The sequence below is a fragment of the Thioclava sp. NG1 genome (assembly GCF_003122275.1).
GTDB classification, from domain to species: domain Bacteria; phylum Pseudomonadota; class Alphaproteobacteria; order Rhodobacterales; family Rhodobacteraceae; genus Thioclava; species Thioclava nitratireducens.
On record NZ_QFBB01000003.1, the window covers coordinates 226896 to 281295 of the forward strand.

Below are 54400 nucleotides of genomic sequence, written 5' to 3' on the forward strand. Positions count from 1 at the left end.
CTTCTCGGGGCTGGAGACGATCACGCCGGACGATGTGCTCAACGCCGTCGATCTGCCCGAGGAATGGCTGCGCAAGCAGCTTGAGAAACACCTAACAGACGAAGAAAAAGCGCAGATCGAGGCGCTCGGCGGGTTCGACAACCTGATGGAAACGCTGAAAAAGCGGCTCGAGGAGCAGAAAGGCCGTCATCAGGGCGGCAGCAAATGGATCGGTACGGGGGGCACCTCGCCCTTCGGTGCTTATGGCTACAATCCGGAAGGCGTCCGCATCGGCCAGAAGGAAAGCCGTCACCAGCGCGCCGTTAAGGTCTGGGACAAGCGCGAGTTTCGCGATTTCGACGACACGGTGGAGCTGGGCACCCGCAACATCAAGGTCGCGCTCAAGCGCCTGCGCCAATGGGCGCGGCACGGCGCGAATGAGGAACTGGACCTGCCCGGCACGATCCGCGCGTCGGCCGAAGCCGGCTACATCGACGTCAAGACCCGGCCCGAGCGGCATAACGCGGTGAAGGTCGTGCTGTTTCTCGATGTGGGCGGCTCGATGGACGCCCATGTGCAGCTGGTAGAGGAACTGTTCTCCGCCGCCAAATCCGAGTTCAAGCATCTCGAGCACTGGTATTTCCACAATTGCCTCTACGAAGGCGTCTGGAAATCGAACAAGCGCCGCTGGAACGAGGCGACGCCGACCTGGGACGTGCTCCATCGCTACGGGCCCGATTACAAATGCATCTTCGTGGGCGACGCCTCGATGTCGCCCTATGAGATCACCCATCGCGGCGGCGCAAACGAACATTGGAACGACGAAGCGGGCCATGTCTGGCTGACACGCGCGCGCGAGCAATGGCCCGATCACACATGGCTCAACCCGATCCCGGAACGCGGCTGGGGTTATACACCGTCGATCGAGATCATCCGCGAGATTTTCGAGAACCGAATGCATCCGCTGACCCTCGAAGGGATCACCGCGGCGATGAAGGAACTCGGATGAACCGGCTGCGCTACCTCTGGGGGCATCACAAGATCGCCTCGCTGGGCTTTATCCTCGCGGTCGCGCTGTCGCTGTTCTTCGGCGCAAGGTTCGTCTCGCGCGCGATCTACTGGTCGGACCCCGCCCATCTGCATCAAAGCCCAGAGGCGTGGATGACCCCGGGCTATATAGCGCGAAGCTGGCATCTGAAGATCGAGGAAGTCGACGCGATCCTCGGCATCGAGGACGGCCACGCGCTGGTCGGCGACGGACGCCCGACGCTGGAACGTATCGCGAAAGCCAAGGGCGAGCCGCTGCAGGACCTGATGCGCAAACTCTCTCTCGGCCTGCCGAAGACGATCGCCGACAAAGAGGCGCGACCGCCGCAATGAATTTCTCCGACCTTTCAGACTGGCTGCTCGCGCAGGTGCCGCTCTACGGGCCTTGGCTGTTAGGTCTGACGACCTTCCTGAGCTGCCTCGCGATCCCGGTCCCCTCCTCGCTGATGATGATCGCGAGCGGAGCCTTCGTGGCCTCGGGCGATCTGGACCTCGCGACGGTCGCGGGCGCAGCCTTCACCGGCGCGATCCTCGGCGATCAGCTGGGCTTTCAGCTCGGCCGCCGGGCCGAGCGGTTCCTGCCGCAGCCCGGCACCAGACGCGGCGCGCTGGTGGACAAGGCGATGGCCGCCCTGCGCAGGCGCGGCGCGGTCACGGTGTTCTTCACCCGCTGGATGTTCTCCGCGCTCGGCCCTTGGGTGAACCTCGCAGCCGGCGCCTCGGGCTTCGCGCATCGGCGTTTCACGCTGGCCGATCTGGCGGGCGAAGCGGTCTGGGTCACCGCCTATGTGGGCCTCGGCATCACTTTCGGGGCCAATCTGGACGCGGCCGCGGAACTTGCAGGCAACGCGCTGGGGCTGTTGGGCGCGGGTGCGGCCGCCTTCGCCTTCGGCTGGTGGCTCTGGCACGCGGCCAAGCGCGCGCCCAAAGCCCCCCATCCGACGCCTGATCACGACGCTTGATCACGGGCCCGCGAGCCGCCATATCCATCCCATGTTGTTCCGCCTTCTCCCGATCCTGCTGCTGGTCCTCTACGGCTTTGCCATGTGGCATTTCTCGACCTGGCAACTCAAACGCCAGCTGAACGGGAATTCGCGCCGGTTGCGCGACAGCAAGCTGGAGCCCTATCTCGACCGGCTCGCCGCCGCGCTCGAAGTCTCGGAAATCCCCGTCCATGTCTACCAGATCGAACCGGTCAACGGGCTCGCCGCCCCCGATGGCCGTGTCTTCATCACCGAAGGCTTCATGCGCAAATATCGCAACCGCGAAGTCTCGGCGGAGGAGCTGACCTCGGTGATCGCGCATGAGTTGGGCCATGTCGCCTTGGGCCATTCGCGCCGCCGCATGATCGACTTCTCGGGTCAGAACGCCCTGCGCGCTGTGCTGATGACAGTGCTCGGTCGCTTCATCCCCTTCATCGGCCCGTGGATCGCCAATCTGATCACCGCCGCACTCGCCGCCCGCCTCAGCCAGCGCGACGAGTTCGAGGCCGATGAATTCGCCTCGGCACTGATGATCAAGGCTGGCTTCGGCACCGCGCCGCAGGTCTCGCTTTTCCGCAAGCTCGATGCGCTGACCAAGAACGCGGGCCAGACCACGCCCGCCTGGCTGCTGACCCACCCCAAGACCGAAAAGCGCATCGCCGCGATCGAGGCGAACCAGTTGCGCTGGTCACGCGCAGAGCGCTGATTTTCCTTACTTTCGCCGCGCAGGGCCGCTAATCTGCCCGCGAGGAAGGGCAGCGAATGACAAGCGGGTCTAAAGGGCGGGTGCACAGGCGCCGGGTGTTCTACATTCCGGGCTACGACCCGATTCACCCCCGCCGCTACCGCGAGCTCTACCGCAAGGAAGGCGCAGACCAGGCCCGCATCTCGGGCTATGAGATCGCGCTGGCGCCCAAGCGCGCAGGCGGCCCCTATGGCTGGCACGTCACCTCCACCCAGGACGGCGCAGAGGTCGAGGCCGATGTCGAAGTGCTCGTCTGGTCCGATATCGTGCGCTCATCGATGGGCAAATCGATCCCCGCGACCTACGCGCAACTGATCCGCACCGCATGGGCCTATATCGCCTCAGGCGCGCTGTTCCGGCTGATGAGGCTGCGCAAAGGCCCGGTGATCGCCGCGCTCTACCCGATCGTGGCACTGATCGTGCAGGCGCTGATCGGGTTCGGCCTTGGCTGGGCTACGGTAGCACTCGCATTGACGCGCCTTCCCGGCTTCCCGCTCGACTGGCTCGCAGGCCTCATTCTCGGCGCCGCGATCCTCGCTCTCACCCTGCGCTGGTTCCGAGGCAAAGACGGCAAGCTCTTCGCCTATTACCTGATGCATGACTACGCCTTCACCGCACGCTGGGGCGGCGCGAACCCGCCAGAGCTGGAAGCGCGCATGGCCGAATTCGCCGCCCGCATCGAAGACGCCATGCGAGAGGACTGGGATGAAGTCCTGATCGTCGGCCATTCCTCGGGCGCCCATCTCGCCGTCTCGATCCTCGCCGACCTGATCCGCGAGAACCGCCTCCCCAGTTCGGGCTTGTCGAAATATCCCGGGGGTCCGGGGGCAGCGCCCCCGGCGCTCGCCCTCCTGTCGCTCGGTCAGGTCATCCCGATGGTCAGCTACCTCCCCCGCGCCACCCGCCTGCGCGCAGATCTGCAGTTCCTCGCCACGCGGCCCGAGCTGTTCTGGCTCGACGTCACCGCGCCGGGCGATGGCTGCGCCTTCGCGCTCTGCGATCCGGTTGCGGTCTCGGGCGTGGCCCCGGAGGGCCAGATCCACCCGCTGGTGATCTCCGCCGCCTTCACCCAGACTCTCAGCCCTGCACGTTGGAAAGACCTCCGCTGGCGCTTCTTCCGGCTGCATTTCCAATACCTATGCGCCTTCGACCGGCCAAGGGATTACGACTATTTCCGCCTGACCGCCGGACCGCTGACCCTGGCCGAACGCTTCCACGGTCGCCCGCCATCGAAAAGCCGGATCACGACGCCCGCGAACCGGTTCACGAGCGTCACATGAGCCGGCCCTCCCGCCTACCCCCGAAACCGACCCCGCGCCCGGATCGCGTCTCGCTCTGGCGTTATTTCCGGCTGTTCAAATCCGACATCCTCTCCGCCCAGCCCGCGCGTCTCTATCGCGCGTGGATGGCGGAGTTCCGCACGCCGTTCTTCCGCTCCTACATGTGCAACGACCCCGATCTGGTCGATCTGGTGCTCAACAAACGCCCGATGGATTTCCCGAAATCCGACCGAGTGCGCGAGGGGCTGAAACCGCTTCTCCGCGAGAGCGTCTTCATCACCAATGGCGAACAATGGCAGCGCCAGCGCCGGATCATCGACCCGGCCTTCGAGGGCGGCAAACTGCGCGAGACATTCCCGGCGATGTGGGCAGCGGGCGAGGCTTGCGTCGAACGGCTGAAGATGAAGACCGACGCCGAACCGATTGATATTGAAACGGAAACCGCCCACGTCGCGGCCGATATCATCTTTCGCACCCTATTCTCGATCCCGATCGAGGATGAGACCGCCAGCGCCGTCTTCGCAGCCTTCAAGCGCCATCAGCGCGCCTCTCCGGTGGTCAATCTTGGCGCGCTGCTGCCGCTGCCGCGCTGGTTTCCGCGCTTTCATGCGCGCGAGACGAAGCGCACGGCCGCCCATATCCGCGCGCTGATCAAGCGGCTGACGACAGAGCGCGCCGCCCGGATCGCCACCGGCACCGCGCCCGACGATCTGGCGACCAAGATCATGACCACCGCCGATCCCGAAACCGGCGAGACCTTCGACACCGCCGAGATGGTCGATCAGGTCGCGATCTTCTTTCTTGCGGGCCACGAGACTTCGGCTTCGGCGCTGGCATGGGCGTTCTATCTGCTGGCGACGCATCCGGAATGGCAGGACCGAGTGGCCGAAGAGGCAACGACCGCACTGGCGGAAAGTCACAACTTTTCTGTGCTTTCCAAGCTGAAGTTGAACCGCGCCACATTCCGTGAGGCGATGCGGCTTTACCCGCCGGTGCCGATGTTCGTGCGCGAGGCGACCTGCCCGGAAACTTTCCGCAAGCGCGACGTCAAACCGGGCAGTCAGGTGGTCATCTCACCGTGGCACCTGCATCGCCACGAACGGCTATGGGACAATCCCGACGGGTTCGACCCGAGCCGCTGGGAGACCGAGAACGGCAAGTCCTGCCAGCGCCGCGCCTATATCCCGTTCTCCTCGGGCGCGCGGGTCTGCCCCGGTGCAGGCTTCGCGATGGCGGAGGGGCCGCTTCTGCTCGCGATGCTGCTGCGGGTGTTTCGGTTCGAGGCTGTCGAGGGCCGCGAACCGGTCCCTGTCGCGCATCTGACGGTGCGCGGCAAGGACGGGATTTACCTCAGAATTTCAGAGCGTTGAGGCACGAAGCTCAGTCCCGCACGACGAGATCGGCGGCGCGGCTCTCGCGCGTGATGGTGCGGCCATTGGGCAAGTCGTTTTCCTCGACGCGGCGGCGCGTCTCGGCCAGATCGCAGCCCTGATCGCGCCAGCGTTGAGTCAGCCGCTCGCGCAGCACCTGTTCAGGCAGATCGATGCGGATCGTAAGATCGAAGAGCGGATAGAGATCGCTCCAACCGGGCCGCGTCAGCAGCAGGTAATTGCCCTCGACGATCAGGTATTTCGCCGAGCCCGGCACGTTTGCACCGCCCGGAACGGTGGCGTCCAGATCACGGTCGAAGGTCGGCACCGCCTCGTCCTGACGGCTCGATTTCAGCCGTGCAAGAAGTTGCGAAAACCCCTCCGTATCAAATGTTTCCGGTGCGCCCTTCACGTTACGCAGGCCGCGTGCGTCGAGCCAGTCATTGTCGCGGTGAAACCCGTCCATCGCGACAATCGCCGATTGCTCTCCGAGCGCCTCGGCGAGTTCATGCGCGAGATGCGACTTGCCCGCACCGGGGCCGCCGACGAGCCCGATCAGCAGCCGCTCGCCCGGAAGCTGGCGGATATGAGAGGCCAGATCGGCGCGCGGCACCTGCAGCTCGCTCTCCATGAAGGCCCCGTAATCGCCCATCGGGCCGTCGCTATCGCCGAGCCAATCCGGCATCACGACATCGCCTTGATGAACCGTCCCAAAGCTGCGGCCGGGTCGTCTTCGCGCCAGACCTCGTCGCCGAAGGCGAACCAGTCGGTGACGGGGGCGAATTTCGTGACCAGCTCTTCGGTCAGCGCGCCTTCGGCCACCACCGGGACTTCGATCACTTCCGACCACCAGGCGAACAGCTCGTGCTCGGCGGGTTCGGCCGTCCCCAGATTGGTCTCGCCGATCGGGCCGAAGCAGACATAGTCGGCCCCCGCCTCGCCCGCGTTCATCCCCTCATGGCGGGAATTGCCGCAGAAACTGCCGACGATCGCGTCGTCGCCCAGCTCCTTGCGGCCATAGCGGATCTGCTTCGCGCCATCGATGAAATGCACCCCGTCGAGCCCGTGGCGTTCAACGAGGGCGACATGGGATTCGATGACCAGCGCCACGTCGCGGGCATGGGCCACTTCGCGCATCGCGTCGGCGATCCGACCGATCTCGTATTCGTCGCGGCTGGCGAGCGACAGGCGGATGCAGGCGATCTCATGCGCATCGAGCACCGAGGCCAGTTTCGGCGCGAATTCCTCGGCGTCGAAAGCGGGCGGCGTGATCAGGTAAATCTGCGGGCGGTCTTCGGCCATGGGCAGGCTCCTTTGCGGGTCTTGGGCGCCTATTAACGCAAGCGGCGCGGCCTTGCCAGTGCCAGCTTGCGCGACTAGGAGAGGCGCGAAAGGACCGCCCATGCCCCATACGCCTGAAATCCCCGATCCCGCCCAGCCCGCCTTCATCCTCGTGCGTCCGCAGATGGGCGAGAATATCGGGGCGGCGGCGCGCGCGATGCTGAACTTCTCGCTGCGCAAGATGCGGCTGGTGGAGCCGCGCGACGGCTGGCCCAACCCGAAAGCGGTGGCGATGGCCTCGGGGGCGGCCGGTCAGGTGCTCGATTTCGCGGGCGTCTATGACAGCGTGGCGGACGCGGTCGCCGATTGCGATTACGTCTTTGCCACCACCGCGCGGGGCCGTGAGTTGCCCAAACCCATCTACACGCCCGAGGCGGCGATGGAGGAGGCGCGCAAACGCATCGTCGCAGGCCAGAAGGTCGGCGTGCTTTTCGGGCCCGAACGCACGGGGCTGGAGAATGACGACATCCTGCGTGCCAATGCGATCATCACCGTGCCGGTGAACCCGGAATTCTTCTCGCTCAACCTCGCGCAGGCGGTGCTGCTGTCGGCCTATGAGTATTCGCGCCACACGCTGGAGTCCGTCCCGATCGATCCGGGGCTTGCCGGCCATGATCCTGCAAGCGCGGTGGAGGTCGAGAAGCTGGGCGATCACTTCGAGCAGCGGCTCGAGGAGGCGGGCTTCTTCCACCCGCCCGCGAAGGCCCCGATGATGAAGCGCAACCTGCGCAACATGTGGACGCGCTTCGCGATGACGCGCTCGGAGGTGCAGACACTGCACGGCGCGCTGCGACAAATCCTCCGCGGGCGCGACTGACGCTTGGTGAAAACCGTGGCATGCGCCATCTTGGCGGCATGTGGCGAGTGATCCGGGTCTCTCTATTGGCGCTTCTGGCGGGCGGGCTTCTGGGCCTGATCGCTCTCTTGTGGTTCTATCCGGTACTGGCGGCGGGGCTATGCCCGCGCTGCTTCGGGCTGGACCGGGCCGCGCCGGGCATTTTCGTCGAGCATGAGATGAGCCGCGCAGAGCGCCGCGATCTGGTCGAGACGGTCGATGCGGCGCGCGACACCGTCGCCCAATTTTATCCCACGCGCGAAGCCCATACCCGCATTCTCGCCTGCACTAGCGACGCCTGCGACCGCCGCCTTGGTGGGCGGGGTGCGGCGGCAGTGACCTATTCGCTCGGGGCCTGGGCGGTGGTGCGCGTGGCCCCGCGCGGGCTGACCGAGACGATCCTTGCGCATGAGCTGACCCATACCGAGACCCATGCCCGGCTGGGGGTGCTGGGTCAGGTACGCGGTCGCATGCCCGCGTGGTTCGACGAGGGGCTAGCGGTGCTGGTCTCGAACGATCCGCGCTATCTCGGGCCAGGCTCGGGCATCGGGCGCTGTCAGGCGCTGCCGCGCGCCGATCTGCCCAGCTCGCCCTTCGACTGGGCACCGCAGGCCGGGCGCGACAACCGACTTTATGCCGAAGCCGCCTGCGCCGTGCTGATCTGGGAGACGCATCAGGGCGGGCCGGAGGCCATCCTTGCGCGGCTGGACGACGGGCGCAGCTTTCCCTGAAACGCAGCCATGCGCGAGGCGTGCGCGGATTGCGCTTGACCTGAGGGCGTGTGCGCAGAAAAAGGGGCCATGGCACAGGCACATCTTCATATCGACCTCGACGCAGTGGTCAGCAATTGGCGCGCGCTCGACGCGCAATCGGGTGAGGCGACGCGCACGGCGGCGGTCGTGAAAGCCGACAGCTACGGCTTGGGCGCAGAGCGTATCGCCCCGGCGCTTTACCGGGCGGGTGCGCGGGACTTCTTCGTCGCGCTGGCCGAGGAAGGCGCGAAGCTGCGTCCGCATCTGGGCGAAGACGCGCGGATCTTCGTTCTTGGCGGTCATATGGCGGGCGATGCGGGTTTCCTGCGCGACGCGCGGCTGGTCCCGATGCTGAACTCCGGCGAACAGGCGCAGCGGCATCTGCAGGCGATCCCCGAAAGCCCCGTGGGCGTACAGCTCGACACCGGGATGAACCGGCTCGGGATGGAGGCTACCGACTGGCAGTCCATCGCCCCGCAGCTGATGGAGCGCGGGATCGAATTGGTGATGAGCCATCTCGCCTGTTCCGACGAGCCCGACCACGAGATGAACGCCAAGCAGCTGGCCGAGTTCAAACGCATGACCGACGGTATGGGGTTGAAACGCTCGCTTTCGGCGACGGGCGGCATCCTCTTGGGCCCGGACTATCATTTCGACGTGACACGCCCCGGCATCGGCCTTTACGGCGGGCGCCCCTTCGAAGAGGCGCGCCACGTCGTGACCCTCGCGCTGCCGGTGATCCAGACCCGGATCGTCGAGCCTGGCGAAACCGTCGGCTACGGCAACACCTGGACCGCCGAGCGCGAGACGCAGATCGCGACGCTCTCGGCGGGCTATGCCGACGGAATTCACCGCGTGCTGTCGAACATCACGAACCTTTACGCGGGCGACACGCCCTGCCCGCTTCGGGGCCGCGTCTCGATGGACCTGCTGACGGTGGATGTGACCGATCTCGATACGGTGCCCGACACGCTAGATCTGCTCGGGCCGCATCAGGGTGTCGACACGCTGGCGGATCTCGCGGGCACGATCGGCTACGAGATCCTGACCTCGCTCGGTCCACGCTATGCCCGCCGCTACGCGGAGCCCGCCGCATGACCGCAACGGCGCTCAGCCGACCGCTGGCCACGCTCGGGCGGGCCACGCTCGCGCTTCTGGCGGAGACGGGGCGGCTGTCGCGCTTCGTGGGCGAGACGCTGAGCCACCTGCTCCGCCCGCCCTTCTACCTGCGCGAATTCTGGCTCGCTTGTCTCAATATCGGCTGGCTGTCGCTGCCGGTGGTGGGGATGACCGCCCTGTTCACCGGCGCGGCGCTGGCGCTGCAGATCTACGCGGGCGGCGCGCGCTTCTCGGCAGAGCAGGTCGTGCCCTCGATCACCGCGATCGGAATGGTGCGTGAACTTGGCCCCGTCCTGGGCGGCTTGATGGTGGCGGCGCGTGTGGCCTCATCCATCGCGGCCGAAATCGGCACGATGAAAGTGACCGAGCAGATCGACGCGCTCACCACGCTCTCGACCAACCCGATGAAATATCTCACCGTGCCGCGCGTGCTGGCCGCGACGCTTTGCGTGCCGATGCTGGTCGGCGTGGGCGACGTGATCGGGATCATGGGCGGCTGGGTGGTCGGCGTGAACCGCCTCGGCTTCAACTCCGCCACCTACCTCAAGAATACGTGGGATTTCCTCGAGTTCTGGGACGTGGGATCGGGCCTCGTGAAGGGCGCGGCCTTCGGCTTCATCGTGGCGACGATGGGCTGCTATCACGGGATGAATTCGGGCCGCGGCGCGCAGGGCGTGGGCCGGGCGACGAAATCGGCGGTGGTCGCCGCCTCGGTCGCGATCCTCGCCGCGAATTACGTGCTGACGGAGGCGTTCTTCTCGGCATGATCACGCTTGAGGCCATAACCAAGAGCTTCGGATCGAACCACGTCCTGCGCGGCGTCGATCTGGTGGTGCCGACGGGGCAATCGACGGTCATCATCGGTGGCTCGGGCACCGGCAAATCGGTACTGCTGAAATGTATCCTCGGGCTGGTCAAACCCGATAGCGGGACGATCACGCTCGACGGGGTCGATGTCCGCACCGGGGAGCGCGACGCCTTCCTCGCCCGCTTCGGGATGCTGTTTCAGGGCGGCGCGCTGTTCGACAGCTTTTCCGTCTGGGAGAACGTCGCCTTCCGCCTGCTGCGCGGCGCGCTGAAGCGCCCCAAGGCGGAAGCGCGCGAGATCGCGGTGGAGAAGCTGCGCCGGGTGGGCCTGTCGCCGGATGTCGCCGACCTGTTTCCGGCGGAACTGTCGGGCGGGATGCAGAAACGCGTCGGCCTTGCCCGCGCGATCGCCGCAGAGCCCGAGGTCATCTTCTTCGACGAACCCACCACCGGGCTCGACCCGATCATGGCGGGAGTCATCAACGAGCTGATCCGCGAGATCGTCACCGAGATGGGCGCGACCGCGATGACGATCACCCATGACATGACCTCGGTCCGCGCGATTGCCGACCGCGTTGCAATGCTCCACGCGGGCAAAATTCGATGGGAAGGTCCGATCTCGGAAATGGACGCGACTTCAGACCCTTACGTCCAGCAGTTCATCCACGGACGTGCGGACGGACCGATCGAAACGCTTCGCTGACACACAGGCTGCGGAACCAAGCGAATTTCCGCGCATTCTCCCCAAGTGCTTGATCCGCCAACGAGACTCAAACTCGGACCGGTTCCGGCCAACATCTTCAACAAGGGGACCGGGGGGTTCAGATAATGCAAACCGAACACGTTGGGAGCGCCAATCTAGACCGTATCAACGCGGCGATTGGCCAAGCACTTACCGTCACCGTCGCAATCACCGCACTCGCCGCGATCGGCGCGGTCGCTGCGGCGTCGCTCGGCCTGATGCCGTGGCTCAGTCTCGAGGCGCAATTCGGCGACACTGTCCTGCCTGATTTCGGCGCCTGGCTACAGGTTGGCGCAGCGCTTCTGGCGCTGATCCTGTTGCTCTACCTGCCCTCCTGCTCGCGCGTGTCGAAGCTCGAAGGCAGTCATCGGCGGTTCCACGTCGACATGGATGACGTGACCCGCGCCTATCGCAGCGCGCATGATGCGGACCGCGCAGGCGTTTTTGCGCTGTCGGGCGAGTTCGACGCCATGCGCGAACGCATCAGCTATCTGCGCCAGCATCCCGACCTGGGAGGGCTCGAGCCGGAACTGCTGGAACTGGCCGCACAGATGAGCCTGCAATCGCGCGACCTCGCGAAGGTCTATTCCGAGGAAAAGGTCAAACGCGCCCGCGCCTTCCTCGAACAGCGCCAACAGGAGGCGGAGACGCTGAGCGATCAGATCGCGGTCGCCCGTGGAACCTGCACACAGCTGCGCGAATGGCTGACCGATGTCGAGACCGAGGAGCGCGAGGTGAACGCCGAGTTTCGTCTCCTGGAGCGCGACCTGCGTGACATCCTGCCGCTGCTGGGCTACGAAATCGAAGACGGCCCGCAGCCCAACGTGGTGCCGATCGCGAAGAAAGAATCCAAGTCGTAACGGGGCCGAAGCGTCCCTCGGGAAGAGCGCCGGTCGATGCTGAAATTCGCCAATCTGGCGCTCTTGCTGCTATTTCCCCTCGCATGGGCCGCGCCGCTTCTGCGCGCGGGGCTCTTGCCCTTCTTCGGGCTGGAGGAAATCTCGGTGCTCAGCGGGCTGCAGACGCTGTGGCGGACGGATGTGTTTCTCGCCCTGCTCGTCAGTTTTCTGGCCCTGTTTGACCCCTATCTGAAGGTGATCGGCGTCGCGCTGATCCAGTTCGATCTCGCCTCCCCGCGCCTGCTGCCGACGCTGAACGTCTTGGGCAAGCTGGCGATGGCCGACATCTTCCTGATCGCGATCTATATCGTGGTGGCGAAAGGCGTGGGCGTCGGGCGGCTCGAGACGGCCTGGGGGCTGTACCTGTTTACCGGATGCGTCGCGGCGTCCTTCGCGATCTCGCATCTGGAAATGAAAAAGGCGCCGCGAGGGTGATCCCCCGGGCGCCTTTCGCCGTCCGTTCAACCGATCAATGGACCGAGACCGGGTCCAGATCGTTCTGCCGGGCCAGCGAGAAGGCCAGCTTGCGGTCCTTCACCAGCGCGAGCCGTTCGCCATCGCTGTCATGGACGGCATAGAGGTGATCGACATCGTCCAGTTCGGCCCGGATTTCCTCGGGCAGATCGACGACCGCCACTTCGCGGACATAGACGATGGGATGTTCGGCCTTATCGCCGAAATCGTATTCCGTATTCATTGCGCTTTTCCTTTCCTGCCTGATTATTTCCGCTCGATCGGGATGGTCTGCACGATCGTTTCGGGCGGCGCCCTGTTCAGATCGACATGCAGTAGACCGTTCTCGATCGTGGCGGCTGCGACCTCGACCCCTTCGGCGAGCACGAAGCTGCGCTGAAAGGCCCGTGCGGCGATCCCGCGATGAAGGAACAGGCGGTCGCCCTCCTCCTCGCTTTGACGGCCGCGGATCACCAAAGCCCGGTCTTCGAGCGTGATCGCGAGGTCTTCCTCTCGGAAGCCTGCCACTGCGAGCGTGATGCGGAACGCATCCTCGCCGCGTTGTTCTATGTTATACGGCGGATAGGCATCCGATCCCTTGGCGGTGCGTTCCACCAGCCGTTCCAGCTGGTCGAAGCCCAGCAGGTAGGGATGTGCGCCAAAACTCAGTTTCGTCATTCGGCAAGCCCTTGATCAAGCGACGTTGCAAGTTCGGGCCCCGATCTTCGGCAGCCCACTAGTCAAATATGGGCGGCGTGGAAGCCCCCTGCAAGACCCCGCCGTCCATTTACGCTAAGGGCAAATTTTCTCCTAAGTCGTTCGAAACCTGTTATATTGACCCTCCCCCCTGACGGGCCCAGCCGAGTCGGGCGGAGGGTAAATCGCGCAACCAGAACCGGATGATACGGATATGAACGCCCATCTCGAGATGGATCATGAAGAAGTGCTGCGGGTGAAGCTGGAAGTGCTGCGGCGTGAACACCGCGATCTGGACGAGGCGATCTCTGCCCTCACGCAGGCGGTGCATTCCGATCAGCTGCGCCTCGTGCGACTGAAAAAGCAAAAGCTGGCCCTGAAAGACGAGATCGCGCGGATCGAAGACCAGCTCACGCCCGACATCATCGCCTGATCCCCGAATTGATCCCGATCCGATCGGCGCTGCAGCCCTGCCGGGGCTTGCCGCGACGGCACAGATTCCTATAGTGCGCGCTCCATCTGAAAAGGGGGCGTCATGAGCGTGAAAGTGGGAATCATCATGGGCAGTCAGTCCGACTGGACCACGATGAAAGAGGCGGCGGAAATCCTCGACGAACTCGGTGTGGAATACGAGGCGAAGATCGTCTCGGCCCACCGCACCCCCGACAGGCTCTGGTCCTACGGCAAGACCGCCGTGGAGCGTGGTCTGCACGTCATCATCGCAGGCGCGGGCGGTGCCGCGCACCTGCCCGGCATGATGGCCTCGAAAACCCGCGTGCCGGTGATCGGCGTGCCGGTGCAGACCCGGGCGCTCTCGGGCGTCGACAGCCTCTATTCCATCGTGCAGATGCCCAAGGGCTTCCCCGTCGCGACGATGGCGATCGGCGCGGCGGGTGCCGCCAATGCGGGCCTGATGGCCGCTGCCATCCTTGCGGTGTCGGACGAGGATCTGGCGAAGCGGCTCGATGACTGGCGCGAGAAGCTCTCGGCCTCGATCAAGGAGGAGCCGGAAGATGAGTGAGCCCCTGCCCTATGGGTCGGTGATCGGCATCCTGGGCGGCGGTCAGCTGGGACGGATGCTCTCGGTCGCGGCGTCGCGTCTGGGCTACAAGACCCACATCTTCGAGCCGGGCGCGAACCCGCCCGCAGGCGACGTGGCCCATGCGGTGACGACTGCGCCCTATGAGGACGAGGCCGCGCTGCGCGCTTTCGCCGAAGCCGTGGACGTCATCACCTACGAGTTCGAGAATGTCCCGACTTCGGCGCTCGATCTGCTGGAAAGCCTCAAACCGATCCGCCCCAACCGCAAGGCGCTCGCCGTCAGCCAGGACCGTCTGGTGGAGAAAGCCTTCCTCAACGACCTGGGCCTCGCCACAGCACCTTTCGCCGCCGTGGACGATATCGAGGACCTCAAGGAAGCGATCGCCGAGATCGGCTGCCCCGCGATCCTGAAGACACGCCGCTTCGGCTATGACGGCAAGGGACAGGTGGTGATCAACGCGCCCGAAGAGGCTGCCGCCGCGCTGGAGGACATGAAGGGCGCGCCTGCGATCCTCGAAGGCTTCGTGGAGTTCTTCAAGGAAATCTCCGTGATCGGCGCGCGCGCCGAGGATGGCGCGATCTCCTGCTACGATCCGGGCCAGAACAAGCATGAGGGCGGCATCCTGCGCACCACGCTGGTGCCCGCCGCGATCACTGACAGCCAGCGCACCGATGCGGTACTGCTGGCGGCGAAGATCCTCAACAAGCTCGATTATGTCGGCGTGATGGGGGTCGAGCTGTTCGTCACCCGCGACGCGCTGATCGTGAACGAGATCGCCCCGCGCGTGCATAATTCCGGCCACTGGACGCAGGCGGGCTGCGCGGTCGACCAGTTCGAGCAACATATCCGGGCCGTGACCGGCTGGCCGCTCGGCGATGGCGGGCGCCATTGCGACGTCGAGATGGAGAACCTGATCGGCGACGACATGGACCGCGTGCCGCGGCTGGCGAAGCTCGCGCGGTATCAGATCCATCTCTATGGCAAGGCCGAGGTGAAGCCGGGCCGCAAGATGGGCCATGTGAACCACATCCTGTAAGTGAAAAAGGCGCCCATCGCGGGCGCCTTTCTCTTATATCGCACGATCACTTATGTCGCACGATCACTTCGCAGACCATGTGAAGCGCGTGCCCCACGGGTCTGCCACGCTGTCGCCATAGGCCTCGCGGAAGGCGGCGAGCGGCTCGGCATCGGCCTTCAGCCCCACCTCGGCCAGACCGGTCACGGGCTGGTGACGTTCCTTGGCGCCGCGGCTGTTCCAGATATTGGTCGCGAGGTGGTGATGATAGCCGCCCCAGCCGTGGAAATTCGCTCCCGGATAGCGGGCCATCACATCCGCACCGAGCGTCTCGGCATAGAACGGCTCCGCCGGATCGAGCGCACCGACCTGCAGGTGAACGTGCCCGATCACCGAACCCTTCGGCGCGCCGCGCCACGGGCCGCGGGCCTGCGCCATCACGTCAGCCAGATCGAGCGGGTCGGTCACCATCGCGATCATCCCGTCCTTGCGCGGCCAGTCTTCGCGGGCACGGTCACGGTAGATCTCGATCCCGTTGCCTTCGGGGTCGTGCAGGTAGACCGCCTCGCTCACGAGGTGATCGGACGCCCCGTCGAGCCGGATGCCTTTCTCGGCGGCGTGGTTCAGCCACGCGCCCAGATCGGCGCGGTCGGGCAGCAGAAAGGCGGTGTGAAACAGTCCCGCCTCTGCCCGGCTCGATTTGCGCGCCTCCGGGTCGGCTTTCAGGATCACGAGCACCTTGCCATCGACGCCATAACGCGCCTCGGCAGTGTCGCCCCCGATCCGCTCCAGCCCGAGCACGCTCTCGTAGAACGCGCCCACCGCCGGGAGGTCACGGACCACGAGGGTCACATGGCCGATTTCGACATTTGCATCACTGGTCGCCATCGTCTCCTCCTGTCATTTCCGGCTCAAAGGGCGCAGCGCATAGGCGCCGTCACCCAGAGCAGCGAGCGTGAATTGCACGATGGCCCACATCACCGGATATTCCCAGCCGCCGCCTTGGTTCGAGAATCCGAAGCCGTTGCCCCAGTGCGCCGTGAAGGCCGCGCCGAGCAGGATGAACCCGAGCCCGAAAGAGACGATCCGAGCATAGATGCCGGTGAGCAAGGCGATACCGCCGAGGATTTCCGCCGCCATCGTCACGATGCCGAGCCAGCCGGGCAAACCCAGCGATTCAAAGAAACCCATCGTGCCGGCCGGAGTGAAAACGAAAAGCTTCGTCAGGCCGTGGGTGAGAAACAGCGCCCCGGTCAGAAGGCGCAAAACGAGGATGCCGTAGGGGGCGAGTTTGGTGTCGATCATGGTCTATCTCCTGCAACCGCACTCTGTGTGCGGTGTGTTCGCGTTACAGCGAGGAAATTAGCCGTTCCGTTAGTGAATAAAATGGATATTATCTGGAATGACTTTTACCATTTTGTTCTGAATAGCGATGGATATCACCGAACAGCTCCGCGCCTTCGTCGCGACCGCCCGCGCCGGCTCTTTCACCGCGGGGGCGGAGCAATTGGGCATCTCCAATCGGCTCGCCTCGAAATACGTGGCCGAGCTGGAGGAACGCCTTGGCACGCGCCTTCTGCAGCGCACGACGCGGCGGATCGGGCTGACCCCTGCGGGCGAACGGCTGCTGGCCGATGCGCCGGGCGTGCTCGACGGGCTCGACGATCTCTTGGGCGCGGTGTCCGAACAGTCGCGGGGCTTTTCCGGCGTGCTGCGGATCTCCGCGCCAGTCACTTTCGGCGAGGTCTATCTGGCCGAGATGCTCGCGCGCTTCGCCGCACCGCACCCCGATCTGGTGATCGATCTGACGCTCTCGGATGCACCGACAGATCTGGCCGCCGAGGGGATCGACCTCGCTTTCCGGATCGGGCAGCTGCGCGATCAGGCTCTGCGGGCGCGCAAGCTGGGCGAGATCGGGATGCGCGTCGTGGCCTCTCCGGCCTATCTCGAACGGGTGGGCCGTCCTGCGAAGATCGCCGATCTGACCGATTACCGCTGCATCCATGACAGCAATCACAGCGCGATCCCGCATTGGCGTCATCGTGAGAGCGGCGAGATCACCACCCTGCCCGTTCCCGCGCAAATCCGCGTCAACAGCGCCCGCGCGGCCTGCGAGCTGGCGCTGGCGGGCCACGGCATCGCCTATGGGCCGGACTTCGTGCTGGGCCCTGAAATCGCAGCGGGGCGGCTGGTCTCGCTCTTTCCGGAGGAGATGCTGCTGCGCATCCCGATTCACGCGGTCTATCTCGACGGGCCGCGGCTGCCGCGCAAGCTGCGCGCGTTGATCGAGTTCGCCTACGAGGATACGCGCCCCTTCCGGACCTGAGCGCTCAGCCCTTGACCGTCGCCGTCACGCCGCGCGTGGCCGCCGTCTCGGACCGCTGTGCGCTTTGGGCGCGCTGGTCCATCATGTCCTCGACGAAGAGGCTCAGAAGCGCGCCGCGCCCATTCACCCCGGCTTTGCGGTAGATCGCCGCGCTCTGCGCCTTGGCGGTGCCCTCGGAGGTCCCGCGAAGGGCCGCGATTTCCGCCGTACTGAGCCCCTTTATCGCGAAAAGCGCGACGTCGCGCTCTGCCGCCGTGAGGCCCCAGTCCGAGAAGCGTTCTTCCAGAAGGTCTTCGAAGGCCGAGGTCGCCCGGTCCAGGCGCGCCTGCGCCCGCGCCCCCTCACGTAGTGCCCCCGCCAGAGCGAACGCCCCGAGCGCGAGGCCCAGAACGAGGCCGAGCGCGGCGCCGATTTCGAGGAATTCGCGGTTCTGCCAACTGATCGGCGCCGGGTAGAGACCGAAGATCGACAGCAGGATGTCGGAGATGAAGAACAGCGCGCAGACAGCCTGAAAGAGCAGGATCGCCCCCACAAGCACCGCCCGGCGCAGCCGCGACGTCATAGCGCCGCTCCCGTCGACCTCTGCGGGGCGTCAATCATCCGCACTGTCTCCGCCGCTATCGCTGCTATCGCTGCCCCCGCCATCGTCGCTGCCGCTGTCGTGGCTTCCGCCATCGTCGCTGCCGGCGCTGGACCCGCTGTCGGATCCGCTATCCGAGTCGCTGCCGCCATCATCCGACCCGTCGTCGGAGCCGTCTCGTCCGGATGTGGCGCCCTGTCCGGCATAGGAGCTCGATCCGTTCCCGCCCAATGGCGTGTCGTTCAGGATCGGCCTGCGGCTGGAGCGTGACAGATCGCGCAGGATCTCGCCGCTGCGCGGATCGAGGACGATCTCGCGCTCGACGCCTGCCCGGGTGCCGGTGATGCGCACGCGGCCCAACAGGGTCCGCTGTACGTCGATGCCATGATAGCCGTAATCTTCGAGCTGTCGGGTGACCGCCTCGCTTGCGCTCTCGGCACGGGCGAGGCCGGGCGCGAAAGGCACGCTCAACGCGCCGATCAACGCGGCCATCGCCAAGTCTCTGCCCAATCTCATCGGCTCCTCCTCCCGCGCGGATACGCGGCTCTTGCGGGGATTATGCCCGGCGCAGGGAGCGCCGGGCAAGTCCGTTCGGATCAATCGTCGTTGCTGTCATGCGAGCCGCCGTCATCCGACCCGCTGTCATGCGAGCCGCCGTCGTCGGAACCGCTGTCATCCGAGCCGCCATCGTCCGAGCCGTGGTCGTCCGAACCGTGATCGGAATCCGACATGGTGTGATCGCCGTCGCTGCTGTCATCCATGCCCTGATCGTCGCTACCGTTATGGTCGTCTTCGCTGCCGTCGTAGAAATCTTCCGATTGCTGACGGACGCTGACGCCCTGCGTCATGTCCTCGCCCGCGCGCGTCCGGTAGGTTTCCTGTTTCTGGATCTTGCCGGTCTCGCGGTCATAGACCACTTCGATCTTGGTGCCGTCGGGGTTGTAGCCCTCGGCCTTGACCTGGGTCGGGCCGACCTTGATCTCGATGCTGGTGAAGCCATTTGCCTGAAGATCGGCGGCGATGCCGTCCGTGGACACTTCAGCCTGCGCCATATGCGCTGAGACCGTGAATGCCGCGAGTACGGCGAGGGTAGATTTCATCTTCATCGTCTCTCTCCTCCGATGGGAATTGCGCCGCGGGCTGCGACGTCGGGGGAGAGGGTCGGCGGACAGGGCCCGCCGGTCCATTGACAATTGGGTTATGTCAGCACATTCGGCCTGCCGTTGCAGGACATAAACCTGAGTTTATGCCTGCATATCGAAGCCGAGATGCTTCGCGACGGCGAAAATGTCCTTATCGCCGCGCCCGCACATGTTCATCACGATGATATGGTCCTTGGGCAGATCGGGAGCGATCTTCATCACATGGGCCAGCGCGTGCGAGGGCTCGAGTGCGGGGATGATCCCTTCGAGACGGCAGGAGAACTGGAACGCCTCCAGCGCTTCCTTGTCGGTGATGTTCACATATTCCGCGCGACCCGTGTCATGCAGCCAGCTATGCTCCGGCCCGATTCCCGGATAGTCGAGCCCGGCCGAGATCGAATGCCCTTCGAGGATCTGCCCGTCCTCGTCCTGCAGCAGGTAGGTCCGGTTGCCATGCAACACGCCCGGACGCCCGCCGGTGAGCGAGGCGCAATGCTCCATCTTCTCGTCGACGCCGTGACCGCCGGCTTCGACGCCGATGATGCGCACGGATTTGTCGTCGAGGAACGGGTAGAACAGGCCCATCGCGTTCGAGCCACCGCCGATCGCCGCGATCACGGTGTCGGGCAGACGGCCCTCGCCTTCCTGCTCTTCAAGCTGCCAGCGCACTTCCTTGCCGATGATCGACTGGAAATCACGGACCATCGCCGGATAGGGGTGCGGACCGGCCACCGTGCCGATGCAGTAGAACGTGTCGCGCACATTGGTCACCCAGTCGCGCAGCGCATCGTTCATCGCGTCTTTCAGCGTGCCGCGGCCCGATTTGACGGGCACGACTTCGGCGCCCAGCAGGCGCATCCGGAAGACGTTGGGCGCCTGACGCTCGACATCGGTCGCCCCCATATAAACCACGCATTTGAGACCGAATTTCGCGCAGACCGTCGCGGTCGCCACGCCATGCTGGCCCGCGCCGGTCTCGGCGATGATCCGGGTCTTGCCCATGCGCCGTGCCAGCAGGATCTGCCCCAGCACGTTGTTGATCTTATGCGCGCCGGTGTGATTCAGCTCGTCGCGCTTGAGATAGACCTTCGCGCCGCCCAGCTCGTCGGTGATGCGGGGCGCGAAATACAGCGGCGACGGACGGCCGACATAGTGCTTCCACAGATCGTCCATCTCCGCCCAGAAATCGGGATCCGTCTTGGCCTTCTCGTATTCCTCTTCAAGCGCGAGGATCAGCGGCATCAGCGTCTCGGACACGAAGCGGCCACCGAAAATGCCGAACCGCCCATTCTCGTCGGGCACATTCATGAAGGAATTGATCAGATCGTCAGCCATGGCTCACCTCGCGCTTTTCGTGACGACGGGTCTAGCGTCAAAGCGGGGCAAGATAAATCCCTGCCCCGGCCTCAGACCAAAAATACTCGATTGCGCCGGGCCCGGCTACGCCCCGTCGGCCCCCTGACGCGCGGCGTGGACGAAGGCGCGGATTTTCTCGGGGTCTTTCACGCCCGGCGCGCTTTCCACCCCGGAAGAGACATCGACCTGCCGCGCGCCGGTCAGCAGGATCGCTTCGGCCACGTTTTCGGGCGTCAGCCCTCCGGCCAGCATCCACGGTTTTTCCCATTTGCGCCCGGCGATCAGCCGCCAGTCGAAGGAAAGCCCGTTACCGCCAGGAAGCTCCGCCTCTTTCGGCGGCTTTGCGTCGAGCAGAATCTGGTCGGCCACCGCCTCATAGTCCGCGATCTTCGGCAGATCGGCCGCATCCGCGACGCCCACCGCCTTCATTACGGGCAGACCGAACTTGGCGCGGATCTCGGATACCCGCTCCGGCGTCTCGGAGCCGTGAAGCTGGATCATGTCAAGCGGCACGGCGTCCGTGATCTCGGTGAGAAGCTCGTCGCTCGGATTCACAACCAACCCGACCTTGGCGATGCCGGGTTCCACCTCCTGCGCTAACTCGCGCGCCTCGGCGATCTCCAGATGACGCGGGGATTTCGGGAAGAAAACGAAGCCAACATAGCGCGCCCCCGCCTCGACGGCGGCGGCGATATCCTCGGCCTTGCGCAGCCCGCAGATCTTGACCCGGGCGAGACCCTGCGCGTTGCGGTCTATGGCGACGGTCGGCATCTCAGCGCGAGGGCTGGTCGAGCAGCGCCAGCACGTCGTCCTTCGGGCCGGTCTTGTCGTGGCGCAGGGTTTGAACCTCCGCCTCGAGCTTGCGGGCCTTGCGGTGCGACTGGCGGGCATCGCGGCGCAGACGCGCCTCGCGCGCCCATTCCCAGACGAAACCGATCAGCAGGCCGATCAGAACGCCCGCGAGGATCACGAGGAACAGCGGCACCTGAACAGCCCAGTCCCAGCCAAGGAAGCTGCCCGCCTCGAGCGGCAGCACCCGCAGCGTGACGATTTGACGATTGGCCAGCGCCAGTCCGATCAGGACCACGGCGAGCAGGCCGAGAAACAGCAGCCGAAGCGCTCGAATCATTAGCTCTTATTCCTCTTTCCCGTTCAGCCGGTCGCGCAGCAGCTTACCGGTCTTGAAGAAGGGTACATGTTTTTCCTCGACCTCAACCGCTTCGCCGGTGCGCGGGTTCCGACCGGTGCGCGCGTCGCGCTTCTTGACGGAAAAAGCCCCGAAGCCGCGCAGCTCGACGCGGTCGCCCGAGGCGAGCGCCTCGGTGATCTCGTCGAAGATCGTGTTCACGATCTTCTCGACATCCCGCTGGTAAAGATGCGGATTCTCCTCGGCAATCTTCGTGATCAACTCAGAGCGGATCATCTTGTTATCTCCCCCACGGGCTTGGCCGGGTGAGCTCCCGGCTCTCACATGCGTCAGAGTGCAATTATAGGACCAATCGGGTCAGCGCGGAACAGCAAAGACCCGGAAAATCCACGTAAAATCGAGCCCCTAGCGGTCTGCCGCCGATAGAACCGCCTTCGCAATCGCAGAAAATTGGCCGATCGCCCGCCCACGCGTCACCCTGTGCGCGAATCGCTGTTGCACATCGCCAAGCCTTTGCAGGAACGAAAAAGGCCCCGCCAAACGGCGGGGCCTCCGGTTGGACCGAGCGGTCCGATCTCTTACTTGTCGCCCTTGAGCGCGGCGCCCAGGATGTCGCCCAGCGACGCACCCGAGTCCGACGAGCCGTACTGTTCCACGGCTTCTTTCTCTTCAGCGATCTCGCGCGCCTTGATCGACACACCCAGCTTGCGGGTCTTGGAGTCGACGTTGGTCACGCGGACATCGACGTGATCGCCAACCTGGAAGCGCTCGGGGCGCTGGTCGGCGCGATCGCGGGCGAGGTCCGAACGGCGGATGAACGACTTCATGCCGTTGTATTCCACCTCGACGCCACCGTCTTCGATCGCGGTCACGGTCACGGTCACGATCGAACCACGCTTCACGCCGTCAACGGCATCCGAGAACGTGTCGGCGTCGAGCGCCTTGATCGAGAGCGAGATACGCTCCTTGTCGGTGTCCACTTCGGTGACAGCGGCCTTGACCATGTCGCCTTTGCGGTAGTCCTGGATCGCATCCTCGCCACGCTGTTCCCAGCTGAGGTCCGAGAGGTGAACCATACCGTCGATGTCGTTCTCGAGGCCAACGAACAGACCGAACTCGGTGATGTTCTTGACTTCGCCTTCGATGACGGTGCCGACCGGGTGGGTCTCTGCGAAGACTTCCCACGGGTTGCGCATGGTCTGCTTGAGACCCAGCGAGACGCGGCGCTTCGCGGTGTCGATCTCGAGGACCATGACGTCGACTTCCTGGCTCGTCGAGACGATCTTGCCGGGGTGGACGTTCTTCTTGGTCCAGGACATCTCGGACACGTGCACGAGACCTTCGACACCCGGCTCCAGCTCGACGAACGCGCCGTAGTCGGTGATGTTGGTCACGCGGCCGGTATGCACCGAACCCAGAGCGTACTTCGATTCCACCGAGTCCCACGGATCCGACTGCAGCTGCTTCATGCCGAGCGAGATGCGGTGGGTTTCCTTGTTGATCTTGACGACCTGGACCTTGACGGTCTCGCCGATCGACAGGATCTCGGACGGGTGGTTCACGCGGCGCCATGCCATGTCGGTGACGTGCAGCAGACCGTCGACGCCGCCCAGATCAACGAACGCACCGTATTCGGTGATGTTCTTGACCACACCATCAACGACCTGACCTTCGGAGAGGTTGGCGATGACTTCGGCGCGCTGTTCGGCGCGGCTCTCTTCGAGGATCGCACGACGCGAGACAACGATGTTGCCACGACGACGGTCCATCTTGAGGATTTGGAACGGCTGCTTGAGACCCATGAGCGGGCCAGCGTCGCGCACCGGGCGCACGTCAACTTGCGAGCCGGGCAGGAACGCGACAGCGCCGCCCAGATCGACGGTGAAGCCGCCTTTGACGCGACCGAAGATGGCGCCTTCGACGCGCTCTTCCTTGGCGTAAGCTGCTTCGAGACGATCCCATGCCTCTTCGCGGCGGGCTTTCTCACGCGAGATCACGGCTTCGCCGCGGGCGTTCTCGACGCGGTCGAGATACACTTCGACTTCGTCGCCGACTTCGATCTGCGGAGCCTCGCCGGGGTTGGCGAATTCTTTCAGTTCGACGCGGCCTTCCATTTTGTAGCCGACATCGATGATGGCCTGGCCCGCCTCGATGGCGATGACCTTGCCTTTAACAACCGAACCTTCGTTCGGGGTGTCGATTTCGAGGCTCTCGTTCAGAAGGGCTTCGAATTCGTCCATGGTTGCATTTTGCGACATGCGTTCAGATTTTCCTTTTCATCTTCGGTTTTCTGGCCTTGCGGTTGGCTCCGCCGGTCTTTCGTTGGAATGTCCGTGCTGCAATAGCGCACAGGCCGGGTGAGTCCCGACCTGCCTCAGACCGCGCCGATATAGGCGCGATCAACCATTATCGCAAGCATTTATTGCGTCCTGAGCAGGCCGTGGCGGCCTCTCGCTCAACCGTGGCTCGCACTGGCGAGAGCGGCCTTGACGTCGCCCAGCATCCACGACGAAAGCGGGGAAGCGCTGGCGGGATAGGTCGCGATCACCGATCCGTCGCGGCCCAGCAGCACCTTGTTGAAGTTCCAGCTCGGCTCGAACCCCTCGGTGTCATGCATGTAGCGGTAGAACGGATGCGCCTGCGGCCCCTTCACCTTGGCCAGCTGCGCCATCGGCAACTCGGCCCCGAAGGTCAACGCGCAATAGCGCTTGGCCTCCTGCGCGGTGGAGAGTTCCTGATGGAAATCGTTCGACGGCACGGTCAGAACGACCAGCCCGTCGCGTCCGTAGGTCTCGGACAGTTTCTGCAACTCGGTGAACTGGGGCGCGAAGCCGCATTTGGATGCGGTATTGACCACGAGCACGACCTTGCCACGAAAATCGGAGAGCGACACTTTTCCGCCTTCGACCAGATCGAAGGACAGATCGCCCGGCACCGGCGTCGCGGAGTGCGCCTTGACCTGGAGCGGTTCGGGAAGCGGACTGTCGGCCCACGCCGGAGCGGTCAGGGACGCGGCGCCAAGACAGATGCAGGCCAAAGCCAGGGGCAAGCGCATCGGACCTTCCTCATGTAGTTTCCACGTACCGCTAACGCAGCGAGGTGGGAAAAGGTTCACCATTTCGTGATTATATATTTCGGATGTTTCTTTTCCTCAATCGCAAATGCGATCGACGCGGCGATATTTCGGCACCGGGAATTCCGGTATTTCCATGGGATCACGGGGCTTTACGCCAGGGCGCACCGCTTCCGGTGCGGTGGTCACGCTGTCGAAATCGAGCGCGAGACGCTGGCAAATTCCGAGGCTTTTCTGCGCTATCGCCCCCAGATCGCTCAGATCGACCAGATGCCCGCCCTTTCGCGCGAAGCCCGTGACGCCGAAATCGAGCGGCGGATCGAGGCGCAAGCGCTCGGTGTCGGGACCGAAGAGCGTCGCACCGCCTTTCCAATCCCCGGCAGGTCCAAGCGCCACCTGCAGCTCGAACCGGCCCGGCGGCACCAGCAGGCGAAAGAACTCCCCACCCTGCGCATAGGCGCCCATCACGTCCTGCCCGGTCATGGCATCGCGCAGCACGATGTAGAGATCGCGATCCGGGGCGGATTTGATCTGCAACGGCATGGTGCGCGGCAGGTCCGTCTCGCTCCATAACAGCCCCTGCGGGCGCTCCTCGGCGGTCGCCTGAGAGGCTAGAACCAGCAAGAGGAGCCCCCAGCGCAGCATCCCTGCCCCCTAGTCCAGATCGCCCGCGCGGCGGGCCTCGATCTGATCGGCGGCGCGGGCGACCGCCTCTTCGATGCTGAGATCCGACGTGTCGATCACGAGCGCATCCACGGCCGGGCGCAGCGGACTGTCGGCGCGGCCCATGTCGCGGGCGTCGCGCTCGCGCACCTGTTCGAGCACGTCGGCCTCATCGCCACCCAGTTCCAGCCAGCGCCGATGCGCGCGCACCTCCGGCGAGGCGGTGACGAACAGCTTCACCTCGGCCTGCGGGCAGATCACCGTGCCGATGTCGCGCCCGTCGAGCACCGCACCGCCCTCTCGCGCCGCGAAATCGCGCTGAAACGCCACCAGAGCCGCGCGCACCTCGGGGATCGCGGCGACGATCGAGGCCGCCTGCCCCGCTTCCATCGTGCGCAGATCGTCGCGCTCCAGATCCTCGGGGCGGAGCGCCTTGGCCGCGGCGATGGGCTCCAGCCCCTCGGTCTCGGATTTCATGCCGACCGCGCGATAGAGTGCACCGGTATCGAGATGCGCCAGCCCAAACCGCTCGGCCACGGCGCGGCTGATCGTGCCCTTGCCGGCCGCGGCGGGGCCATCGATGGCGACGGTAAAGCGCATGAACGGTCCTTTCTTCTCACAGCGACGCGGACAGCCGCCCTGCCCGGCTCAGCCTTCGCGGACGATCTCCGCACCCAGCTGCGCCATCAAATCTTCGAAGATCGGGAAGGAGGTTGCAATGGGCGAGCCGTCATCGACCGAGACCGGCTTCTGCGCAGCCATGCCCAGTACCATGAAGCTCATCGCGATGCGGTGGTCGAGATGGGTCACGGCGGTGCCGCCGCCCGGCACGCCTTCGGGGCCGCAACCATGCACGATCAGCGTATCCTCGTCTTCCTCGATCTTGACGCCGTTGGCTTCCAGCCCGCGCGCCATCGCGTCGATCCGGTCGCTTTCCTTGACGCGCAGCTCATGCACGCCGGGCATGCGCGTCACGCCTTCGGCAAAGGCTGCGACGACCGAAAGAACGGGATATTCGTCGATCTGGGAGGAGGCGCGCTCGGCGGGCACGTCGATCCCGTGCAGCTTGGAATAGCGCACGCGCAGATCGGCCACCGGCTCGCCCCCTTCTTCGCGCTCGTTCTCGAAGGTCAGGTCCGCGCCCATCTCGCGCAACGTGATGAAGATCCCGTTGCGGGTGGGGTTCTGGCTGACGCCCGGCACCACGATCTCCGAGCCCGGCACGATCAGCGCCGCGCAGACCGGGAAAGCCGCCGAAGACGGATCGCGCGGCACGGCGACCTCCTGAGCCTTCAACTCAGGCTGGCCCTGCAACGTGATCACATGGCCCTGATCGGTCACTTCCGTGGTGATTTCGGCGCCGAAGCCGCGCAGCATCCGCTCGGTATGATCGCGGGTCGGGGTCTTCTCGATCACGACGGTCTGACCCGGCGCGTTCAGCCCCGCCAGCAGCACCGCCGATTTCACCTGCGCAGAGGCCATCGGCGTCGCGTAGCGCACGGGAGCGGGGCTCGGCGCGCCGAGTATGGTCATCGGCAGACGACCGCCATGACGCCCGAAAGCTTGCGCGCCGAACAGCCGGATCGGATCGGTGACGCGGCCCATCGGGCGTTTGCGCAAAGACCCGTCGCCGGTGAAGGTCGCCACGATCGGCGAGGTCGCCATCGCGCCCATGATCAGGCGCACGCCGGTGCCGGAATTGCCGCAATCGATGACATCCTCAGGCTCGGCAAAGCCGCCCACGCCCACGCCATGCACCGACCAGCTGCCGGGGCCGTGCTGCGTGACCTCGGCGCCGAAGGCGCGCATCGCCTTGGCCGTGTCGAGCACGTCTTCGCCTTCGAGCAGGCCGGTGATCTTCGTCTCGCCCACCGAGAGCGCGCCGAGGATCAGCGCGCGATGGCTGATCGACTTGTCGCCGGGAACCTCCGCCGTGCCCTTGAGGGGACCGCAGGCGTGCGAGGTCATTTTGATCGGTGTGCCGTGGCCGGACATGATGCCTCCCTAATTTCAACGCGCCCCTGTTAGCGCGATCTGGCGGGAGGCGGAAGGGCTCAGATCCGCCGATAGGTCAGGTAATGCGGCTTGCGGCCCTCACGCAGCGCTTTCTGTTCGTAGCGCGTCGAGAGCCAGTCCGCCCACGGTGTATCCCAATCGCCGGAAACCGACTGCGGATCGTCGAAATCGAAGGCGGCGGGCACCTCGAACAGCGGCTCGAATCCGGCCTGCGGGACTTCTTCGACCGTCTGGCGGACATAGTCGGGGATGTCGGTCGCCACGCGGAATTCCGATCCCGGTTTCAGCGCGCGGTGCAGCGGTTCGAGATGCTCCTGCGTCACGAAGCGCCGACGATGGTGCTTCGATTTCGGCCACGGGTCTGGATAGAGGAGAAACGCCTTCGAGATCGAGCCCTCGGGCAGCACATCCATCAGGTCGCGCGCATCGCCGGGATGGACCGAGACATTCGGTATCTTCTCGCGCCGCAGCTTACCCAAAAGCATCGCCACGCCATTGACGAAAGGCTCGCAGCCGATGAATTCCACGTCCGGATAGGTCTGCGCCATGTGGGCGAGATGTTCGCCCCCTCCGAAACCCACTTCGAGCCAGACCGGCTTGCCCTTGAACCGCATCTCCATGTCGAGCGGCTCGCGGTCGGGGTTCTCCTCCCAACCGACGGGACCGGGCAGACGGCCCGGCAGGTCCTCGCGCAGATATTCCTTCTGCGCCTTGTTCAACGTCTTGCCGTGGCGGCGACCATAGAAGTTGCGCCAGGGCTGTTCGGGGGTGTCATTCTCGCTCATGGGAGGGGCCTCTAGCGGCGTCTCTCGAAAGGTTCAAGCCTTCTGAATGAGGAACAGCCCCAAGCACATGAAGCCGATCCCCGCCCCGCGCATCAGAGTGATCGGCCGGACCAACGCGCCAAACAGTCCGAACTGGTCGATCGCGGCGGCGGCGATCATCTGGCCCAGCAGCACGAAGAACACCGCATTGCCGACCCCGAATTTCGGCGCGATGAAGGTGATCGAGATCACGTAGAAGGCAACGAGGAGCCCCGCGAGAAACAGATACCAAGGCTGCCCCGGCAGACGTGCGAGCGGCGCGGGACCGACGGTGAAGAGCATCACGATCACCGCCCCCGACAGCGCAACGCAGAACAGGACGACCGCCGCGACCGCAGGCGATGCGATCCGCGCGCCAAGCTGGGCGTTGAGTGCGGCCAGCACCGGAATCCCGATCCCGGCGGCAAGCATGATGGCGGCATAGCGCAGGGCGTCGGGCATGGTCTGTCTCCTGTTGTTTTGCGGCGGAGAGTGGCGCGGAAGGTCGGAAGGCGCAAGCTGGATCGCGAAGCGTTCGGTCTGTTCGTCTGCGCGCACGAACCGCTTGGGACGACCGCCCAAGGCCGCGCCCGACCCTCAGCACCATCCCCGCAAAAGCAAACGGGCAGAGGTTCCCCCTGCCCGTCGCAAATTCCTGAAAGCTCTCGCCTCAGACCGCCTTCTTCAGCGCCTCGACCAGATCGGTCTTCTCCCAGGAGAAGCCGCCATCGGCCTCCGGGGCGCGACCGAAATGGCCATAGGCCGCGGTGCGCTCGTAGATCGGCTTGCACAGATCGAGCGTCTCGCGGATGCCTTTCGGCGTCAGGTCCATCACTTGCGCCACGGCTTTCTCGATCACCTCATCGGGCACTTCGCCGGTGCCGAACGTGTCGACATAGATCGACAGCGGTTTCGCCACGCCGATCGCGTAGGACACCTGAATCACGCATTTGCGCGCCATGCCTGCCGCCACCACGTTCTTCGCCAGATAGCGCGCCGCATAGGCCGCCGAACGGTCCACCTTGGTCGGGTCCTTGCCCGAGAACGCGCCGCCGCCATGCGGGGCCGAGCCGCCATAGGTGTCCACGATGATCTTGCGCCCGGTGAGGCCCGCATCGCCATCCGGCCCACCGATCACGAAAGTCCCGGTCGGGTTCACCCACCATTCGGTCTCCGGCGTGATCCAGCCTTCGGGCAGCGTCTCGCGGATGTAAGGCTCGACGATCGCGCGGATATCATCCGAGGTCTGATGCTCGTGGGCATGCTGGGTCGAAAGCACGATCTGGCTCACGCCGACGGGGCGGCCATTCTCGTAGCGCACCGAGAGCTGCGATTTCGCGTCGGGGCGCAGCTCGGGCTCGGCGCCGGATTTGCGCGCTTCGGCCAGACGGCGCAGGATCGCGTGCGAATAATGGATCGGCGCGGGCATCAGTTCGGGGGTCTCGTCGGCGGCGAAGCCGAACATGATCCCCTGATCGCCGGCCCCGTCCTTGTCGACGCCCTGAGAGATATGGGCAGATTGCGGGTGCAGGAAGTTCGCGACTTTCAGCGTCGCCCAGTGGAACTCGTCCTGCTCGTAGCCGATATCCTTGACGCAATCGCGCACGATCTTGTCGATGCCTTCGAGATATTCGGCGAGCTTGGTTTTATCGGCCAGACCGACCTCGCCACCGACCACGACCTGATTGGTCGTCGCGAATGTTTCGCAGGCGACCCGCGCGTTGGGCTCTGCAGCCAGGAAAGTATCGAGAACGGCATCCGAAATCCGGTCACAGACCTTATCGGGATGCCCCTCCGAAACGGATTCGGAGGTGAAGACGTAATTCGCGCGTGCCATGAAAGGGTGCTCCGTTGTTGATATCCCCACCCCGTCAGGAAGCCGTTGGGGTGGTTCGGCTTTCTAGCTAGGAGCGCCTGCCGGTCGGGTCAATCGAAATACGCGTAAAGAGTGAAAGAAGCGCCAAAGCTGCAACAATCAGCGCGATGAACGGTGCGTCGCCCAGCTTGGAATAGAGCGTCGGCGGCAGGCTTGGCGGCAACGCCACGTCGAGCTTGCCCATCCGGTCGAGTCCGAGGCTCGCCGTGATCCGCCCCTTGGCGTCGATCATCGCTGTGACCCCGGTATTGGCGTCGCGCGCAAGCGGCAGGCCCTGTTCGATCGCGCGGAGCCGCGCCTGCGCGAAATGCTGATAGGGCCCGCTGAGCGTGCCGAACCACGCGTCGTTGGTGACCTGCAAGATCCAGTCGGGCCGCTGCGGGAAGCCGCGCAGGTCCTGCGGGAAGATCGCCTCGTAGCAAATGAGCGGCGCGACATGGCCGAGCTTGCCCAGATCGAGCAGTTTCTCCCCCGCCCCGGACGAATAGCCATTGCCGACCTGTGCGGCGAAGGCGGTGATCCCGATCTTAGCCAGCGCATCGCCGAAGGGCATGTATTCGCCGAACGGCACGAGATGGGATTTGTCGTAAAGCGCCTCGATCCGGTCATCGGGGGTGATGACGGCGAGCGAGTTGAAATAGCGGCTGCCTTCACTGCGCTGCACCCCCATCGCGAGCGGGATGCCCCCTGCCGCCTCGGTCGACATCTCGAGCCCGCCCTGCGGATGGTCGAGCAGGAACGGCACCGCCGTCTCGGGCCAGACGATCAGGTCGGGCTTGGGCTGACCGGGCGCGGGGTCGGCCTTCGTCAGGTCCAGCAGGCGCTGGAAGAATTTCATCCGGTATTGCGGCAGCCATTTCAGGTTCTGCGGCGCATTGGGCTGTACCAGACGCAGGGTGATCGGCTCGGGCCTCGGCGCCACCGGCGCGTTGAGCCGCGCCACCCCGCCGAGCCAAAGCCCGACCAGCACGACCAGCGCCGCGCCCACGATTCCGAGGGCGGCAGGCATCCGCATCCCGCGCGTCATCGCGGGTGCGCTCGCGATCAGCAGGGTGATCAGGCTCAGCCCCAGCGGCCCGACAAAGGCCGCCGCCTGCGCGACGGGCGAGCCGATCCAGATATGGCCGACCAGCACCCACGGAAACCCGGTGAAGACGTAGGAGCGCAGCGCATCCGAAGCCGCCATACCAAGCGCGATCCCGAGCGCACGCGAGCGCGGCCCCTGCCCCGCATAGGCCCCGAGCCCGTATCCGATCGCCCAGAATGCGCCCATCCCTGCGGCCATCAGGACCAGCGCGAAAGGCGCCATCCAGCCATAGACATCGGCCTCGACCATGAAAGGCTCGACGATCCAGAACATCGCGGCCAGCGCATAGCCGAAGCCGGTGGCGAACCCGATCCAGATCGTGGAGGCGCGCCAGCGTTCGGCGGAGGCGAACCAGACTGAGGCCGCCAGCGCGGGCAGCGCGATCCACCACAGACCGAGCGGCGCCTGCCCGGCGGCGAACAGAACACCGAAAAGCGCTGCCAGAGCCAAGCTCTGCCAGCGCGGGCGCAACGGTGCGCGAAAGCCCTCTCGGATGGTCGCGATCATGGGCGCGTCATAGCCCGCTCACTCGGCGGGCGCCACTCCCGGCAGACGTACGCGCAGACGTTTGATCCGGCGCGGATCGGCATCGACCACCTCGTATTCGACGCCGTTCTCGGTCACCACGACCTCGCCGCGCGCGGGCACCCGGCCAAGCTGCATGAAGACCAGACCGCCCATCGAATCGATCTCGTCATCGGCCTCCTCGTCGGAGAGCCGCATCCCGATCTGCGCTTCGAACTCGTTGACCGGCGCGCGGGCCTGCACGACCCACTGGCCGGGCTTTTCCTCGCGCCAATAAGCGTCGTCGGCCTCGTCATGCTCGTCCTCGATCTCGCCGATCACCTGTTCGATCAGGTCTTCGAGCGTGAGCAGACCGTCGACCCCGCCATATTCGTCGATCACCAGCGCCATATGGGTGCGCTGCACCTGCATCTTCTGCAAAAGCACGCCGATCGGCATCGACGGCGGCACGTAAAGGAGCGGACGGATCAGCTTGCGCAGCGAGAACCGGCCATTGCCCGATCCGAAGCCGTATTCCAGCGCCAGGTCTTTCAGGTGGACGAGGCCCAGAGGCGTATCCAGCGTTTCCTTGAAGACCGGCAGGCGCGAATAGCCGTGCTGGCGGAACTTCTCCACCAGCTCGTCGCGGGTGATGGAGACCGGAACGGCCTCGATCTCGACTTTGGGAATGGCGACATCGCCCACCCGCATCTTGCGCAGGTTCCCCAGCCCCAGCGGCGCTGGCGCGGGTTTGGGCGGCATTTCTACCTGTGGGGCCTCTTCTTCCATTGGGCGTTGCCCGAAAAAGCGGCTGAGCAACCCGCGCGAAGCGGGCTCCGAAGACTGACCGGGTTCTGCGTTTTCCGAACTACCGGTATTGGCGGAGGTAACTCCGTCGGCGACCTGTCCCATTGTTCCTTTCCGAAAGATGACGCGGAATGCGCCTAGTCTTACACATATGGGTTACGAATTCCTACGCTTTCAAGAAGCCGGATTTCGATTTGTTCCATAACTTGCGCATCTTCGTCGCGAATATGGTCATAGCCCAACAGGTGCAGCACCGCATGGATGAGCAGATGCAGCGCGTGATCTTCGACGGATTTGCCTTGTTCTTCGGCCTCCCGGGCGCAGGTTTCATAGGCGATCGCGAGGTCGCCGAGCTCGATCTCACCGAAGACATCGGGCGCGGGCGGTTCGGGATGCGCGCCGGGCTCTTCCGCGCCGCGTTCTTCGGCGGGCCAGCTGAGCACATTGGTGGGCTTCGCCTTGTCGCGATATTCGCCGTTCAGCTCGGCGATGCGCGCATCGTCGCAGGCGAGCACCGAGAGGCGGCAGAGCTCCGTCTCGATCCCGCGATCCTCCAGCACCAGTGACGCGGCGCGGGTCATCAGGTCTTCGAGCCCGACCGTCTCCCAGCGGGGGTCTTCGATCTCGAGGTCAATTTCCATCGGAATTCCCGCCTTCCGTGGCAAGCGTCAGATCGCCCACCTTCTGCCCGGCCTTGTCATAGACCAACACCTGCCCCCCATCGGTCACCACCACAGTATAGTTGCGCGCGAAGGTCACGGCCTCGGCCTGTGCGCCCTCGGGCAGCGTGATCGCGGCGGGCAGTTGCGGCAGCGGATTGGGTTGCTGCAAGCGGATGACAAGCAGCGCCACGATCGCTACAAGCCCGACGATCATCACCGCCGCAAGCGTGGTCACCAGTATCTTGAGAAAGCGAAGATCGGGTGGCAGCGTGGTGGCAGGCTCTTCGTCAGGCAGGTCGGACATGAATAAGGAAATCCTCAGCATCGAGATCGGACCCGGCATGGGTCCCCGCCTTGATAAGGCCTTGGCGGCGGCTGTGCCAGAGGAAGCGGCGCTCTCGCGCTCGCGCCTGGCGAAACTGATCGCGGAGGGCTCGGTCAGCCGCGAGGGCGTGGCCGTGACCGATCAGAAGACCAAGGTCGCCGAGGGCGAGGTCTATCAGATCGCGCTGGAGCCTCCGAAAGAGGTCGAGACCGTCGCGCAGGACATTCCGCTGGAAGTGCTGTGGGAGGATGACGACCTGATCGTCGTGAACAAGCCCGCGGGCATGGTCACGCACCCCGCGCCGGGCACGCCCGAAGGCACGCTGGTCAACGCGCTGCTGCACCATTTCGGCGGGAATCTCTCAGGGATCGGCGGTGAGGCGCGCCCCGGCATCGTCCACCGCATCGACAAGGACACGTCGGGGCTGCTCGTCGTCGCGAAATCGGACCGGGCGCATCACGGGCTCGCCGCGCAATTCGAGGCGCATACGGTTCATCGCCATTACCGCGCGCTTTGCCACGGCGTCCCGCAGGCTTCCGATCCGCGGCTGCGCGGACTGAACGGCGTCAGCTTCGAGCAAGGCGGCGTGCTGAAGATCGTCACGCAACTCGCCCGCCACAAGACCGACCGGCAGAAACAGGCGGTGGTGGCCCATGGCGGGCGGCATGCCGTCACCCGGGCCCGCACGATCGAGGATTTCAACGGAACGGCGGCGCTGATCGATTGCTGGCTCGAGACCGGGCGCACCCATCAGATCCGCGTCCATATGGCCTATGCGGGGCACGGGCTGATCGGCGATCAGACCTATGGCGGCAAGCGCAAGATCTCGGAAAAAGCGGTGGGCGCGGCTGCGGCAGAGGCCGTCCGCGCCTTCCCGCGTCAGGCGCTCCACGCGGCGACGCTGGGCTTCGTTCATCCCGTCACCGGAGAGGAACTGTCCTTCGAGGCGCCCCTGCCCGACGACATGACCGACCTGATCGACGCGCTGCGCGCCGCCTCCATGCCCCCTGCAGGCGGCACCGCCCCGTGAACGTCTGGTGGGCGGAGCTTCTGACGCTGCTGTTTCACTTCGGCAGTCAGGCGCTCGCGCTGCTGCGCGTGTTCACCCGTCCCGACAAGCCGCCCGCGGTGCGCGCAAGCTGGACGGTGCTTATCCTGTCGGTGCCGTTCCTCGGCGTCATCCTCTACATCCTGATCGGGGAGACGCGGCTCAACCAGCGCGTCGCGCGCAAGCTGCAGGCGACGGTCGCCGCCCTGCCCGCCCCCGATCCGGTCGAGCCCGCAGACCTCGACGCCATCTCCCCGGCCTATCGCGCAGCCTTCGCCCGGGCCGCCGCGATCAACGGCTACGCGCCGAGTAGCGGCGATGCCATCGCCTTCCTGCCCGACCCTGCCGATCAGCTCGAACCGCTGATCGCCGATATCGACGCCGCCAGCCGAAGCGTGCACCTCATCACCTATATCTGGCTGACAGACCTGACCGGCATCGCGATGGCCGAGGCGCTGACCCGTGCGGCCGAACGCGGGGTGACCGTGCGCGTCCTCGTCGACGGGCTGGGCGCGCGCGGCTTCATCAAGTCGCGCCACTGGAAGGCGATGAAGAAGGCCGGAGTGAAGACCGCGATCGCCTTTTCCTTCCGCTGGCCGCTGTTCAAGCTCGCGACGATGCGGATCGACCTGCGCAACCACCGCAAGCTCGCCGTGATCGACGGGCATGTGGCCTATACCGGTTCGCGCAACATCGCCGACCCGGAGTTCCGCATCAAGGCGCGCTTCGCGCCGTGGAAGGATGTCATGCTGCGGATCGAGGGGCCGCTCGCCGCCCAGCACCAGCACATCTTCGCGACCGACTGGGTGACGCATAGCCGGGAGGAAATCTCGGACCTCGTGATCCCCACTCCCGCCGCGCCGACCGCGCGGCCCGGAACGGCGGTCGCCTTCGCCACGGGGCCGATGCTGGACACGCGCGGGGTGCCGGATGTGTTCCTTGCGGTGATCGGGGCCGCGCGCGAGACGCTGACCCTCTCCACCCCCTATTTCGTGCCGGGCGAGGAAATCGCCTCCGCCCTGCGCGCCGCCAAGCGCCGGGGGGTGCGGGTGCAGGTGATCGTGCCGAGACGCAACGACTCGCGCTTCGTCGCCCATGCCGCGCGCAGCTTCTACCCGGTGCTGGCCGAGGCGGGCGTCGAGATCTGGGAGCACGGGCCGGGCCTGCTGCACGCCAAGACACTGCTGGCCGATGGCCGCGTCGCGATCCTCGGCTCGGCCAATCTCGACCGCCGCAGCTTCGAGCTGAATTACGAGAATTGCGTGCTGATCGAGGATCACGAACTCGGTCTCGAACTTGGCGAACGCCAGCGCCACTGGATCGCGCAGGCCCGCCGCGTCGGACCGGAGCGGATCGCGGAATGGCCCCTGCACTGGAAAATCATCAACAACCTGATGTCGGTGCTCGCGCCGATCTTGTGAAGCGTCAGATGTTTTTTTACACATCCGCGACGGAAATCCCGTTACGATACGTTGATCTTTCTATGCGACTGCGTCAGGGCGGCTTTCGGTGAACCAATCCGCACTGCCTTGCGTTTCTTGAAAGAACGGGGGGCGATCCCCATATTGAGCAGCCGCCAAAAGGGAGACATGGGAGACGATGACGAGCTACACGAACCTTCCGGCCCCGAGTCCTGAGCAGGGGCTGAACCGCTACCTTCAGGAGATCCGGAAGTTCCCGCTTCTGGAGCCGGAACAGGAATATATGCTGGCCAAGAGCTGGGCCGACCACCAGGACACCGATGCCGCGCACCAGTTGGTGACGTCGCACCTGCGTCTCGCCGCGAAGATCGCGATGGGCTATCGCGGTTACGGCTTGCCGCAGGCCGAGGTGATCTCGGAGGCGAATGTCGGTCTGATGCAGGCCGTGAAGCGCTTCGATCCCGAGAAGGGCTTCCGCCTCGCGACCTACGCTATGTGGTGGATTCGCGCCGCGATCCAGGAATACATCCTGCGCTCGTGGAGCCTCGTGAAACTGGGCACCACCTCGGCGCAGAAGAAGCTGTTCTTCAACCTCCGCAAGGCGAAGTCCAAGATCGGCGCCTATGAAGACGGCGATATGCGCCCCGAGAACGTCAAACAGATCGCGTCCGATCTGAACGTGACCGAGGAAGAAGTGATCTCGATGAACCGGCGGATGTCGGGCTCGGACGCCTCGCTGAACGCACAGATCGGCGCGGGTGACGAAGGCGGGGCCGCACAGTGGCAGGACTGGCTCGAAGACGAGGATGCCGATCAGGCCGAGGCCTATGCCGAGACCGAGGAGATGGAAGCCCGCCGCGAGATGCTGATGGACGCGATGGACGTTCTCAACGACCGCGAGAAGGACATCCTGATGCAGCGCCGCCTGCGCGACGATCCCGTCACGCTGGAGGAACTCTCGGGCGTCTATGACGTCTCGCGCGAGCGTATCCGCCAGATCGAGGTGCGCGCCTTCGAGAAGCTGCAGAAGCGCATGACCGAACTGGCACGGGAAAAAGGCATGAACGTGCCCGCGTAACCCGCGAACAGTAACGAGTGCGAAAGTATGTCGCCGCTCCCTTTCCGGGGGCGGCGATTTTCTTTGCGCCGCGCCGCATAAGCATTACCTTCGCCCCGGATACGAGCACGAAAAGAGGGAGAGAGACGATGCAGGTGTTGAACTGGGGAATCCTCGGCACCGCGAAATTTGCGCGCGAACATATGGGCAGGGCGATCCATGCGGCTGAGGGCGCGCGGCTGGCGGCGCTCGCGACGTCGAGCCACGAAAAAGCCGATCCGTTCAAGGCCTTCGCGCCCGATCTCAAGGTTCATGACAGCTATGACGCGCTGCTCGCCGACCCCGGCATCGACGTGGTCTATATCCCGCTGCCCAACACGCTCCATGTCGAGTGGACGAAGAAGGCGCTGGCGGCAGGCAAGCATGTGCTGACGGAAAAGCCGATCGCGATGGAGGCCGAGGAGATCGACGGGCTGATCGAAGCGCGCGACGCCGCCGGGAAATTCGCGACCGAGGCCTACATGATCGTGCATCACCCGCAATGGCGGCAGGTGCGCGACTGGCTCGATGCCGGTGCAATCGGAGAGCTGCGCCACGCCGATGTGGCCTTCACCTTCAACAACCCCGACCCCACCAATATCCGCAACAAGGCGGATATGGGCGGCGGCTCGGTTCCCGATATCGGCGTCTATGCCTATTCCTGCGTGCGCTTCGCAGCCCGGGCCGAACCGGGCGATCTGCGCGCCGTCATCCATCGCGAGAACGATGTCGACACGTTCACGCAGGTCACGGGCGAGATGGTCAGCGACAAGGGCCGCTTCACCTATGGCGCGCTGACCTCGACCCGGCTGCATCCGCGCCAGGAAGCGGTCTTCCAGGGCTCCGAAGGTTTGATCCGCCTCACCTGCCCGTTCAACGCGAATGTCTTCGATCAGGCGGAGGTCACGCTGATCCGCAAGGGCAAGCCGGACGAGATGATCCGCTACCCGGGCGTGAATCAATATGTGATCCAGGTGGAAGCCTTCATGCGTCATGTCACCGAGGGCGCGCCCTATGCGTGGACACTTGAAGATGCGCGCGGCACACAGGCGATGATCGACAAGGTGTTCGCCAGCGAACAGGGATAGCGCAGGCTCGCACAGGGAACAAAGCACGCGTGACGGGGTTCAGGACGAATGAAATCAGACAGTTCCCAAAGTGACGCGCAGGGCGGGTCCGACAACGGCAGCGGAAAAGCCCAGAACAACGCCGTGCGCGAACGGCACGAGGAGCGCTCGGTGAAGCAAGCCTCGCGCCTCTCCGCGCGGTTGATCTACGCCGTGATCCGGCATGACGGCGACGAAGAGCTGAACCGCCCGCTCACCTCTCTCGTGTGGTCGGGGCTCGCGGCGGGCATCCTGATCAGCCTCTCGGTCATCGCGCAGGCGAGCCTGCATGCGCGGCTGCCCGACGAAAGCTGGCGGATTCTGGTCGAGTCCCTCGGCTATTCGGCCGGGTTCATGGTGGTGATCTTCGGGCGGATGCAGCTGTTCACCGAGAACACGATCACCACCGTCCTGCCGGTGGTGGCAGAACGGTCGCTGACATGCCTGCTGAAAATGCTGCGGCTCTGGGCGATCGTGCTTGCGTCGAACATTCTTGGCTGCGCGATCGCCTCGGGGTTCCTGAGCATTCCCCATGTCATCCCCGACGAGATGACCGACAGCCTGCTGGCCGTGGCGCGCCACGCGACCGACGGCGACATGGGACAGAACTTCTACCGCGCGATGCCGGCGGGCATCATCATCGCCGCCGTGGTGTGGATCATGCCCGCGGCGCAGGGCAGTTCGTTCCTCGTGATCCTCGCGATGACATGGCTACTCGCGGCCTCGGGCTCTGCGCACGTCGTCGCGGGCTCGGTCGAGGCGGGGCTGCTTGTCTGGAGCGGCCATATGAGCCTGACCGAGGCGATCAGCCGGTTTTTCTTCCCGGTTCTCGCAGGCAATGTCGCGGGCGGCACGGCGGTCTTCACGCTGCTGACATGGGGTCAGGTGAAGAACGAGGTGATCGGCGAGCACGACGAGGCAAACGGCGAGTCCTGAGCCGCCCCGACCGAGTTTTTCAAACCATATGCGAAAACCGCCGGGCGCGCCTCAGCGCAGCTTCGGCGGCTTGCTCGGATCCATGCCGGGGGCGGAACCGGGGCGGAGTTCCTCCACCTCTTCCTCGACCGGCTCGGGGACATGCAGCACGAGCCCCTTGTCCAGCAGAAGCTGCGCGGCCTTGTCCTCGGGCTCGAGGAAGGTCACGTCCAACTCGCCCGCATCCAGCCCCGAGAAGGTCAGCGCCTCGCCCATTGCCTTGGCGATACCCGCGCGGAAATGCTCATGCGCGCCGATCACCGCGAGCACATGGCCCCGGTGGCCGTCCTCGTAGGTGACGCCGCCCAGCACGGCAGCCTGCGCGATCCCGGCAAGCTGGTCCAGCTTGGCCTCGAAGGCGGGCAGCAGCAGCGCGATCACCGCGGGCGACAGGCCCGGAGCGGTGAATTCCACCGGACGGCCCTGCGCCTCCAACGGCGTATGCGCGAGCGTCTCGGTCAGCCAGTCCAGCGCCTCGGGCGGCAACAGCATCGCCGAGTCCGCAACGCCGAGATTGACGCCCAGCCCGATATTCTCGCCCACCAAATGCTGCGCGATCACCCGGCCCGGCAGCGCCGCGTAGGGCTGCGGCCCGTCCGCGAATTCGCCGAGACGGTCTTCGGTATCGAAGACGAGAACGAACTCGCCCTCTTCGGTGGAGAACACCTGCGGCTTGATGTTTTCGTCCTCGGGTTCTTCTTCGAGCAGCAGGAACAACTCGGCATCGGCGAGACGGTCGAACACGGCAAGGCGCTTGGCCTCGTTCTCCGGTTCGGCTTCCATCGCGGCATGGGCGCGGTCATAGGGGGTCATGTCAGCTCCTTCACCCGGGCGCGCAGGACCGGCAGCAGGTCGGCCTCGAACCACGGGTTTTTCTTCAGCCATCCCGTATTGCGCCAAGACGGATGAGGCAAGGGGAAGAGGCGCGGCGCGTGGTCCCGCCAGCCCAGCACGGCCTGCGTCACGTTGCGTGTGCCCAGATGCCAGCGCTGCGCGGCGCCGCCCACAAGAAGCGTCAGATCGACCGGGCCGATTTCCTCCATCACCCGGTCGCGCCACGTCTGGGCGCAGATTGCGGGCGGCGGCAGGTCGGACCCCTTCGCGTCATAGCCCGGAAAGCAGAACGCCATCGGCGCGATCGCGATGCGCGAGACGTCGTAGAAGGTCTCGCGATCAACGCCCATCCAGTCGCGCAGCCGGTCGCCCGAGCGATCGTTGAACGGCACGCCGGTCTCGTGCACCCGGTTTCCCGGCGCCTGCCCCACGATCAGCACGCGTGCGCCGGCGGCGAACCACGCGACGGGACGCGGCGAATGCCCGGTCGCGGTCGCGCGGAACCGCGCCGCGCAAAGGCGGCAGTCGCGGATCTCGTCTTGCACGGGGCGGGTCATCGTTTCTCCTCTAGTGTCAATGTGTTCGTCATTGCATAACCCTCCCACAACTGAACATAATGCTGCCCAAATCCAAGGTTAGGCGGGTTCTCACACTGCTGCCCCCGTGATTTAGTGGCGAGGCGCGCACAGATGGAGACCCGGGCCAAAAAGTAATGATCGTATTCGAGAACGTCTCCAAATCCTTCTGGACCGGCAAGCAGCGCAAGGTGATCCTCGAACGCGCCAGCTTCCGCGTGGAGCTGGGCCAGAGCCTCGGCATTCTCGCGCCCAACGGCACCGGCAAGACCACGATCATCAACATGATGGCAGGGCTGGAAAAGCCCGACGAGGGCGAGATTCGCCGCACCAGCCGGGTCTCGTTCCCGCTGGGCTTCATGGGCGGCGTCGTCTCGAAACATTCGGCGCGCGAAAACGCCCGCTTCATCGCGCGGCTCTACGGGCTCGATCCCGATTATGTCGAGGCCTTCTCGCGCTGGCTGACCGGGATCGCGGAATATTTCGACCAGCCCGTGGGCACCTACAGTTCGGGGATGCGCGCGCGGTTCACCTTTTCCCTGCTGCTCGCGCTGGAATTCGACATATACCTGATCGACGAGGGGATGCCCTCGACCACCGATGTGGAGTTCAACCGCAAGGCCGGCTCGATCCTGCGCGACCGGCTGCGCAATTCCACCGTGGTCGTGGTCTCGCACCAACCCTCCACGATCGAGAAATTCTGCAATCGTGCGGCGGTGCTGCGCGACGGGCAACTTTACCAGTTCGACACTCTTGAAGAAGCGAAGCGGTTGTATGACTACCAGTCCTAAGGCCCCGAAATTCCGTATCCGCCGCGATGGGCCGGTGATCACGGGGAGCGACGGCTCGCTGCAGCTGGGGGCGATGCCGCTGAAATCGGGCTCCGGGACGACGGGAGAGCCGACCACGCCGCGCGCCTCCAACGCCTCTGCGGCCTCCGCCGCGCAAGCCGCACCCTCTTCCGACACGCCGGAACCGCAACGGCAACGGCGGCACAGAGACAGCGATCCCTCCAGCATGTTCGAGCCGCAGGATGACGGGTTCGGCGATCAGAAATTCCCGACGGCGGAGCGCAACGGCGCCGAGGTGATCGATGCGGGCCAGCGCACCCCCGAGGAAGAAATCGACGCGATCCGCGCCGAGGGGTTGACCGGTCGCCAGTTGCGCCTCGCCCGCCGGATGGCGCAGAAACACGGCGTGCAGGCCAGTTCCGATTTCGAGGCCGTGCTGCTCCTGCGCCGCCGCGGGATCGATCCGTTCGACCGCTCGAATATCGTGGCGATGGTGAAACCCGGCGAGGCGGAAGCGACTTCGCGGGCGCTGGCGCGGACCGACGGGCCGGGCGCGGATACCCGCGTGAACCTGCCGCAGACGATCAAGAAAGGTCAGCTCCCCTCGACCGAGGTGATGACCGAGGATCGTCGCGCCGCCGAGATCCTGCGCATCCAGCGCGACATCGCCAAACGTCGCCGCCGCAAGCTGATGCTGCTGGGCGCGCGGCTGGGCTTCTTCGTCGTGCTGCCGACGCTGATGGCCGCCTATTACTATTTCGCGATGGCCACGCCGATGTATGCGACGAAATCGGCCTTCGTGATCCAGAAGGCCGAAGGGCTGGGCAATTCCGGGCTGGGGTCGCTCTTCTCGGGCACGCAGCTCGCCACCAACCAGGACTCGGTGACAGTGCAATCCTATCTGCAGTCGCGCGATGCCATGAAACGGCTCGACCGCGATCAGGGTTTCAAGAAAATCTTCGAGGATCCGAGCATCGACCCGCTTCAGCGCCTGCCGAAGGATGCCACCGACGAGCAGGCCTACCGGCTTTACTCGAAAATGGTCGAGATCGGCTACGACCCTTCCGAGGGCATCGTTAAGATGGAGGTCATCGCCCCCGATCCGCAGAAATCGCAGCAATTCTCCGAGTCGCTGATCTCCTATGCCGAACAGCAGGTGGACCAACTGACTTCGCGGCTGCGCGACGACCAGATGAAGGGCGCGCGCGAAAGCTATCAGGATGCCGAGGCGAAGGTGTTCGCCGCGCAATCCAAGGTGCAGCAGCTTCAGGAGAAGGTCGGCGTCCTCGATCCCGTCAGCGAGAACTCGGTGGTGATGGGCCAGGTCGCCAATCTGGAAAACCAGTTGCAGCAGAAACGGCTCGAGCTGGGCCAACTGCTCGACAATGCGCGTCCCAACCAGGCGCGGGTTTCGGGTGTGCAGGGCGACATCAGGCGGATTCAGGCGCTTCTCGAAAAGACGCGTGGCCAACTCACGACGGGGCGCCAGGCCACCGGGGGCGAGTCGCTCGCCGCCGTCACCGGCCAGTTGCAGATCGCCCAAGGCGAATTGCAGACCCGCCAGATGCTGCTCTCTGCCGCTGCGCAGCAGATGGAAACCGCCCGGATCGAGGCCAACAAGCAGGTGCGCTATCTGGAGATGGGCGTACGCCCCGTCGCCCCGGACGAGCCCACCTATCCGCGCGCTTTCGAGAACACGCTGTTGGCTTTCCTGATCTTCTCGGGCATCTATCTGATGCTGTCGCTCACAGCGTCGGTCCTGCGCGAGCAGGTCTCGAGCTGAGCTAGAGCGGCCCGTCACAGGCTGCGGAGAGAGAAATGAAAGACGTGAAAATCGGCGGGCTGACCGTCTCGAACGACCGCCCGCTGACGGTGATCGCGGGTCCGTGCCAGCTCGAAAGCCGCGACCATGCGATGATGATCGCGAAGGAAATGGCCCGCGCCTGCGACCAGGCGGGCGCGCAATTCATCTTCAAGGCGAGCTACGACAAAGCCAACCGCACCAGCCTAAAAGGCAAGCGCGGCCTCGGCATCGACGCGGGACTGAAGATCCTCGAAGAGGTGCGCGCAGAGATCGGCTGCCCGGTGCTGACCGACATCCACGACGCGGAACAGGCTCGCATCGCGGGCGCGGTGGTCGACGTGATCCAGATCCCGGCCTTCCTCTGCCGCCAGACCGATCTTTTGCTGGCCGCGGGCGAGACCGGCTGCGTGGTGAACATCAAGAAGGGCCAGTTCCTCGCGCCGTGGGACATGCCCAACGTGGCCGAGAAGGTCGCCTCCACCGGCAACGAGAAGATCCTGCTGACAGAGCGCGGCACCTCCTTCGGCTACAACACGCTGGTCGCCGATATGCGCGGCCTGCCCGAGATGGCGAAGACCGGCTACCCGGTGATCATGGACGCGACCCATTCGGTGCAGCAGCCCGGCGGTCAGGGCGGCTCCTCTGGCGGTCAGCGCGAATTCGCGCCGGTGATGGCGCGTGCGGCGGTGTCGCTGGGCATTGCGGGCGTGTTCATCGAAACCCATGAGGCGCCCGATAGCGCGCCCTCGGACGGGCCGAACATGATTCCGCTCAACCAGATGCCGAAGCTGGTGCAGACGCTGATGGAGTTCGACCGGATCGCCAAGGACGACCCGATCCGGCTGTAATCGCGTATGAGAAAGGGCGCGCGAGTGTTCCGCGCGCCCTGCCCTGTTCGCAAAGACCTGCCTCAGGCGTCGGCCACGACCTCGGCGCGCTGCTGGCCCAGCCCTTCGATCTCCAGCTCCACCACATCGCCCGGACGCAGGAAGCGCGGGGTCTCCATCCCCATCGCGACGCCCGGAGGGGTCCCGGTCGAGATCACGTCGCCCGGATGCAGCGTCATGAATTGCGAGAGGTAGCTGACCAGCTTCTTCACGCCGAAGACCATCGTCTCGGTCGAGCCGTTCTGCATCACTTCGCCGTTCACGCTCAGCTTCATCGCCAGCTTCTGCGGATCGGCCACCGCGTCGCGCGTCACCAGATACGGTCCGAGCGGGCCGAAGCTGTCGCAGCTCTTGCCCTTGGTCCACTGGCCCGAGCGGTCCTTCTGGTAGCTGCGCTCGGACACGTCGTTGGCGAGCACGTAGCCCGCGACGTAATCCATCGCATCCTCTTCCGAGACGTATTTCGCAGGTTTGCCGATGACGATGCCCAGCTCGACTTCCCAGTCGGTCTGCTCGGCGCCGCGCGGAATCACGATCGGATCGTTCGGGCCCTGGATCGCGGAAGTGGCCTTCATGAAGATCAGCGGCTCCGGCGGCACCGTCGCGCCCGATTCCGCAGCGTGGTCGGCATAGTTCAGCCCGATGCAGATCATCTTCCCGATGCCCGCGATCGGCGCGCCCAGACGCGTGCCTTCGGGCACGGCGGGCAGCTCGGACACGTCCAGCGAGCCGATCGCCGCCAGCCCGTCATCCGAGAGCACCGCACCCCCGATATCGGCGACCTGGCCCGACAGGTCGCGGATCACACCCTGACCGTCCATCAGCCCCGGTTTTTCGGCTCCGATAAGCCCGTGACGCAGAAGTTTCATGTAATGTCCTCCATAATTTGGCGGCATCAAGCCTGTGCGGCGACGAAGATGCAAGAGTGTCAGGTGACATGCAGGATGAAAATCCCGAGCAGAACCAGAAGCGCGATCACCAGCGCAAACAGCACCAGCTCGGGCCAGTTGGTTCCTTGGCTGTCCGGGGCCTTGCCGCTTTCGATCGCGGCGCGCAGCATCCGCATGCGCACGAAGGCGAGGATCACCACGACCCCGCCGCTCAGCACCATCGCCAAATCGGACCATTGCGGAAGATCCGTCCGGGTCAACTTCGCCGCGGTGAGCCCGACCCCGACGATCGCGACGGCCGTGCGGAGCCACGCGAGGAAGGTCCGCTCGTTGGCGGCGTGATCCTTGAAGTTCTCGTTCACGGCCACTCTCGAGCCTGCCTTTCCATCGCATCTCGCGCGATCCGCTGCGACACGCCACGCAAGGCGGCACGCACCGCGCGCTCCTGTATCGGAATCGCATCTGCGGCCCGATCGGTTCCCCTATCCCCGGAAGCGGTCTGCCGCCCTGCCCCTTGGGGAACCCCGCCCCGCTTTCAACTCATCTCACGGCAATCGTGAGCCGCGGATCACGAGATCGTTGCCCCGATCAGCGCTGCGGGAGCGCCTCGCGAGCGTCCCGCCAGCGGATTTTCGCCCGAAAAACAAGGCCCGGCTGGCGCGTGCGCTTTCCGCCGAGGAAAGCTCTCCGCGCGGCTCGTTCAACCAAGATCATCATCGCGTGAGGAGAGGTGGTCGCGCCCCCGTGACTGCATCATTCTGGGCGCTCGCGAACATCCGGCGCCCGCGCCACATGGTCGTGATCGTCCCTCGGCGGGCGTCGGTGCGCCCGACATCTGCATACATCTGAATGTTTGGAACAGATCACTCCGCCATGCATTGTTCGTGAAAACGACGTGAACAAGAACCGACCGACCGGGCTAAAGGGAGAATGGAACAGTGACGAGCATCCACGCGTCGCACCGGCTCGGCCCGGGTCAAACCTGACACCGGAGCCAGCCAATGCAAATCACCGAAACGCTCGGCCTGCTGCTCGCCCTCAGCTTCGTCATCTCGCTACTGGCGTTGACGATCCTGATCTGGGCGATCGCGAACAAGCAGGTCCACACGCCAGACGCCGACGATGCGCGGACCATCTTCGAGCCCGGCGAGGGCGCGGATACCGACGCGCCGAACGACCCTCACCACTTCAACGCGGCGCGCGCCGGTATCGACGCGAGTTCCTCCAGCGTCGTGATGTGGCTCATCGCGGCGGCGGTGTTCTGGCTGATCTACGGCTCGCTGCACGGGCTGGCCGCCTCGCTGGAACTGCACCTGCCCGATCTGATGTCGGGAACTGCGCAGATGACCTTCGGGCGGATGCGCACGGTGCACCTGAACTCGGTCGCCTATGGCTGGGCGAGCCAGGGCGGCCTCGCTGCCGTCTGCTGGATCCTTCCGCGTATCTTCCGCACCGAACTGCGCATGACGGGCCTTCTGAAGACCGGGATCGTGCTTTGGAATATCGGCCTCGCCGCAGGCGTGTTCGCCATCGCGAACGGCTGGACCGACGGGCTCGAATGGCTCGAGATTCCGTGGCAGATCGACATCGTCCTCGCAGCCGGCGCGGCCTGTTTCGTGGCCCCGCTGATCTCGACCGCGAAGCACCGCAACGTCCATCACATCTACGTCTCCGGCTGGTATTTCCTCGCCGCGGTGCTCTGGTTCCCGGTGCTGTTCGTCATCGCCAACATTCCCGGCGTCCATCACGGGGTCGAGCAGGCCACGATGAACTGGTGGTACGCCCATAACGTGCTGGGCCTCTGGTTGACGCCGCTGGGCGTGGGCGCGGCCTATTACTTCATCCCGAAGATCATCGGCAAACCGGTCTATTCCTACGCGCTCTCGCTGGTTGGCTTCTGGGCGCTGGCGCTGTTCTACAGCCAGGTCGGCATCCACCACCTGATCGGCGGCCCGGTCCCGACCTGGCTGGTGACGCTCTCGGTCGTCCATTCGGTGATGATGTTCGTTCCCGTGATCGCGGTGGCGATCAACCAGCACGTCACGGTGGCGGCCAATCTCTGGGCGCTCAAGGAGTCGATCCCGCTGCGCTTCATCTCCTTCGGGGCGGTGATGTACACGCTGGCCTCGTTCCAGGGCTCGATCGAGGCGCTGCGCTCGGTCAACACGATCACCCACTTCACCCATTACACGGTGGCGCACGCGCATCTGGGCGCCTATGCCTTCGTGTCGCTGGTGCTGATGGGCGTGATCTATCAGGTCGTGCCGCGCGCGACCGGGAAATACTGGCCCTTCCCGCGGATGATCGCATGGCATTTCTGGCTGAACGTGATCGGCTTCGCGATCTACTTCTTCTCGCTGACAATCGGCGGCGTGCTGCAGGGCCTTGCCCAGCTCGATGCGACGAAGCCCTTCGCCGACAGCGTGACCCTGCTCAAGCCCTATCTTGAAGGCCGTTCGCTCGGCGGCGGGCTGATGACGCTGGGCCATGTGCTGCTGGCGATCAACCTCATTGCGCTCGGCTTTTCCAAGAAGACCCGTGAGACCGAAACCGACAACATGGTGGCTGCAGAATGAACCGCTATCTTCCTCTCGCAATCACGGCGCTGGCGATCCTCGCGCTCGCGACCCTGTTCCTGGTGATCGCGCCGGGCATGCAGATCAGCGCACAGGGACCGACGACGGGGCTCAAGCCTTACACCGAGGCCGAGGCGCGCGGCCGTGAGGTCTATGTCTCACTGGGCTGCCTCTACTGCCACTCGCAGCAGCCGCGTTCGCTGGCACAGGCCCCCGATGCCGAACGCGGCTGGGGCCGGGCCTCGGTCGCGGGCGACTACGCCTATGACGCCCCTCACCAGCTGGGCACGATGCGCACCGGGCCGGACCTGATGGATATCGGCGACCGCCTGCCCTCGCAGGCATGGCAACTGACCCATCTCTATCAGCCCCGCGCGATCTCCAGCTGGTCGATCATGCCCGCCTATCCCTACCTCTTCACGCATAAGGACAAAGCCGGGCCTGACGATGTGGTGGTCAAGCTGCCCGCGAAATACGCGCCCAAATCCGGTGTGATCGTGGCCAAGCAGGATGCGCTCGACCTCGTGACGTATCTGCAAGGCATGACACGCCAATACGCTCCGCCGAAGGACGGTCTGCGCGACAATGGCTACGCGCTGATCGCCGAGAAGCAACGCGAAGCGACCGATGCCACCAAGGCCTCGAACTGAGACGACGGAGACAAGAATGACCGACAAGAAACCCGATCCCCGGCGTCCCGACGAGACTTTCGAGCCGTTCGAGGCAACCCGCCGCATCCCGTGGCCCGTCTATTCGATCGCGATCGCGCTCGCGATCTGGGGGGTGATCATGCTGGTCCAGACCAGCACCGCCGTCCAGGTCGCGGACAAGGCGCAAACCGAAGCGGCCAAGCAAGAGCCCACGAAACTCGCGCAGGCCGCCGCGCCCGATCTCGACGCGGGCAAGACGCTGTTCGCGGACAATTGCGCGACCTGCCATGGCGATGCCGGTGAAGGCGTCACCGGCGCCTTCCCCCCGCTGCACGGCTCTGACATCGTGAAACTGGGCGGCGCCAAGGCGGTGACCCAGATCGTGATGCGCGGCATCGGTGGCAAGCTCAACGTCAATGGCGAGAGCTACGAGGGCGAGATGCCCGCCTTCGGCTCTGTTCTCAGCGACACAGAAATCTCCGAAGTCGCATCCTATGTGGCCACCGGGCTCAATGACGACGCCAAGACCATCAGCGCCCCGGAGGTCGCCGATATCCGCAAGGTGGCGGGCGACATGGACCCGCTCGATGGCGGCGCCGGCCTCGCGGGGCTGATCAACAACCTGCCCGCGCAGCCGGAATCCGCAGCTGCCGAGAAAGGCCCCGGGTCCGAGCGCGTCGCGCAGCTCGTCAGTCAGGGCTCGGACACGGTCTGGGCCTGCGCAAGCTGTCACGGCGACAAGGGCGAAGGCACCGAGACCGTGCCGCGGCTGGCGGGCCTTCCGGCGCCCTATCTGGCCAAGCAGTTGCACGACTTCCAGAAAGGCACCCGGCCCAACGACTCGATGGCCTATGTGGCCAAGGGTCTGAGCGATCAGGAAATCGTCGAACTGGCGAACTACTACGCCACGATGACCAGCCCCTCGGGCGCGAAGCCTTCTCTGGATGGCGATCTCAAGCGCGGCGCGCAGCTTGCCAAGGAAGGCGATTGGTCGATCGGCGTTCCGGCTTGCTTCACCTGTCACGGGCCCTCGGGCGTCGGCGTCGCGCCGAATTTTCCCGGGATCGCCGCGCAGCAGCCGGCCTATGTCGCGCATCAACTCGCGATGTGGGCAGGCGGCGCGCGTCATAACTCGCCGCTCGGCCTGATGGCGGGGATCGGCAAGGCGCTGAACGATGCGGATCGGCGCGCGGTGGCCGATTACCTTGCCTCGCTCGCCCCGATGCCGGCGATGGACAAAACCGAACTGGCCGCGATGGAAAGCAACATCCCGGTGCGTGAAGGAGTGGATCAATGAGTAACAAGCACCCGTCCGACATCCCTCCGCGCGGAGAGACCGACCCCTCCCGCGGCAAGACGGCCCTGCGCGCGATCCTCGCGGTAGGCGGTGGCCTCGCACTGGTCGTGCTGGGCTCGCTGCTGGTAAATTTCGGCCTCGCACCCAGCTGGTTGACCGGCGCCACGCGTGACCAGAGCGAAGCCGAGGCCGCCGCGCAGCAAAGCGGCGGCGACACGCAGCAGGCGAAGCTTTTCACCCCGCCTGCGGAGAGCACCATTCCCGACGACGATTTCGGCAAGTCGGTCCGCCGAGGCATGGCGATTTTCAACGATACCGGCACCAACGCGCATGACTTCGTCGGAAACGACCTTTCCTGCTCGAACTGCCACCTCGACGCGGGCCGCCAGGCCTTCTCCGCGCCGATGTGGGCCGCCTACCCGGTCTATCCGAAATATCGCGGCAAGAACAAAATGGTGAATACCATGGAGGACCGCATCAGGGGCTGCTTCACCTATTCGATGAACGCGCAAGGTTCGCCCTCGGGGGGACCGCCGCCCTATGGCTCGGATGTCTATCGCGATCTGCAGGCCTATTTCTTCTGGATGTCCAAGGGTCTGCCCACGGGCGAGAAACCGGAAGGCGCAGGCTTCGGCAAGATCGACAAGCCCGCGAAAGAGCCCTCGCGCCAGCGCGGCGAAGCGGTCTTCGCCCAGAACTGCGCGGTTTGCCACGGCGCCGACGGTCAGGGTCAGAAGGACATCAACGGCAAGGTCGTCTTTCCGCCGCTCTGGGGGCCGAACAGCTTCAACTGGGGCGCGGGCATGCACAAGATCAACGCCGCCGCCGCCTTCATCAAGCATAACATGCCGCTGTCGGAGCCGAACAAACTGACCGTGCAGGAAGCCTGGGACGTGGCCGCCTTCGTCGACAGCCATCCGCGCCCGAACGACCCGCGGCAGATCGGCGACGTGACGGTGAAGGACGCCGTCGACAAATGGCACCACAACCATCAGGGCTTCTACGGCAAAGAGGTCGACGGCAAGCTGATGGGTCCGGGATATCCCTCCAGCGATCAGGCCTCGGCGCCTGCGCAAAACGAAAGTTCGGGAGGCTAAGCCTTTCCATTAGACCTCCTAGAACGGGCCGGCGCAGCGATGCGCCGGTCTTTTCCTTTTGAGCCCTTCCCGCGGCGGCCCGCGCTTGCCTTTGGCGATTTGCGCTGCAATATGTCTGATGAAACATATCGAAGGAGGCCCCATGTCCCTGCCCCGCATCCTCGCCCTTGCGCTTACGACGGCGAGCCTCGCGCTACCCGCCCGCGCAGAGGAGGTCACGATCTTCGCCGCTGCGTCGATGAAGACCGCGCTCGATCAGGTAGCGAAGCTCTGGGAGACGAAGACCGGCGACGTGGCGCATATTTCCTTCGCCGGGTCCGGTGCGCTGGCCCGCCAGATCGCCGCCGGAGCACCGGCCGATATTTACATCTCCGCAAATCCGGGCTGGATGGAGACGGTCGCGAAGACGGGCCGCATCAAGGTGCAGGAGGACCTGCTGGCCAACCACCTTGTGCTGATCGCCCATGATCCGAAAGCGAAACCGGTGACGATTTCTCGCGAGCTCGATTTCGACGCGCTTCTGAATGGCGGCAAGCTGGCCATGTCGCTGGTGAACGCGGTGCCCGCAGGCCAATACGGCAAGGCGGCGCTGGAGCATTACGGGCTCTGGTCCAAGGTCGAGCCCGAAGTCGCGCAGGCCGATAACGTGCGCGCGACACTTGCGATGGTGGCGCTTGGCGCGGCACCCTACGGGATCACCTATGCGACCGACGCCGTGGCCGAGCCGCGCGTGCATGCCGTGGCGACCTTCCCCGAAGACAGCCACCCACCGATCCGCTACCCCGCCGCCCGCCTCACCGATAGCGACGCGGCGAAAAGCTTCTATGCCGAGCTGAAATCCGACGCCGCCGCGAAGATCTTCCACGAGCAAGGCTTCGAGACACTGAAATGAGCTGGCTGTCGTCCTCCGACTGGCAAGCAGTCTTTCTCTCGCTGAAAGTGGCAGGCTGGGCGACGCTGCTGTCATTGCCGCCCGGGCTGTTCGTCGCCTATGCGCTGGCCCGCTGGCGTTTTCCGGGGCGCAGCCTCGTCAACGGGCTGGTGCATCTGCCGCTGATCCTGCCGCCGGTCGTCACTGGCTACCTGCTGCTGATAGGCTTCGCGCCGAACGGGGTGATCGGGGCGGCGCTGGCGAAGATCGGGGTCACGGTCGCCTTCTCGTGGCGCGGCGCGGCACTGGCCGCCGGGATCATGGCCTTTCCGCTGATGGTGCGCGCGATCCGGCTCGCGATCGAGGCGGTGGACCCGAAGCTGGAACAGGCGGCCTCCACCCTCGGGGCCTCGCGCATCGCCAGTTTCGCAACGATCACCCTGCCCCTGATCCTGCCCGGCATCCTTGCGGGCGCGATCACCGCCTTCGCCAAGGCGATGGGCGAATTCGGCGCGACGATTACCTTCGTCTCGAACATCCCCGGCCAGACCCAGACCCTGCCGCTCGCGATCTACTCGCAATTGCAGGTGCCGGGCGGCGAGGTCGAGGCCGCGCGGCTGGTGGTGATCTCGGTCACGCTGGCGCTTGGCGCGCTGTTGGTCTCGGAGTGGCTGGCGCGACGGATCGCGGCGCGGATCGCGGGACAGAACTGATGCTGGAAATCTCGCTCAGCCATCGCCTGCCGGCGCTCGATCTCGACGTAGACTTCACCGCGCCTGAGGGCGTGACCGCGCTGTTCGGCCCGTCCGGCGCGGGCAAGACGACCGTGGTGAACGCGGTCGCGGGGCTGCTGCGGCCCGACCGGGGGCGGATCGTCGTCAATGGAGAGGTGCTGCTCGAGACCGAGGCCGGGATCTGCCTGCCGCCCCACAAGCGCCGCATCGGCTATGTCTTCCAGGACGCCCGGTTGTTCCCGCATCTGAGCGTCAGATCAAACCTACTCTACGGGCAGCGTTTCAACAAAACCAAGACCGCGCCGGAGTTCGACCACATCATCGATATGCTCGGCCTCGGCGCGCTGCTGGAGCGCCGTCCCGCCGCGCTCTCGGGCGGTGAGAAAAGCCGCGTCGCGCTTGGTCGCGCGATCCTGTCGAACCCGCGGATGCTGCTGATGGACGAGCCACTCGCCGCGCTGGACGCTGCGCGAAAATCGGAAATCCTTCCCTATATCGAGCGGTTACGGGACGAAGTTAAACTTCCCATCCTCTATGTCAGCCACGCACCGGCCGAGGTCGCGCGTCTCGCCACCTCCATCGCGCTGATCGAGGCCGGCCGGCTGCGCGGCTTCGGCCCCGCGCGCGAGATTCTGTCCGATCCGACACTCGCCCCCGCGCTCGGGCAGCGCGAAGCGGGGGCGGTGATTTCGGGACGTGTCATGGCGCAGGAAGCCGACGGCCTGACCCGGATCGAAACCGCAGGCGGGCCGGTGCTGCTGCCCTATCGGGAAGGTCAGCCCGGCCAATCGCTGCGGCTACGAATCCATGCGGGGGACGTGACTCTTGCGGTTGCGCGGCCCGAAGGCCTCTCTGCGCTCAACATCCTGCCGGTGACGGTCACGGAGCTGCGTCCTGCGGCTCCCCCCAGCGTCTATGCCCGCCTGAAGATGGGCGACGAGCATCTGCTGGCCCGGCTCACCACCCGCTCGGTCGCGGCGCTTGGCCTGACCGAGGGGAAGAGGTGCCACGCGATCATCAAGGCGATGTCGGTGGCCTCCGAGGATGTGGGCTAGCAGGCCAGCGGGATTTACCCCGCCAGCAATGCCGCGTTACCGCCCGCCGCCGTGGTGTCGACGCACAGATGCCGCTCGTGGAGGACATCCGCCTTCTGCACAGCGCCGGTGGTCAACGTCAGGATCGGGCCCTCGCGTTTCGCCAGCGCTTTCACAAGGGCGCGCGTATCATGGCCCCACCAGATGGCGCCCGCGATATCCTCAAGCGTTTCAAGCACGTCCGGGGCGATCTTGCCATCGGCCCCGACGGCCACGCCGCCCAGCTTCTCGACTTCCTTGATCTGCGCGACCTGCGCAGCTTCACCCGGCCCGAGGCACAGGATCGGCCCGCGCGGATAGCGACGCAGCGTGTTGGCCTCGCCCGTCGGGCCCGGCAGTTCCAGCGCCTCGAGCGGCCCCGCCGCCTCGGCCTTCGCCGCCGCTTTCGCAAGCTTTTTGCGCAGCGTGTCGAGATCGGCCTTGTGGCCCCATTCGCCGTTTTTCGACGACGCCTCAGGCGCCATCGCGAAACGGGTCAGGTAAAGCGGTCCACCCGCTTTCGGCCCCGTGCCCGACAGCCCCTCGCCGCCGAAGGGCTGCGAGCCCACGACCGCGCCGATCTGGTTGCGGTTGACGTAAAGGTTGCCGACATGCAGCGCGTCCGAGACCTCCTGCACGCGGTTGTCGATCCGGCTGTGCAGACCGGCGGTCAGCCCGTAGCCGGTGGCGTTGATCGCGGCGAACACCTTCTCGATATCCTCTGCGCGATAGGTCGCGATATGCAGAACCGGGCCGAAGACCTCACGCTCCAGCGCCTCGATGCCGGAGATTTTCACCAGCGTCGGCGCGATGAAATGGCCCTTCGACGGCGCGTCGAGCTTGTGCAGCACGCGGCCCTCTTTCTCGGCATTCGCGATATAGGCGGCGATGTCTTCCTGCGCCTCGCCGTCGATCACCGGGCCGACATCCGTCGACAGATACCACGGATCGCCCAGCGACAGCTCGTCCATCGCGCCCTTGATCATCGAAATCAGGTTCTCGGCCACGTCTTCCTGCACATAGAGGCAGCGCAGCGCCGAGCAGCGCTGACCCGCCGACTGGAAGGCCGAGGCGATGATGTCGCGCGTCGCCTGTTCGGGCAGCGCGGTCGAATCCACGATCATCGCGTTCAGACCACCGGTTTCCGCGATCAGCGGCGCGGTCGGATCGAGATTGTTGGCCATCGCGCGGCGGATCATCTTC

The 54400-nt window shown here is 65.2% G+C and carries 62 protein-coding genes and 1 riboswitch (2 of these 63 only partly in view); of the genes, 32 read left to right on the plus strand and 30 right to left on the minus strand.

Features of this window, described 5'->3' with window-relative positions; translation table 11 throughout:
- The 6 genes in view from DEM26_RS06630 to DEM26_RS06655 are tightly spaced (at most 56 nt apart) and all read left to right on the plus strand, a layout consistent with a single transcriptional unit that may run on beyond the window.
- Positions 1 to 988 carry the 3' portion of a vWA domain-containing protein gene (locus tag DEM26_RS06630; protein WP_075774927.1) on the plus strand. The gene continues 194 nt to the left of window position 1, outside the view, so the window shows 988 of its 1182 coding nt (coding positions 195-1182); its start codon lies off the left edge, out of view; the stop codon is at positions 986 to 988.
- Positions 985 to 1359: a hypothetical protein gene (locus tag DEM26_RS06635; protein ID WP_088734300.1), complete on the plus strand. Its 375-nt coding sequence runs from the start codon at positions 985 to 987 to the stop codon at positions 1357 to 1359. The genes DEM26_RS06630 and DEM26_RS06635 overlap by 4 nt, the downstream gene beginning before the upstream one ends.
- Entirely contained in the window at positions 1356 to 1988 is a 633-nt protein-coding gene (locus tag DEM26_RS06640) for a DedA family protein (RefSeq protein ID WP_109171986.1), read from the plus strand. The genes DEM26_RS06635 and DEM26_RS06640 overlap by 4 nt, the downstream gene beginning before the upstream one ends.
- 34 nt (positions 1989 to 2022) lie before the next feature.
- Positions 2023 to 2715, plus strand: coding sequence for a M48 family metallopeptidase (locus DEM26_RS06645; protein ID WP_075775126.1), 693 nt, complete (start codon positions 2023 to 2025; stop codon positions 2713 to 2715).
- 56 nt (positions 2716 to 2771) lie between these two features.
- The gene (locus tag DEM26_RS06650) at positions 2772 to 4034 is read left to right on the plus strand and encodes a hypothetical protein (RefSeq protein WP_109171987.1); all 1263 of its coding nucleotides are present in this window, start codon (positions 2772 to 2774) and stop codon (positions 4032 to 4034) included.
- Positions 4031 to 5404, plus strand: coding sequence for a cytochrome P450 (locus tag DEM26_RS06655; RefSeq protein WP_109171988.1), 1374 nt, complete (start codon positions 4031 to 4033; stop codon positions 5402 to 5404). The genes DEM26_RS06650 and DEM26_RS06655 overlap by 4 nt, the downstream gene beginning before the upstream one ends.
- A 10-nt stretch (positions 5405 to 5414) precedes the next feature.
- On the opposite strand, the gene DEM26_RS06660 is transcribed toward DEM26_RS06655, so the two are convergent.
- Complete coding sequence (locus DEM26_RS06660; protein ID WP_233243039.1) at positions 5415 to 6089, minus strand: AAA family ATPase; 675 nt, start codon at positions 6087 to 6089, stop codon at positions 5415 to 5417.
- Positions 6089 to 6706: a thiamine phosphate synthase gene (locus DEM26_RS06665; RefSeq protein ID WP_088734293.1), complete on the minus strand. Its 618-nt coding sequence runs from the start codon at positions 6704 to 6706 to the stop codon at positions 6089 to 6091. Before DEM26_RS06665 ends, DEM26_RS06660 begins: the two co-directional genes overlap by 1 nt.
- Before the next feature lie 100 nt (positions 6707 to 6806).
- Between DEM26_RS06665 and DEM26_RS06670 the strand changes: the two genes are divergently transcribed.
- From DEM26_RS06670 to DEM26_RS06700, 7 genes are all read left to right on the plus strand, one after another.
- A complete protein-coding gene (locus DEM26_RS06670; protein ID WP_109171989.1) occupies positions 6807 to 7562 on the plus strand; it encodes an RNA methyltransferase in 756 nt (251 codons plus the stop codon).
- Between the two features lie 20 nt (positions 7563 to 7582).
- The gene (locus DEM26_RS06675; protein ID WP_109171990.1) at positions 7583 to 8311 is read left to right on the plus strand and encodes a hypothetical protein; all 729 of its coding nucleotides are present in this window, start codon (positions 7583 to 7585) and stop codon (positions 8309 to 8311) included.
- 69 nt (positions 8312 to 8380) lie between these two features.
- On the plus strand, positions 8381 to 9430 hold the full coding sequence (alr, locus tag DEM26_RS06680) for an alanine racemase (protein WP_109171991.1): 1050 nt from the start codon (positions 8381 to 8383) through the stop codon (positions 9428 to 9430).
- On the plus strand, positions 9427 to 10218 hold the full coding sequence (locus DEM26_RS06685; RefSeq protein WP_075774936.1) for an MlaE family ABC transporter permease: 792 nt from the start codon (positions 9427 to 9429) through the stop codon (positions 10216 to 10218). Before alr ends, DEM26_RS06685 begins: the two co-directional genes overlap by 4 nt.
- Positions 10215 to 10961 carry an ABC transporter ATP-binding protein gene (locus DEM26_RS06690; protein ID WP_109171992.1) on the plus strand — a complete coding sequence of 249 codons (747 nt, stop codon included), beginning with the start codon at positions 10215 to 10217 and terminating at the stop codon, positions 10959 to 10961. Before DEM26_RS06685 ends, DEM26_RS06690 begins: the two co-directional genes overlap by 4 nt.
- Before the next feature lie 125 nt (positions 10962 to 11086).
- A complete protein-coding gene (locus DEM26_RS06695) occupies positions 11087 to 11860 on the plus strand; it encodes a DNA repair protein (RefSeq protein WP_233243040.1) in 774 nt (257 codons plus the stop codon).
- 36 nt (positions 11861 to 11896) lie between these two features.
- Entirely contained in the window at positions 11897 to 12334 is a 438-nt protein-coding gene (locus tag DEM26_RS06700; protein ID WP_109171993.1) for a paraquat-inducible protein A, read from the plus strand.
- Positions 12335 to 12368: 34 nt separating this feature from the next.
- On the opposite strand, the gene DEM26_RS06705 is transcribed toward DEM26_RS06700, so the two are convergent.
- Together DEM26_RS06705 and DEM26_RS06710 are read right to left on the minus strand one after the other, a co-directional pair.
- On the minus strand, positions 12369 to 12596 hold the full coding sequence (locus DEM26_RS06705) for a DUF1150 family protein (RefSeq protein ID WP_075774940.1): 228 nt from the start codon (positions 12594 to 12596) through the stop codon (positions 12369 to 12371).
- Positions 12597 to 12619: 23 nt separating this feature from the next.
- A complete protein-coding gene (locus DEM26_RS06710; RefSeq protein WP_088724368.1) occupies positions 12620 to 13030 on the minus strand; it encodes an Hsp20 family protein in 411 nt (136 codons plus the stop codon).
- A gap of 232 nt (positions 13031 to 13262) precedes the next feature.
- On the opposite strand from DEM26_RS06710, the gene DEM26_RS06715 reads away from it, so the two are divergent.
- The 3 genes from DEM26_RS06715 to DEM26_RS06725 all read left to right on the plus strand — a co-directional run bounded on the left by DEM26_RS06715 (position 13263) and on the right by DEM26_RS06725 (position 15126).
- Entirely contained in the window at positions 13263 to 13481 is a 219-nt protein-coding gene (locus tag DEM26_RS06715; RefSeq protein ID WP_075774942.1) for a YdcH family protein, read from the plus strand.
- A gap of 102 nt (positions 13482 to 13583) precedes the next feature.
- On the plus strand, positions 13584 to 14069 hold the full coding sequence (gene purE, locus DEM26_RS06720; protein WP_088724369.1) for a 5-(carboxyamino)imidazole ribonucleotide mutase: 486 nt from the start codon (positions 13584 to 13586) through the stop codon (positions 14067 to 14069).
- Entirely contained in the window at positions 14062 to 15126 is a 1065-nt protein-coding gene (locus DEM26_RS06725; RefSeq protein WP_109171994.1) for a 5-(carboxyamino)imidazole ribonucleotide synthase, read from the plus strand. The genes purE and DEM26_RS06725 overlap by 8 nt, the downstream gene beginning before the upstream one ends.
- A gap of 63 nt (positions 15127 to 15189) precedes the next feature.
- Here the strand turns inward: DEM26_RS06725 and DEM26_RS06730 are convergent, their stop codons facing one another.
- The gene (locus DEM26_RS06730) at positions 15190 to 15993 is read right to left on the minus strand and encodes a VOC family protein (protein ID WP_088726481.1); all 804 of its coding nucleotides are present in this window, start codon (positions 15991 to 15993) and stop codon (positions 15190 to 15192) included.
- Positions 15994 to 16005: 12 nt separating this feature from the next.
- Positions 16006 to 16410: a DoxX family protein gene (locus tag DEM26_RS06735; RefSeq protein ID WP_088724372.1), complete on the minus strand. Its 405-nt coding sequence runs from the start codon at positions 16408 to 16410 to the stop codon at positions 16006 to 16008.
- 127 nt (positions 16411 to 16537) lie between these two features.
- On the opposite strand from DEM26_RS06735, the gene DEM26_RS06740 reads away from it, so the two are divergent.
- Positions 16538 to 17431, plus strand: a complete 894-nt coding sequence (locus DEM26_RS06740) for a LysR family transcriptional regulator (RefSeq protein WP_109171995.1) — start codon at positions 16538 to 16540, stop codon at positions 17429 to 17431.
- A 4-nt stretch (positions 17432 to 17435) separates the two neighbouring features.
- Here the strand turns inward: DEM26_RS06740 and DEM26_RS06745 are convergent, their stop codons facing one another.
- From DEM26_RS06745 to DEM26_RS06835, 19 genes are all read right to left on the minus strand, one after another.
- Entirely contained in the window at positions 17436 to 17993 is a 558-nt protein-coding gene (locus tag DEM26_RS06745; RefSeq protein ID WP_088722845.1) for a helix-turn-helix transcriptional regulator, read from the minus strand.
- 30 nt (positions 17994 to 18023) lie between these two features.
- Positions 18024 to 18527 carry a hypothetical protein gene (locus DEM26_RS06750; protein ID WP_146194437.1) on the minus strand — a complete coding sequence of 168 codons (504 nt, stop codon included), beginning with the start codon at positions 18525 to 18527 and terminating at the stop codon, positions 18024 to 18026.
- 80 nt (positions 18528 to 18607) lie between these two features.
- Positions 18608 to 19117: a PepSY domain-containing protein gene (locus tag DEM26_RS06755; protein ID WP_158275093.1), complete on the minus strand. Its 510-nt coding sequence runs from the start codon at positions 19115 to 19117 to the stop codon at positions 18608 to 18610.
- A gap of 138 nt (positions 19118 to 19255) precedes the next feature.
- Positions 19256 to 20488: a tryptophan synthase subunit beta gene (gene trpB, locus DEM26_RS06760; protein ID WP_109171998.1), complete on the minus strand. Its 1233-nt coding sequence runs from the start codon at positions 20486 to 20488 to the stop codon at positions 19256 to 19258.
- Positions 20489 to 20593: 105 nt separating this feature from the next.
- Positions 20594 to 21280, minus strand: a complete 687-nt coding sequence (locus DEM26_RS06765; RefSeq protein WP_088724375.1) for a phosphoribosylanthranilate isomerase — start codon at positions 21278 to 21280, stop codon at positions 20594 to 20596.
- 1 nt (position 21281) lies between these two features.
- Positions 21282 to 21638 carry a lipopolysaccharide assembly protein LapA domain-containing protein gene (locus tag DEM26_RS06770; RefSeq protein ID WP_233243041.1) on the minus strand — a complete coding sequence of 119 codons (357 nt, stop codon included), beginning with the start codon at positions 21636 to 21638 and terminating at the stop codon, positions 21282 to 21284.
- Between the two features lie 6 nt (positions 21639 to 21644).
- Positions 21645 to 21932 carry an integration host factor subunit beta gene (gene ihfB, locus DEM26_RS06775; protein WP_075774953.1) on the minus strand — a complete coding sequence of 96 codons (288 nt, stop codon included), beginning with the start codon at positions 21930 to 21932 and terminating at the stop codon, positions 21645 to 21647.
- A gap of 302 nt (positions 21933 to 22234) precedes the next feature.
- Positions 22235 to 23914 carry a 30S ribosomal protein S1 gene (gene rpsA, locus DEM26_RS06780; RefSeq protein WP_075774954.1) on the minus strand — a complete coding sequence of 560 codons (1680 nt, stop codon included), beginning with the start codon at positions 23912 to 23914 and terminating at the stop codon, positions 22235 to 22237.
- 197 nt (positions 23915 to 24111) lie between these two features.
- Entirely contained in the window at positions 24112 to 24711 is a 600-nt protein-coding gene (locus DEM26_RS06785) for a glutathione peroxidase (protein ID WP_109171999.1), read from the minus strand.
- Between the two features lie 96 nt (positions 24712 to 24807).
- Positions 24808 to 25374, minus strand: a complete 567-nt coding sequence (locus DEM26_RS06790; protein WP_088722849.1) for a hypothetical protein — start codon at positions 25372 to 25374, stop codon at positions 24808 to 24810.
- A gap of 9 nt (positions 25375 to 25383) precedes the next feature.
- Positions 25384 to 25992: a (d)CMP kinase gene (locus DEM26_RS06795; RefSeq protein ID WP_088722850.1), complete on the minus strand. Its 609-nt coding sequence runs from the start codon at positions 25990 to 25992 to the stop codon at positions 25384 to 25386.
- 48 nt (positions 25993 to 26040) lie between these two features.
- Positions 26041 to 27387 (minus strand): 3-phosphoshikimate 1-carboxyvinyltransferase, encoded by a 1347-nt coding sequence (gene aroA / locus DEM26_RS06800; protein WP_088724378.1) that lies wholly within the window; start codon positions 27385 to 27387, stop codon positions 26041 to 26043.
- 59 nt (positions 27388 to 27446) lie between these two features.
- Positions 27447 to 28193 carry a tRNA (guanine(46)-N(7))-methyltransferase TrmB gene (trmB, locus tag DEM26_RS06805; protein ID WP_109172000.1) on the minus strand — a complete coding sequence of 249 codons (747 nt, stop codon included), beginning with the start codon at positions 28191 to 28193 and terminating at the stop codon, positions 27447 to 27449.
- A gap of 33 nt (positions 28194 to 28226) precedes the next feature.
- On the minus strand, positions 28227 to 28673 hold the full coding sequence (locus DEM26_RS06810; RefSeq protein ID WP_075774959.1) for a DMT family transporter: 447 nt from the start codon (positions 28671 to 28673) through the stop codon (positions 28227 to 28229).
- A 208-nt stretch (positions 28674 to 28881) separates the two neighbouring features.
- Positions 28882 to 30048, minus strand: coding sequence for a methionine adenosyltransferase (gene metK, locus DEM26_RS06815; protein WP_088724379.1), 1167 nt, complete (start codon positions 30046 to 30048; stop codon positions 28882 to 28884).
- 7 nt (positions 30049 to 30055) lie between these two features.
- Positions 30056 to 30105: riboswitch (SAM-SAH riboswitch) on the minus strand.
- Positions 30106 to 30115: 10 nt separating this feature from the next.
- Positions 30116 to 31681, minus strand: a complete 1566-nt coding sequence (gene lnt, locus DEM26_RS06820) for an apolipoprotein N-acyltransferase (protein ID WP_109172001.1) — start codon at positions 31679 to 31681, stop codon at positions 30116 to 30118.
- 18 nt (positions 31682 to 31699) lie between these two features.
- On the minus strand, positions 31700 to 32590 hold the full coding sequence (locus DEM26_RS06825; RefSeq protein WP_075774962.1) for a hemolysin family protein: 891 nt from the start codon (positions 32588 to 32590) through the stop codon (positions 31700 to 31702).
- A 38-nt stretch (positions 32591 to 32628) separates the two neighbouring features.
- Entirely contained in the window at positions 32629 to 33126 is a 498-nt protein-coding gene (gene ybeY / locus DEM26_RS06830; protein WP_109172002.1) for an rRNA maturation RNase YbeY, read from the minus strand.
- On the minus strand, positions 33116 to 33451 hold the full coding sequence (locus DEM26_RS06835; RefSeq protein ID WP_109172003.1) for a DUF6476 family protein: 336 nt from the start codon (positions 33449 to 33451) through the stop codon (positions 33116 to 33118). Before DEM26_RS06835 ends, ybeY begins: the two co-directional genes overlap by 11 nt.
- Between DEM26_RS06835 and DEM26_RS06840 the strand changes: the two genes are divergently transcribed.
- The 5 genes from DEM26_RS06840 to DEM26_RS06860 all read left to right on the plus strand — a co-directional run bounded on the left by DEM26_RS06840 (position 33450) and on the right by DEM26_RS06860 (position 39079).
- A complete protein-coding gene (locus DEM26_RS06840; protein ID WP_075774965.1) occupies positions 33450 to 34502 on the plus strand; it encodes an RluA family pseudouridine synthase in 1053 nt (350 codons plus the stop codon). The genes DEM26_RS06835 and DEM26_RS06840 overlap by 2 nt on opposite strands.
- Positions 34499 to 35941 carry a cardiolipin synthase gene (gene cls, locus DEM26_RS06845; RefSeq protein WP_109172004.1) on the plus strand — a complete coding sequence of 481 codons (1443 nt, stop codon included), beginning with the start codon at positions 34499 to 34501 and terminating at the stop codon, positions 35939 to 35941. Before DEM26_RS06840 ends, cls begins: the two co-directional genes overlap by 4 nt.
- Before the next feature lie 178 nt (positions 35942 to 36119).
- On the plus strand, positions 36120 to 37019 hold the full coding sequence (gene rpoH / locus DEM26_RS06850) for an RNA polymerase sigma factor RpoH (RefSeq protein WP_075774967.1): 900 nt from the start codon (positions 36120 to 36122) through the stop codon (positions 37017 to 37019).
- A 128-nt stretch (positions 37020 to 37147) separates the two neighbouring features.
- Positions 37148 to 38125, plus strand: coding sequence for a Gfo/Idh/MocA family protein (locus DEM26_RS06855; RefSeq protein ID WP_109172005.1), 978 nt, complete (start codon positions 37148 to 37150; stop codon positions 38123 to 38125).
- 48 nt (positions 38126 to 38173) lie between these two features.
- Positions 38174 to 39079 (plus strand): formate/nitrite transporter family protein, encoded by a 906-nt coding sequence (locus DEM26_RS06860; protein WP_109172006.1) that lies wholly within the window; start codon positions 38174 to 38176, stop codon positions 39077 to 39079.
- A 51-nt stretch (positions 39080 to 39130) separates the two neighbouring features.
- Here DEM26_RS06860 and DEM26_RS06865 read toward each other — a convergent pair whose 3' ends face one another.
- Together DEM26_RS06865 and DEM26_RS06870 are read right to left on the minus strand one after the other, a co-directional pair.
- Entirely contained in the window at positions 39131 to 39931 is an 801-nt protein-coding gene (locus tag DEM26_RS06865; protein ID WP_109172007.1) for an SseB family protein, read from the minus strand.
- Complete coding sequence (locus DEM26_RS06870; RefSeq protein ID WP_109172008.1) at positions 39928 to 40509, minus strand: uracil-DNA glycosylase family protein; 582 nt, start codon at positions 40507 to 40509, stop codon at positions 39928 to 39930. Before DEM26_RS06870 ends, DEM26_RS06865 begins: the two co-directional genes overlap by 4 nt.
- Before the next feature lie 155 nt (positions 40510 to 40664).
- On the opposite strand from DEM26_RS06870, the gene DEM26_RS06875 reads away from it, so the two are divergent.
- From DEM26_RS06875 to kdsA, 3 genes are read left to right on the plus strand one after another with little or no spacing between them, the layout of a single operon-like run.
- Positions 40665 to 41318, plus strand: coding sequence for an ABC transporter ATP-binding protein (locus tag DEM26_RS06875; protein WP_075774971.1), 654 nt, complete (start codon positions 40665 to 40667; stop codon positions 41316 to 41318).
- Complete coding sequence (locus tag DEM26_RS06880) at positions 41302 to 43101, plus strand: capsule biosynthesis protein (protein ID WP_109172009.1); 1800 nt, start codon at positions 41302 to 41304, stop codon at positions 43099 to 43101. The genes DEM26_RS06875 and DEM26_RS06880 overlap by 17 nt, the downstream gene beginning before the upstream one ends.
- A 35-nt stretch (positions 43102 to 43136) precedes the next feature.
- Positions 43137 to 43970, plus strand: coding sequence for a 3-deoxy-8-phosphooctulonate synthase (gene kdsA / locus DEM26_RS06885; protein ID WP_088718509.1), 834 nt, complete (start codon positions 43137 to 43139; stop codon positions 43968 to 43970).
- Between the two features lie 62 nt (positions 43971 to 44032).
- On the opposite strand, the gene DEM26_RS06890 is transcribed toward kdsA, so the two are convergent.
- Positions 44033 to 44878, minus strand: a complete 846-nt coding sequence (locus DEM26_RS06890; RefSeq protein WP_075774974.1) for a fumarylacetoacetate hydrolase family protein — start codon at positions 44876 to 44878, stop codon at positions 44033 to 44035.
- Between the two features lie 59 nt (positions 44879 to 44937).
- Positions 44938 to 45261, minus strand: coding sequence for a YidH family protein (locus DEM26_RS06895; protein ID WP_075775131.1), 324 nt, complete (start codon positions 45259 to 45261; stop codon positions 44938 to 44940).
- 639 nt (positions 45262 to 45900) lie between these two features.
- On the opposite strand from DEM26_RS06895, the gene DEM26_RS06900 reads away from it, so the two are divergent.
- The 7 genes from DEM26_RS06900 (at position 45901) to modC (ending at position 53179) form a co-directional block, all read left to right on the plus strand.
- Positions 45901 to 47475 (plus strand): cbb3-type cytochrome c oxidase subunit I, encoded by a 1575-nt coding sequence (locus tag DEM26_RS06900; RefSeq protein WP_233243042.1) that lies wholly within the window; start codon positions 45901 to 45903, stop codon positions 47473 to 47475.
- Positions 47472 to 48125: a cbb3-type cytochrome c oxidase subunit II gene (locus DEM26_RS06905; protein ID WP_109172010.1), complete on the plus strand. Its 654-nt coding sequence runs from the start codon at positions 47472 to 47474 to the stop codon at positions 48123 to 48125. The genes DEM26_RS06900 and DEM26_RS06905 overlap by 4 nt, the downstream gene beginning before the upstream one ends.
- Before the next feature lie 16 nt (positions 48126 to 48141).
- Positions 48142 to 49422, plus strand: coding sequence for a c-type cytochrome (locus DEM26_RS06910; protein ID WP_158275094.1), 1281 nt, complete (start codon positions 48142 to 48144; stop codon positions 49420 to 49422).
- Positions 49419 to 50519, plus strand: a complete 1101-nt coding sequence (locus tag DEM26_RS06915) for a c-type cytochrome (RefSeq protein ID WP_109172012.1) — start codon at positions 49419 to 49421, stop codon at positions 50517 to 50519. The genes DEM26_RS06910 and DEM26_RS06915 overlap by 4 nt, the downstream gene beginning before the upstream one ends.
- A gap of 142 nt (positions 50520 to 50661) precedes the next feature.
- Positions 50662 to 51411, plus strand: a complete 750-nt coding sequence (gene modA / locus DEM26_RS06920) for a molybdate ABC transporter substrate-binding protein (protein WP_109172013.1) — start codon at positions 50662 to 50664, stop codon at positions 51409 to 51411.
- A complete protein-coding gene (gene modB / locus DEM26_RS06925) occupies positions 51408 to 52103 on the plus strand; it encodes a molybdate ABC transporter permease subunit (protein ID WP_075774976.1) in 696 nt (231 codons plus the stop codon). Before modA ends, modB begins: the two co-directional genes overlap by 4 nt.
- Positions 52100 to 53179: a molybdenum ABC transporter ATP-binding protein gene (modC, locus tag DEM26_RS06930; RefSeq protein ID WP_369907756.1), complete on the plus strand. Its 1080-nt coding sequence runs from the start codon at positions 52100 to 52102 to the stop codon at positions 53177 to 53179. Before modB ends, modC begins: the two co-directional genes overlap by 4 nt.
- A 14-nt stretch (positions 53180 to 53193) precedes the next feature.
- Here the strand turns inward: modC and putA are convergent, their stop codons facing one another.
- Positions 53194 to 54400 carry the 3' portion of a bifunctional proline dehydrogenase/L-glutamate gamma-semialdehyde dehydrogenase PutA gene (gene putA, locus DEM26_RS06935; RefSeq protein WP_109172014.1) on the minus strand. The gene runs 2213 nt beyond the window's last position, so 1207 of the gene's 3420 nt are visible here — the last part of the coding sequence; the start codon falls outside the window, past its right edge; its stop codon occupies positions 53194 to 53196.

Bases quoted from the DNA above. Each gene is read 5' to 3' on its own strand.
- DEM26_RS06785 (WP_109171999.1), bottom strand. From the start codon at position 24,711: ATGCGCTTGCCCCTGGCTTTGGCCTGCATCTGTCTTGGCGCCGCGTCC.
- DEM26_RS06860 (WP_109172006.1), top strand. From the start codon at position 38,174: ATGAAATCAGACAGTTCCCAAAGTGACGCGCAGGGCGGGTCCGACAAC.
- trpB (WP_109171998.1), bottom strand. From the start codon at position 20,488: ATGGCTGACGATCTGATCAATTCCTTCATGAATGTGCCCGACGAGAAT.
- ihfB (WP_075774953.1), bottom strand. From the start codon at position 21,932: ATGATCCGCTCTGAGTTGATCACGAAGATTGCCGAGGAGAATCCGCAT.
- DEM26_RS06675 (WP_109171990.1), top strand. From the start codon at position 7,583: ATGCGCCATCTTGGCGGCATGTGGCGAGTGATCCGGGTCTCTCTATTG.
- DEM26_RS06735 (WP_088724372.1), bottom strand. From the start codon at position 16,410: ATGATCGACACCAAACTCGCCCCCTACGGCATCCTCGTTTTGCGCCTT.
- kdsA (WP_088718509.1), top strand. From the start codon at position 43,137: ATGAAAGACGTGAAAATCGGCGGGCTGACCGTCTCGAACGACCGCCCG.
- DEM26_RS06795 (WP_088722850.1), bottom strand. From the start codon at position 25,992: ATGCGCTTTACCGTCGCCATCGATGGCCCCGCCGCGGCCGGCAAGGGC.
- DEM26_RS06750 (WP_146194437.1), bottom strand. From the start codon at position 18,527: ATGAGATTGGGCAGAGACTTGGCGATGGCCGCGTTGATCGGCGCGTTG.
- metK (WP_088724379.1), bottom strand. From the start codon at position 30,048: ATGGCACGCGCGAATTACGTCTTCACCTCCGAATCCGTTTCGGAGGGG.
- modB (WP_075774976.1), top strand. From the start codon at position 51,408: ATGAGCTGGCTGTCGTCCTCCGACTGGCAAGCAGTCTTTCTCTCGCTG.
- DEM26_RS06740 (WP_109171995.1), top strand. From the start codon at position 16,538: ATGGATATCACCGAACAGCTCCGCGCCTTCGTCGCGACCGCCCGCGCC.
- DEM26_RS06695 (WP_233243040.1), top strand. From the start codon at position 11,087: ATGCAAACCGAACACGTTGGGAGCGCCAATCTAGACCGTATCAACGCG.
- DEM26_RS06880 (WP_109172009.1), top strand. From the start codon at position 41,302: ATGACTACCAGTCCTAAGGCCCCGAAATTCCGTATCCGCCGCGATGGG.
- DEM26_RS06705 (WP_075774940.1), bottom strand. From the start codon at position 12,596: ATGAATACGGAATACGATTTCGGCGATAAGGCCGAACATCCCATCGTC.
- DEM26_RS06665 (WP_088734293.1), bottom strand. From the start codon at position 6,706: ATGGCCGAAGACCGCCCGCAGATTTACCTGATCACGCCGCCCGCTTTC.
- ybeY (WP_109172002.1), bottom strand. From the start codon at position 33,126: ATGGAAATTGACCTCGAGATCGAAGACCCCCGCTGGGAGACGGTCGGG.
- DEM26_RS06670 (WP_109171989.1), top strand. From the start codon at position 6,807: ATGCCCCATACGCCTGAAATCCCCGATCCCGCCCAGCCCGCCTTCATC.
- DEM26_RS06770 (WP_233243041.1), bottom strand. From the start codon at position 21,638: ATGATTCGAGCGCTTCGGCTGCTGTTTCTCGGCCTGCTCGCCGTGGTC.
- trmB (WP_109172000.1), bottom strand. From the start codon at position 28,193: ATGAGCGAGAATGACACCCCCGAACAGCCCTGGCGCAACTTCTATGGT.
- DEM26_RS06875 (WP_075774971.1), top strand. From the start codon at position 40,665: ATGATCGTATTCGAGAACGTCTCCAAATCCTTCTGGACCGGCAAGCAG.
- DEM26_RS06710 (WP_088724368.1), bottom strand. From the start codon at position 13,030: ATGACGAAACTGAGTTTTGGCGCACATCCCTACCTGCTGGGCTTCGAC.
- aroA (WP_088724378.1), bottom strand. From the start codon at position 27,387: ATGTCCGGCCACGGCACACCGATCAAAATGACCTCGCACGCCTGCGGT.
- DEM26_RS06640 (WP_109171986.1), top strand. From the start codon at position 1,356: ATGAATTTCTCCGACCTTTCAGACTGGCTGCTCGCGCAGGTGCCGCTC.
- DEM26_RS06655 (WP_109171988.1), top strand. From the start codon at position 4,031: ATGAGCCGGCCCTCCCGCCTACCCCCGAAACCGACCCCGCGCCCGGAT.
- DEM26_RS06725 (WP_109171994.1), top strand. From the start codon at position 14,062: ATGAGTGAGCCCCTGCCCTATGGGTCGGTGATCGGCATCCTGGGCGGC.
- DEM26_RS06905 (WP_109172010.1), top strand. From the start codon at position 47,472: ATGAACCGCTATCTTCCTCTCGCAATCACGGCGCTGGCGATCCTCGCG.
- DEM26_RS06635 (WP_088734300.1), top strand. From the start codon at position 985: ATGAACCGGCTGCGCTACCTCTGGGGGCATCACAAGATCGCCTCGCTG.
- purE (WP_088724369.1), top strand. From the start codon at position 13,584: ATGAGCGTGAAAGTGGGAATCATCATGGGCAGTCAGTCCGACTGGACC.
- modA (WP_109172013.1), top strand. From the start codon at position 50,662: ATGTCCCTGCCCCGCATCCTCGCCCTTGCGCTTACGACGGCGAGCCTC.
- DEM26_RS06790 (WP_088722849.1), bottom strand. From the start codon at position 25,374: ATGCTGCGCTGGGGGCTCCTCTTGCTGGTTCTAGCCTCTCAGGCGACC.
- alr (WP_109171991.1), top strand. From the start codon at position 8,381: ATGGCACAGGCACATCTTCATATCGACCTCGACGCAGTGGTCAGCAAT.
- DEM26_RS06700 (WP_109171993.1), top strand. From the start codon at position 11,897: ATGCTGAAATTCGCCAATCTGGCGCTCTTGCTGCTATTTCCCCTCGCA.
- DEM26_RS06900 (WP_233243042.1), top strand. From the start codon at position 45,901: ATGCAAATCACCGAAACGCTCGGCCTGCTGCTCGCCCTCAGCTTCGTC.
- rpoH (WP_075774967.1), top strand. From the start codon at position 36,120: ATGACGAGCTACACGAACCTTCCGGCCCCGAGTCCTGAGCAGGGGCTG.
- DEM26_RS06730 (WP_088726481.1), bottom strand. From the start codon at position 15,993: ATGGCGACCAGTGATGCAAATGTCGAAATCGGCCATGTGACCCTCGTG.
- DEM26_RS06660 (WP_233243039.1), bottom strand. From the start codon at position 6,089: ATGCCGGATTGGCTCGGCGATAGCGACGGCCCGATGGGCGATTACGGG.
- DEM26_RS06650 (WP_109171987.1), top strand. From the start codon at position 2,772: ATGACAAGCGGGTCTAAAGGGCGGGTGCACAGGCGCCGGGTGTTCTAC.
- DEM26_RS06910 (WP_158275094.1), top strand. From the start codon at position 48,142: ATGACCGACAAGAAACCCGATCCCCGGCGTCCCGACGAGACTTTCGAG.
- DEM26_RS06685 (WP_075774936.1), top strand. From the start codon at position 9,427: ATGACCGCAACGGCGCTCAGCCGACCGCTGGCCACGCTCGGGCGGGCC.
- DEM26_RS06865 (WP_109172007.1), bottom strand. From the start codon at position 39,931: ATGACCCCCTATGACCGCGCCCATGCCGCGATGGAAGCCGAACCGGAG.
- DEM26_RS06890 (WP_075774974.1), bottom strand. From the start codon at position 44,878: ATGAAACTTCTGCGTCACGGGCTTATCGGAGCCGAAAAACCGGGGCTG.
- lnt (WP_109172001.1), bottom strand. From the start codon at position 31,681: ATGATCGCGACCATCCGAGAGGGCTTTCGCGCACCGTTGCGCCCGCGC.
- DEM26_RS06825 (WP_075774962.1), bottom strand. From the start codon at position 32,590: ATGGGACAGGTCGCCGACGGAGTTACCTCCGCCAATACCGGTAGTTCG.
- DEM26_RS06715 (WP_075774942.1), top strand. From the start codon at position 13,263: ATGAACGCCCATCTCGAGATGGATCATGAAGAAGTGCTGCGGGTGAAG.
- DEM26_RS06810 (WP_075774959.1), bottom strand. From the start codon at position 28,673: ATGCCCGACGCCCTGCGCTATGCCGCCATCATGCTTGCCGCCGGGATC.
- rpsA (WP_075774954.1), bottom strand. From the start codon at position 23,914: ATGTCGCAAAATGCAACCATGGACGAATTCGAAGCCCTTCTGAACGAG.
- DEM26_RS06745 (WP_088722845.1), bottom strand. From the start codon at position 17,993: ATGACGTCGCGGCTGCGCCGGGCGGTGCTTGTGGGGGCGATCCTGCTC.
- DEM26_RS06870 (WP_109172008.1), bottom strand. From the start codon at position 40,509: ATGACCCGCCCCGTGCAAGACGAGATCCGCGACTGCCGCCTTTGCGCG.
- DEM26_RS06835 (WP_109172003.1), bottom strand. From the start codon at position 33,451: ATGTCCGACCTGCCTGACGAAGAGCCTGCCACCACGCTGCCACCCGAT.
- DEM26_RS06840 (WP_075774965.1), top strand. From the start codon at position 33,450: ATGAATAAGGAAATCCTCAGCATCGAGATCGGACCCGGCATGGGTCCC.
- DEM26_RS06855 (WP_109172005.1), top strand. From the start codon at position 37,148: ATGCAGGTGTTGAACTGGGGAATCCTCGGCACCGCGAAATTTGCGCGC.
- DEM26_RS06765 (WP_088724375.1), bottom strand. From the start codon at position 21,280: ATGCCGACCGTCGCCATAGACCGCAACGCGCAGGGTCTCGCCCGGGTC.
- DEM26_RS06915 (WP_109172012.1), top strand. From the start codon at position 49,419: ATGAGTAACAAGCACCCGTCCGACATCCCTCCGCGCGGAGAGACCGAC.
- DEM26_RS06690 (WP_109171992.1), top strand. From the start codon at position 10,215: ATGATCACGCTTGAGGCCATAACCAAGAGCTTCGGATCGAACCACGTC.
- DEM26_RS06755 (WP_158275093.1), bottom strand. From the start codon at position 19,117: ATGAAGATGAAATCTACCCTCGCCGTACTCGCGGCATTCACGGTCTCA.